This is a genomic window from Streptomyces sp. 796.1, from assembly GCF_047525675.1.
Classification (GTDB): domain Bacteria; phylum Actinomycetota; class Actinomycetes; order Streptomycetales; family Streptomycetaceae; genus Streptomyces.
Map to the genome: position 1 here is coordinate 179,516 of NZ_JBLIWA010000001.1, position 57,671 is coordinate 237,186.

The following is a 57,671-nucleotide window of genomic DNA, read 5'->3' on the forward strand; positions in this document are numbered from 1 at the left end:
GACCGGCCTGCCGTCGGCGACCAGCGCCCGTACGAAGCGGGTCGTGCCCGTCAGGTAGCGGCGGTGGATCTGGTCGGCCCGGGCCCGGTCGTCGTCGCTGCCGTGGAAAGCCATGACGCCGACGCAGACCGTGCCGGCGGTGGGGGGTGTGTCGACTGTGGTCGCCGCGGCTGCTCTGGCCGCCGCGGCTGTGGCTGCGCTGGCCTCTGTGGCTGTGGCTGTGACTGTGGTGCCTGGCATGTCTGCTGTGCCGGCCTGGCCCGCCGGACCGGCCGTGCCCGGCGGCGTGCCGGGGCCAGCCGTGTCAGGCCCCGGCGTCGGCAGTGCGAAGGCGAGGTCCGGGTACACCTGGTCACGGGCGGTGTCCACGCCCATCGCCCGCATCGCGTCCCGGGACGGCTCGTCCCGGTAGGACCGGTAGCCGGCCAGCCGTGCCGACCAGCGCACCAGGACCCGCGTCGGCCGGCTGCCGATCGCGGCGGCGCCGACGCCGACCAGCGCAACCCGGGTGCCGAGCAGCCGGCCGCTGGCGCTGAGCAGGAACAGTGCGTACGGGAAGCCCCAGGGCCGCAGCGGCAGGGTTGCTTCGAGCACGCCCATGCCCGGCACGATCACCACCTCGTGCCGACGCACCCAGGCGGCGGTCCGGTAGGCGTCGACGAGCTTGCCGACGCCCTTGGCCGCCACCGCGCCCGCGCGCGACGCGGTCCGGTACTCGCCGCGGTACCAGTGCAGCCGCGTCGCCGGAATCCCGTACCGCGCCTGCACCGCCTCCGGGCCGCCGCACAGCGCGTCCACCACCGCGTCCGGGTGCTCGGCGCGCAGATATCCGAGCACGGCCTCCAGTGAGCCGTCGTTGCCGAGGTTGCCCGAGCCGAGCAGCCCGAACACCCCTATGCGCAAAGGTGGTTGGCCCCCTGGTGGCACGGCCGCCGGTGCCGTCACGGCTGTCGCCCCGTACGGCCCGCGACCAGGGCGTCCACGGACACCGCGTGCTGGTCGGGGTCGACCGGGGCGCGGTCCTCGACCCGCTCGCCGGCGCCCGGCCGCGCCCGGCTGGTCAGCCACGCGGACAGGTGGCGGTAGCAGGCCCGCCGGTCGGCCGGCGACAGCGGGGCCCGCCGGATCGCCGAGACGAAGCCGAGGACGTACTCGGCGAGCAGCCGCGGCGTCGGGTGCAGCGGGCCCGCCCGGCGCGGGTCCAGGTTGACGCACCGGGAACGCTTGGACGGGTTGGCCCGCTCGGCCCTGGTGGGGTGGTCGCGGCGGAAGTACAGCAACTCCGGCACCTGGTGGAAGGGGCCGTGCAGGCCGATCTCGGCGACGAAGGTGCGGTCCGCGTGGTGGTAGCTGTCGTGCGGCTTGACCCGGCGCAACACGTCGGCCCGGATCACGCCGTAGAAGTCGTCACCGCCGGGCTCGAACAACATGCTGCGGAACCGCACCGGCGCCTGCGGCGAGTCGGTGGCCAGCCCGTACGCGTACGGGACCTTCACCCGGCCCTGCTCGTCGATGACCGCCTGGTCGGCGTGGGCGAGGATCACCTCGGGCCGCTCGTCGAGCGCCGTCACGCAGCGCAGCAGCAGGTCCCTGGCGTACAGGTCGTCGTGCGAGGCCCACTTGAACAGCTCGCCACGGCACTGGGTGAACACGTAGTTGTGGTTCGGGGCGGCGCCGATGTTCCGCGCCAGCCGCAGATAGCGGATGCGCGAGTCGCGCGCGGCGTACCTGCGGCAGATGTCCCGGGTGCCGTCGGTGGACGCGTTGTCGGTGATGACCAACTCGAAGTCCTCGTAGGTCTGGCCGAGCAGCGCATCGAGCGACTCGGCCAGGTACTCCTCGCCGTTGTACACGGGCAGGCCGATGCTGAGCCGCGGAGTGCGGCCTGAGACGGTCATGATGTCCTCACTTCGCGGATGGAACGGTGCTGGTGCTCGCGCAGGGCTGCGTGCAGGTGCAGCCACCACACGGCGGAACTGCTGACGGTGGCGGCGGCCACGCCCCAGGCCGAGCCGACCGTGCCGGCCACGGCCGCGCCGCCCAGCCCACCGCCGACGTAGCAGGTGGAGGCGATGAGTTGGCAGCGCAGGCTGTGCCGGGCGGCGGCCAGCGCGCGCAACCCGGCCGAGGCGCCGACGCCCAGGCTCGCGCCCGCCACGCCGAGGGCGGCCGGCACGATGAGGTCGGAGGCGGAGTGCCAGACGTCGCCGAGCACGAGCTCGCCGGCCCCGTCGGGCACCAGCAGCAGCGCCGCGCCCCACAGCAGCGCGCCGAGCGCCTGCCCGCCGCCGAGCAGCAGGCAGAACAGCCGCAGCCGGTGCGGGGCCTGCCGCAACACCCGGGCCGCCTCCGCGACGGTGACCAGCGACAGCCCCATCAGGACGGCGAGGAAGGGGCCGAGCAGCAGTTCCGAGCCGCGGATCACCCCCACCGCGCCGACCCCGACGATCACCCCGAGCCCGTACGCGCGCAGTTGGGCCGCGCCGCTGACGCCGACGTTCTCGATGAGGTAGCGGTAGCCGAGGTCGCGGTGCGCGCGCAGCCAACCGCGCGCGCCCGCGACCCGCGGCCTGATGCCGGACTGGAGGCAGCCGTAGCCGGCGGCCACCGCAGCCGCCGCCCCCCAGGCCAGCACGAAGGCGGCCACGTGCCCCAGTCGGTCGGCGACCAGCATCGCCGGGATCAGGGCCAGGCCCCCGAGCAGGTCGTTGAGGCACGCCTTGCGCCCGGCGCCGGCGGCGAAGAAGGAGAACCGCCAGGCGTCTTGCAGCAGCAGGCCCGGCAGGACGACGCCGAGCGCGGCGAACGCGGGGCCCACCCGGCCGCCGACGGCGAGCCCGACCACCCCGCACACCGCGCCGATCGCACAGCCCACGCCGAGCGCGGTCCCCGACGCCCGGGCGGCAGCCGTACGCCACTGATCGTGCGGCACCCCGCTGAACCGCACCACCAGCGGGTCGCTGGCCAGGCCGCGCGAGACGCCGAGCACCACCCCGTAGGTCACCCAGGCCAGGCTGAACACGCCGAACGCGGCCAGGCCGAGCGCGCGCGCCACGTAGATGCCCACCGCGAAGTTGGTCAGGCTGCACACGGCCTGGTCGGCCAGCCCCCAGGACAGCCGGCCGACGATGGCCCGCTTGGCGGCGGAGCCGGACCCCTGGGCGGCAGGCCCGCCGGACCCCTCGGCGGCGGACCCACCGGGCTCGGCCGTGGCCCCGGCCCCGCCAGACTCACCAGCCCCACCCGCGCCGGCGGACCCAGCGGCGCCGTCAGCCCCGCCGGGCCCGGCCGCGGTGCCGGGCCCGGGCCGGGCCGCCGTCTCCTCCTGCTCGGTGGCCATCGCCCTCATGCCTTGAGGAGCCCGGCGCCGTGCAGCGCGTCGGCCGCCCCGGCGACGGTGGGGAACGGCAGCCCGGACCGCTCGGCCACCTCCAACAGGTCGTGCTCCCCGTCCGCCAGGCTGAGCACCCACAACATGGCCATCTGAGCCTGCTTGGCGTCGCTGCGCCCACCCAGCGAGTCGTACAACCCGCGTCGACCCAACTGCGGTTCGCCGTACGGACTTAAGTTCACATACCGCCGGTTGCCGTCCAGCACGCCGAACGCCTCGCGGCACAGCGCCAGGGTGTCCGCCATCGCCTCGGCCGAGACGAAGTCCGGATCGTCGGCCGAGGTGTGGTACTCCGGATAGCCGGCGTAGGGGGTGCGGCTGAGCGAGCCCACGCCGAGGTTGAAGCCGGGCGAGCAGAACTGCCGCTCGTCATAGCCGTACGGGGTGAACTCCCTTACCTCGTGCGGGCGTCCGGACTCGCGCAGCACATGCCGCAGCACCCGGTCGATCTCCGCGTTCCCGCGCCTGCTCTGCTTGTACGTCACCTGGCCCCGGTCGCCGGCGCAGGCAAGGACCAGACCGTGCTTGACGCGCTCGATGCGCTCCGCGTTGCGCGCCAGCCAGGTGATCGCCCCGATGGTGCCGGGCGCGAACACGAACCGGTAGGTGTACCGGGGTTGCTCCGCCGCCAGCGCCCTGGCCAGGAACACCGCCACCGCGATGCCCGCCAGGTTGTCGTTGGCCAGCGACGGGTGGCACACGTGGCAGGAGACCAGCACCTCGTCGGCGACCCGCCCGGGCACCACGTGCTCGGCGTAGGTGAGGTGGCCGTCCGCCAGCGTGGAGTCGATGCGCACCTCGTACTCGCCCTCGGGCAGCGCGTCCAGAACCTCCTGGGCCAGGCAGAAGCCCCACCGCGGCGCGTAGTAGCTGGTGCGGTACGGCACCCAGGACGGGTGGTCGGGCAGGGTGTACAGGTGCTCCCGGAGTTCGGTCAGCGGCATCCTCGCCGCCACCGGCACGCTGTAGCCGAGCACGTGCAGGCTGGAGGCGGCGAAGTCGATCACCCGGCGGCCGGTGGCGTCGGCCACGTACGCGTCCCGGACGTTCCACTCCTGGGGCACCGTCCAGTCCAACACCTCGGTGCCGGTGGGCACCTCGTGCACCTGGAGCGGCAGGTACTCGTCCACGATCGCCAAGGTGGCGCGCACCCCGTCGCCCGTGATGCTCCGGCACAGCGGGTACAGCCGCTCCACCAGCGCGTGCATCTGCTCGCCCACGGGGGTCACCGGCGCCACCGCAGGGTGTCGTCCACGGCACCGGACCCGTCCGCGCCGCGGGCCGCCCGCAGCACCGCCAGTCGGGTGAAGCGCTGCTCGAAGTCCTCCCTGGTCAGGCCGTGCTTGCGGTAGGCGTCGGCGAGTTCGACCGCGCCCTGCCGCACCGTCCATGCGTAGTCGAAGCCGGGGATCGCGGCCCGGAAGCGGGCGAAGTCCACCCGGTAGGAGCGCGGGTCGGCACCCGTCTCCCCGGTGATCACCACCTCCGAGCCCGGCACCGCCTCGGCCACCTGCTCGGCGATCTCGGCCACCGTGACGTTGTTGACCTCGCTGCCGATGTTGAACGCCCGGCCGTGCACCGCATCGCGCGGCGCGTCCAGCGCGGCCGTGAAGGCCCGGGCGATGTCGGCGGCGTGCACCAGCGGACGCCAGGGCGTGCCGTCCGAGAGCACCAGCACCTTGCCGGACAGCAGCGCGTGGCCCACCAGGTTGTTCAGCACGATGTCGGCGCGCAGCCGCGGCGAGTAGCCGAAGGCGGTGGCGTTGCGCAGGTAGACCGGGCTGAAGTCGTCGTCGGCCAGCGCCTGGAGGTCGTCCTCGACGCGCACCTTGGACTCCGCGTACGGGGTCACCGGGCGCAGCGGCGCGTCCTCGGTCACCAACTCGTCCCCGCCGGCCGCGCCGTACACCGAGCAGGTCGACGCGTACAGGAAGCGCCGCACCCCCGCGTCCCTGGCCAGCTTGGCCAGCCGGACGGCCGCGTGGTGGTTGATGTCGTAGGTGAGGTCCGGGGCCAGCGCCCCCAGCGGGTCGTTGGACAGCGCGGCCAGGTGGATCACCGCGTCCACGCCGGCCACGTGCTCGGCCGTGACGTCGCGCAGGTCCACCCGGTGCCCGGCCGGGTCGTCGGGCGCCGGGCCCAGGACGCAGTCGGCGAACAGGCCGGAGTCCAGGCCGACGACCTCGTGCCCGGCCTCGGCCAGTACCGGGGCCATGACGGTGCCCAGGTAGCCCTGGTGTCCGGTCAACAACACGCGCAAGGTTCAGTCCCCCAGATCGAGAGTGAGTTTGGTGACGGCGAACGCCTCGGCGTAGCGCGCGTGACATTCGATGCCGCGGATGCGGGCGAGGCCGAGGAACGCCTCGCGGTCGTACCAGGGCCGGTGGCGCTGCGAGGGGTAGTGCGCCTGGAGCAGCCGCACCTTCTCCTCGGCGATCTCGGGCGAGAGCGGCTGGTAGGCGACCATGCGGCCGAGGTCGCCGTCCCACTTGACGATCTCGTAGCCGAGCACCAGGTGGTCACGGAAGGCGGTGGGCACCAACTGCGCCAGACCGCGGTGGTCCTGGTGCGCGTCGTCGGTGCGCGGGGCGAGCACCAGATCGGGCTCGGTCCGCGCGCGCAACTCCTCCACCGCGGCCTTGGCCTCGTCCCAGTGCGTGGGCAGCCGCCCGTCCGGCAGCTTCAGCACGGTCAGGTGCAGGTCGGCGCCCGGGCAGAAGGCGGCGAGCGCGGCCTGTTCCTCCTGCTCGCGCTCGCCACCACCGCCGGAGAGCACCAGCGCGTCCACCCGCAGGCCCGGGCGGGCCAGGCACATCGCCAGCAGCGTGCCGCCGGCGCCGATGGCGATGTCGTCACAGTGCGCGCCCACCGCGACCAGCCGCTCAAGGCGGCCGGTGCCGAGCCGGATCACGCGGCCCCCGCCCCGGCCGCCCGGCCCGCGCCGCCCAGCGCATCGGCCGGCGCGCCGGCCCGCTCCCACACGGCCCACGGGCGGTCGCCCCTGGCGTAGGCGGCGTCCAGCGCGGCCCGCTCCTTCACGGTGTCGGTCGGCTTCCAGAACCCGCGGTGCTGGTACGCCACCAGCCGGCCCCGCTTGGCGAGTTGGGCACAGCCGTCGGCGACCAGGTCACCGCCCTCGGGTATGTGGTCGAAGACCTCCTGGCGGAGCACGAAGTAACCGCCGTTCTCCCACAGCGGCAGCTCGCTCACCGCCGTGATGCCGCCCACCAGGCCGTCGTCACCCAGGTCCACGCAGTGGAAGGAGGACTGCGGCGGCACCACCATCATCGACGCGCCGGCGTCCCGCCGCGCGAAGGACTCGATCATCGCCGGCAGCGGGGCGTCGGTCAGCACGTCCGCGTAGTTGGCGAGGAACATCTCGTCGCCGTCCAGATGGTGCCGCACCCGGCGCAGCCGTTCCCCGATCGGCGACTCGATGCCGGTCTGCGCGAACGTGATGGTCCAGTCGGCGATGTCCGTCGACAGCAGTTCGGTGCGCCCGCCGCGCAACACGAAGTCGTTGGACGTCGTCTCCTCGTAGTGCAGGAAGAAGTCCTTGATGTGGTGCGCCCCGTACCCCAGGCACAGGATGAACTCGGTGTGCCCGAAGGACGCGTAGTAGCGCATGACGTGCCAGATCAACGGCCGGGGCCCGACCATCGCCATCGGCTTGGGCACGTCGTCGGCCGCGCCGCTGCGCATCCGCAGTCCGTATCCGCCGCAGAACAGTACGACCTTCATGGCTTGACCTCGACAATGCTCAGTTCCGGGATGGGGAAGACCAGCCGGCCGCCCCAGGCGTGCACGAACGACAGTTGCTCGGTGAGCTCGGCCCGCAGGTTCCAGGGCAGCACCAGGACGTAGTCCGGCCGGTCGGCGGCGATCTGCTCCGGCGGCAGGATCGGAATGCGGGTGCCCGGGGTGAACCTGCCGTGCTTGTACGGGTTGCGGTCCACCGTGTACGCGAGCAGGTCGGGCCGGATGCCGCAGTGGTTGAGCAGGGTGTTGCCCTTGCCGGGGGCGCCGTAGCCCACCACCCGCTCGCCGCGCTCGGCCGCGGTGATCAGGAACCGCAGCAGGTCCCGGCGGACCGTGGCCACCCGGGCGGCGAACTCCGCGTACCCCGAAAGCTCCTGCAAGCCGGCGGCCTTCTCCCGCGCCAACACCTCCGCCACCTGCCCGCTCGGCTCGCCCGCGGCCTCGGTGGGGCGGGCCCACAGCCGGATGGAGCCGCCGTGCGTGGGCAGCAGCTCCACGTCCACGAGCGAGAGCCCGCCGCTGGCCAGCGCCCGGATCGCGGAGGCGACCGTGTAGTACTGGAAGTGCTCGTGGTAGATCGTGTCGTACTGGTTCAGCTCGATCAGGGTCAGCAGGTGCTGCACCTCGATGGAGACCCAGCCGTCGTCGGCGACCAGCGCGCGCAGCCCGCGGGTGAAGCCGACCACGTCCGGGATGTGCGCGTACACGTTGTTGGCCACGACCAGATCGGCCGGACCATGCTCGGCACGCACCCGGGCGCCGGTGTCCGGGTCCAGGAACTCCGACACCGTGGGCACCCCGGCGTCGCGGGCCGCGGCACCCACGTTCACCGAGGGCTCGATGCCCAGGCAGCGCACCCCCCGGTCCACCACGTGCCGCAGCAGATAGCCGTCGTTGCTGGCCACCTCCACCACGAAGGAGTCCGGGCCGAGCGCCAGGCGCTCGGCCGCGTCCGTGACGAACGCGCGCGCGTGCTCCACCCAGGAGGTGGAGTACGAGGAGAAGTACGCGTACTCCTTGAACGTCTCCTCCGGCGTGATCAGCGGCGGGATCTGCGCCAACCAGCACTCCGTGCACACCCGCAGGTGCAGCGGGTACGCCGGCTCCGGCAGGTCGAGTTGGTCCGCGGCGAGAAAGCTCTCACACGGCGGGGTCGCCCCCAGGTCGACGACGCTCTCCAGCGCCGCCGAGCCGCAGAGTCGGCATCCGGTCATCTCCTGCCCCCATCCCTGCCCGCGCGGCGCTCCCGTCGCGGGCCTCGGCTCTCGTCCCCCAGCGGCGACGGGTCCAGCCCGTCGCCCGACCGGTCCGCGATCGCGGACCGGTACGCATCCAGCAGGCGCTCCAACCCGACGGCCGGGCTGAAGTCCTGTTCGTAGCGGCGCCGGCCGGCCCGGCCGAGCTCCCGGTTACGGGCCGGGTCGGCCGTCACCGCCCGCAGGCACGCAGCCAGCGAGGCCACGTCGCCAGGCCGGTGCAGCAGCCCGCTCACCCCGTCGTCGACGAGCTCCACGAACGCGCCGTGCGCGGCGGCCACCGCCGGCACCCCGGCCGCCATCGCCTCCACCACCACCAGGCCGAACGTCTCCAGCGCCAGCGAGGGCGCCACCACGGCCACCGACCGGGCGACCGCCCGCTGGCACTGGGCCGCGTCGTACAGGCCGACGTACCGCACGTCGTCCCGGCCCGCGGCCCAGTCCTGCACCTCGTCCGCCAGCGGGCCGGCGCCGGCCAACACCAGCGGCACGCCCACCCCGCCGCCCGCCGCGAGCTCGTCCCAGGCGGCCATCAGCAGCCGCACCCCCTTGGCCTCGGCGAGCCGGCCGAGGAAGAGCAGGTGCTCGCCGTCGCCGGTGCGGCAACCACCCGGGTCGGGCACGAAGTTGTGCTTGACCGCGAGCCGCTCCGGCGGCATCCCCGAGCGCACCAGCACCTCGCGCTGCGCCGCCGAGATGCAGAAGAACCGCCGCACCCCCGACCACCAGCGGCGCCGGTTGACCGTCAGGCTGACCGCGAGCGGTACCGTCGCCAGGCGCGAGTCGCGGTAGCAGCCGTGCCGCACGGCCGGCAGCGGCACGGTGGAGCCGACGCACTCGGTGCACAGCCGGCCGTCCCGCTGGAGCGTGCCCGGCGGGCAGATCTGGGTGTAGTTGTGCAGCGTGGCGACGGCTGGCACACCCGCGTCCGCGCAGGCGGCGACCACCGCCGGCGACAGCAGCGGGAACACGTTGTGCACGTGCACCACGTCCGGCCGCTCCGCCCGCAACCTGGCCGCCAGCTCGGTGCGGACCGAAGGGTTCCACGGCACCAGGAGCGGCACCTTGGCCTTGCCGAGCAGCGAGCGGCCTGCGATGTCGTCGCTGCGCCGCTCGAACACCTCGACCCGGTGGCCGGCCGCGCGCAGCAGCTCCACCTCCTGGTCGACCACCCGGTTCTCGCCGCTCGGCTGCGCCGATGAGTAGCGGTTGTGCACCACGAGGACGTGCATGGTTCAGGTCACCTCCGGGTCCTTGGCCCAGCGCGGTGCGCGCCGGCGCAGCGGCACGGGCGCACGGTGCGGCGGGGCGCCGCCGGAGGCCGCCAACAGCGAGGCGGCCACGGCCAGATGGAGCAGATAGGGCGAGGCGTCGCCGAGCCCGGCCTCGGTGTACGAGGAGATCCCGCAGTAGCTGATGAGGAAGATCGCGCAGGCCCGCTGGAGCGAGGGCGGCCGGAGCAGCGCCACGCCGCCGAGCACCAGGATGATCCCGGCGACCAGGCCGATGCCGACCAGCCCCTGTTCGTGGTAGACGGCCAGCCAACTGTTGTCGATCGGCAGCCCGTCGTACGACTTGTCGCCCAGGCCGGTCCCGAACAGCTTCTCGGTGGTCGAGCGCGGCGCCGCGAGCAGCGCGTCCCACACCTTGGCCCGGCCGGTGAGGCTGGAGAAGTTCTCCTGACTCTGGCCGCGCAGGAACCAGGCCCGCAGCGCCGGTGCGAACCCCACCGCCGCCACCGTGGCGCACAGCACCGACCAGGCGAAGCACCGCCGGGCCGCGGCGCTGGTCAGCACCAGCGAGCCGATCGCCAGCGCCAGCCCGATGAGCAGGCCGATGGTGGCCGTACGGGTGTGGGTCAGCGCCAGCAGCACCAGCGTCGGCAGGGCGACCAGTGCCGCGCTGCCGCCGGTGGTCTGCCGGCCGAGCGCCAGCAGCACGGTCAGGCCGATGATGACCGCCGCGTACTGCCCGATCTGCGGCGGGGTGAGCGGCCACAGCGCGCCCACCAGCCGCCCCCCGTACAGCTCCGGCATGGCCGCGCCCGGCGAGATGGCGAGGCCGGCTGCTGCCGTGCCGAGCACCACGAAGTACAGCCGGATATGGCTGCGCACGAACCGGAATCCCCCGTCCCACCAGCGGCTGACCAGCCACAGCGTGCCGATGAAGAGCCCCAGCCGGGTGCAGCGGAACAGGGCGCCGAAGCCGGCCTCCAGATGCACGCTGGAGATCACGGCCGGTACGAGGAGCAGGGTCAGCAGGAACAGGAAGGCGCTGGCGCGGACCCGCAGCCGCAGGTTGAGCAGGAGCGCCAGCGCGAACGCGGCGACCAGCGAGCCCATCGTGACCATCTGGATGAGGGAGCGCGGCAGCGGCAGGATGGTCTTCGCGCCGGCGGAGCCGAGCGTGTTGAGCACCAACAGCGCCCAGACGACGCCGACGGCCTTCGGGCTGCCGGTGGCGACGGCGCCGGCCGGTGGCGGCGCGCCGGCCGGCGCGGCCAGATCCGCGGCGGCCCGACCCGAGGCGTCCGACAACCCCCCGCGGTGCACATCGGCCCCCACCTCAACCACCCGCCTCGGCGTCGAGGGTGCTGCCCGCGTCCTGCCCGTACGGCTCGCCGCGCCACTGGCCGAAGCCCAGCACCCGGCTCGGGTCGTGCGCGACGAACTTCCACGGCCCCAGGTACACGTTGTCGTGCCACCGGTTGCGCTGGCCCCAGGTGACCGCCTTGGCCACCCGCTGCCCGTGGTAGGGCGACCAGTCGGGATAGGTGCCGTAGTTGGCCAACACCGCCATCCGGTCGCACATCTCCCGGCACTTGAGGGCGGCCTTGTCCACCACGAAGCGGTTGTCGTGAATGTCCACCCGCTGCGTCTTCCACCGGCAGTCGGCGTACAGCGGCGCGCTGGCGATGGCCGGCCGCGTGCAGCGGTCGGTGCGCTCCACCAGGAGCGTGCAGTCACCGGTTGAGGTGTTGGCCGGGCTGTTGCAGAACCGGTCGGCGTTCTCGAACAGGGTGATGCCCGACCAGTTGTCCTCCAGCCTGTTCCGGTAGATCTCGATCTTGTCCGTACGGGCCCTGACCCGCGGTTCGCCACCGGACTCGGACAGGTAGAGCGTCGCGTACGGGAAGTCGTCGCCGCCGCGTGCCGCGCGCCGGCCCTCGACCCAGTTGTTGCGCCGGATCGCGTTGTTGCGGATGACCGCGTTGTAGCTCGTCTCATAGATCAGCGCGGCCCCGTCGTTGGCCTCAAGGGCGTTGTCCTCGATGCGGAAGTCGTTGTTGTTGGTGTCGGCCCACAGCCCGGTGCCACGGTTGTCGTGCACCCAATTGCCGCGGATGTCGGCGCCGTTGACGGCCCAGAACTTGATGCCGGCCGTGCAGCCGCAGCCCGGCTTGCGCCGCTCCCAGTCGTCGGTGTTGTTGCCCACGACCTCATTGCCCTCGACGACCAGGCCGCGAATGGAGTCACCGGCCTTGTAGGCGTTCATGCCGTACTGCCCGTTCTCGCGCAGACAACTGTCGCGGACCTGCTGGCGGGCGCCGGCCATCAGCCCGGCGCCGGCGTTGCGCTGGATCGTGGCGCGCTCGATCACCCAGCCGTCGGCCGAGTCGTGGTTGACGACGCCCTCGTTGTGCGGCGCGCGAAACCCCTGCACCGTCAGGTCGCGCAGGGTGACGTCCGGGGCGGTGCCGCCGAACGCGTACTGGTTGGTCCTATCGCCGTCCAACACCGCGCCCGGTGCGCCCAGATAGGTGTTCCCCCGCTTGGGCATGACCTGCGCGTAGCGGTGCCGTTCGAGCCGGTGCGTGCCCGGGCGCAGCCAGAACGTGGTGCGCGGCGGGTTGTCCCGGGTCTTGGCCGCCAGGTCGTTGACGACCGCGGGGTCAACGGCCACCGCGCCCGCCGGCGGCGCGGTGGTGCCGGTCGCGGGTCCGTCGCACACCCGGGCCGGCGGCCGGTCGCCGGGCGCGGACGGCGCGGCGGTCGGCCCCGCCGCGTCGTCCGACGTGCTCTCACAGCCGGCCACCGCGAGCAGCGCCAGCACCAACGGTGCCGCAGCGCTCATCCGGTGCCGCCTACCCTTCCCCAACTCTCCCCCTAGTCACGGAACTTGAGTACGGTGCTGAACCCCTGCCCGCCGCCGGCCAGGCCGGTGCCGACCAGCGTGGTGCTGGGCTCCTTGCGGCCGAAGCCGGCCGAGTACCAGCCGAGCGGCGGATCGCTCGCCCCGCGGTGCGCCCGCCACGCCAACTGGTCGGGCAGCTCAAGGACGGCCGAGCGGTCCTCGCCGTCCCGGGACCAGGCCAGCTCGGCCCGGCCGCCCGTCAGCTCCACGGCGACCGCGGGCCCGAGGTGGAAGGCGAGACGGGCCGCGAGGACCGGCCCGCGCACCTCGTCCACGATGCGCAACTGCCGGCTGGACGCGGTCAGTTCAACCCGGCGGCGGTGGACGACACCCTCGTACCCGTCGTGTTCGGCGGACCAGTAGGCCACCCCGTTCCCCTCCGGGACCGCGGCCAGCACCCGGCTGCGGGCCTGCCGGGTCCACAGGAACGGGCCGCCGGACACCGACTGGTCGGCGCCGCCGAGCTCCAACGTGTTGTGTCCGATGGTGGACCGGAAGTACTGCCGCCACTCCGGCTGCCCGTGGTAGCAGAAGGTGCCCGGGTCGGCGAGCACGTCGACCCCCTCGTGCCGCACCTCGACCGAGAGGGCGTCCGCGTGCGCGTGCGCGGCGATCGACAGGAAGCCGTGCGGGCCGCCGTCGCACCGGCACCAGATGCCGCCCGGGCCGCGCAGCACGGTCAGCCCCGCATCCGCGAAGTGCGCCGGCCGACTCGCCGGGCGCGCCACCGTGAGGCCGCCGCCGCGCGCCGCGTACGGCCTGATCAGCGCGGCCAGCAGCGGTGTGCGCACATCGCTGCCCGGCACGTTCGGCCACCAGTCGAGCCGGCCGAACACGGCGTCCCCGGTGGCCAGCAGCGAGCCCCAGCGGTCGGTTCCCGCGCCGTCCACCACCAGCCCGTGCCCGTCGTCCGCGTCACCCTGCCGCGGCGGCCTGAGCCGGTCGTCCACCACGGCCGCCAGCGCATCGGTCATCCGCAGCAGCACCAGCCGCAGGTCCGCCGTGACCGGCACCCCGGCGGCGTCCGCCTCGGCCAGCGCGGCCAGACCGAGCTCCAGGACCAGCCCGTGGTACTCGGTCGCCAACTCCCGGTTGAGACCGGATGGAAAGGTGTTGCTGCGCAACTGCTGCGCCAGCGAGCGCAGCGCCTCGGCCCGCCAGCGCGCCGAACTCGGGAACCAACCGAACGCGCACGCCGCTGCGGCCTGCCCCGCCGTCTCGGCGATGACGTGGTTGTTCGCCGAAGAGCCACGGCTCGGGAAGGCGGCCAGCCAACGCTGGTGGTACCAGACCTGCCGGCGCGCCTGCGGGTTCTCCTCGAACAGCGCGGCGGCCCCCGGCCAGCCGTCCAACAGCCGGCGCACCCACACCCAGGACAGCAGCCTGATGCCGAGCTCGATGCCGCTGACCCAGTGCACCGAGCGCAGCGGCGGGTTCGCCGCCCACCACGAGCGCAGGTGCGCCGCGACCCGCTCGGCGTACCGCTCGTCGCCGGTGAGCGCGTACGCCGCGGCGAGCACGGTCAGGTGGTGGTGCCGGGACGGCTCCCAGATCTGCTTGATGTCACCGACCGCGTCCTCACTGCGGTACGGCACGTCGAAGGCGTACCCGGCGGGCGCCCGGCGGCCGGTCTTCGGGTCGTACGACCAGTCAGGGTCGACGAGGTCATCGCGCGCCACCCCGAAGTACTCCGCGTGCCCGGCCAGCAGTTCGTCCGCCGTGGCGACCAGCCGCTTCGCCGCGTCCGGCGCCACCGCGGCCAACGCCCCGGCGGGCAGCGCCGCGGTGAAGCGGGCACCGGTCACCTCGGGGGCGGCCGGCAGCGCGGTGCGCCACCGGCGGCGGCGCACCGCGTCCGCGACCCGGCCGCCGATCTCCTGCGGCCCCATCCGGGACAGCCGCCGCAGGTACCAGCCCGTGCCCATGCTCACTGCGCCCTCGCCAACGCCACCGGCGCACCGGCGACCAGACTGGCCCGCACCGCGAGGGTGGCCGCCGTCGTCGCGGCCAGCGACTCCACCGGGACCGGCATCGGCCCGCCGCTGCGCACCGCCGCCAAGAACGCGTTCACCTCGGCACGCTGCCCCTTGTCCCTGGCCTTGGGCAGCCGCGAGCTGACCCACCGCTTGCGGCCGTAGACCGAGGCCCGGACGAAGTCGTCAAGACGCAGCGCCCGGCCGTCGGCGATCAGGTCCAGGGTCTCCTTGGGGAAGCTGCCGGGCCCCGAGGTGAGATAGCTGAGGGTGGCCGTCGAGCCGCCCGGGTAGCGCAGCAACACCTGGAGGTCCTCGGTGCCGGGGGCGGTCAGCGCGTACACCGACAGCGGGTCGGCGCCCAGCAGCCAGCTCACCGTGTCGATGAAGTGCCCGCCCTCACCGACGAACCGGGAGCCCTCGGTGTCCTGCTTGAGGTACCAACTGCCGTGCTCCAGGCGGCCCGCGTTGACCAGGTAGCGGACGCTGGCCGGGCCGCTGCGCGCGCCGAACTGCTTCCTGGCCTCGCGCAGCAGCGGCGCGAAGCGCCGGTTGAAGCCCACCTGGAGCCGGTCGTTCCCGGACTCCTCCACCGCGGCGAGGACCGCGGCGAGCTCGCCCTCGGTCAGCGCCAACGGCTTCTCCACGAACACCGCCTTGCCGGCGAGCAGCGCCCGCCGGGTGAGCTCCGCGTGCGAGCTGTGCCGGGTGACGACGAACACCGCATCGATCGCCGGGTCGTCCAGCGCCGCGTCCAGGTCGGTGCCGGCCTGGGCGAAGCCGAACTTGCGCTGCGCGTTGGCGCCCGACAGCGCGGTGGTGGTCACCACCTGCGCGAGCGTGACGTCCTCCCGCTCGGCCAGGTGCGGCAGCAGCATCGAGGTGGCGTAGTTGCCCGCGCCGACGAACGCCACCCGCACCGGCCCCCCGCGCCGGGTGGGCGCGGCCCCTGCGGCCGGGTCGTCGGCGCGCCGCACCGCCGGCACCGTCACCTTCGGCTCCTGCGCGGCCTGCGCCCCGGCGGCCTCCGCCGGCCGGTCCGGGTACGCGAAGAGCACGGCCACGGCCTTCAGCTCGCCGTCCTTCAGGCGCTGGTAGGTGCCGACGGCGTCCGCGAAGTCGGCGACGTGCGAGACCAGCGGCTCCACGTCGACGCTGCCGCGGGCCATCAGATCGAGGAAGCAGGCCAGATTGCGGCGCTCGGTCCAGCGCACGTAGCCGATCGGGTAGTCCCGGCCCTCCAACTCGTACTCCGGGTCGTAGCGCCCGGGCCCGTAGCTGCGCGAGAACCGGACGTCGAGCTCCTTCTCGTAGTACGCGTTCCACGGCAGGTCGAGGCGGCACTTGCCGATGTCGACGACCCGGCCGCGGTCCCGGCTCAGCCGGGCGGCCAGTTCGACGGGCTCGTTGCTGCCGCCGCCGGCCGCCAGGTACACCTGGTCCACGCCGTGTCCGTCGGTGAGCTCGGCGACCGAGCTGACCACGCTCGCCGACCCCGGATCGCCGCAGGCCACGGCGCCGAGCCCGGCGGCGAGCTCGCAGCGTGCCGGGTCCGGGTCGACGCCGATGACGCGCACCCCCGCCGCGGCGAGCAGTTGCACCACCACCTGCCCGATCAGCCCGAGACCGATGACCAGCGCCACGTCACCCAACTGCGGCTCGCCGCGGCGCACGCCCTGCATGGCGATCGACCCGACGGTGCCGAACGCCGCGTGCCGCGCCGCCAGCCCTTCCGGCACCGGGGCGTAGAGGTTCTTGGGAACCCAGTTCACCTCGGCGTGCAGCGCGTGCTCGTTGCCCGCACAGGCCACCAGGTCGCCGACCTTCACCTCGTCGATCCCGGCCCCGACCTGCTCGACCACCCCGCACAGCGAGTAGCCGAGCGGCGTGTACGAGTCGAGCTTGCCCATCACCTTGCGGTAGGTGGCCGGAACCCCGTTGGTGGCCACGCTCTGCATGACCTTGGCCACCTGGTCGGGGCGCGAACGGGCCTTGCCCAGCATCGACATGCCGGCCTCGGACACCTTCATGAGCTCGGTCCCGGTGGAGATCAGCGAATAGGCGCTGCGGACCAGCACACCGCCCGGCTTGCACCCCGGCACCGGCACGTCGAGCAGCGCCAGTTCACCGCTCTTGTAGTTCTGCACAACCTGCTTCACCCGAGCTCCTCTTCCATCCTCACGGTCAGGCCGCCCGGCTCTGGCCGGAGCCAGAGGTCGCGCCGCGGTACCAGTACTCAAGGGTCAGTACGTGCCACAGATGCTTGGAGTAGTCCCGCTGCCCGGCGGCGTCCGCCGCCACCATCCGGGCCAGCGCCTCACGGCGCAGGAACCCGGACCGTACGAGCACACCGTCGTGCACCACCTCGCGCACCAGCGGCGCCAGGTCCCGGCTCATCCAGGCCCGCAGCGGGGCGCTGAACAGGCCCTTGGGCCGGTACACGATCTCCTTGGGCAGGATCGAGGTGGCCGCCTCCTTGAGCACGGCCTTCCCCTGCCGGCCGACGATCTTGCGGCTGCCCGGCACCGCGAACGCCGCCTTCACCACCTCCACGTCCACGTACGGCACCCGCACCTCGGTGGAGGCGGCCATGCTGGAACGGTCGGTGTAGGCGAGGTTGAGGCCCGGCAGGAACAGCCGCGCATCGCCCAGGCACATCCGGTTGACGAAGTCGTCCAGGTCGTTGTCCCGGTAGACCTCCGCGTGTTCGCCGAGCACCTCGTCCACCGTGCCGGCCACCTCGGGGTCCACCAGGCCGAGCAGCTCGTCCCGGTCGTACATGGTGTAGCTGCGCCGGAACGCCGTCTCTTCCGGCAGCTCCGCGAAGGACAGGAACCGCTTCGCGAACCGCACCGACCGGTAGCCCCGGCGGGCGGAGGCCACCGGCAGCCGGTCCACCGCCCGGAACAGGCCGCGCCGCACCGGCCGCGGCACGCGCTGGTAGCGCAGCGCCAACACGTTGGCCAGGTGCTTGCGGTAGCCGGCGAACAGTTCGTCCGCGCCCATCCCCGACAGCATCACCTTCACCCCGGCCTCCCGGGCGGCCGAGCAGATCAGGTACGTGTTGATCGCGGCCGGGTCGCCGATCGGCTCGTCCAGGTGGTACGTCATCCGCGGCAGCAGGTCCAGCACGTCGGGGGCGATCTCGATCTCCCGCAGGTCAACCCCGAACTGCTCGGCGACCCGGCGTGCGTACCGCAGGTCGTCCGGCATCGCCTCGAACCTGGCGTCCTCGGCGCGGAAGCCGATCGTGTACGCGGCGATCCCGGGCCGCTCCCGGGCGGCCAGCGCGGTCAGGTAGCTGGAGTCCAGGCCGCCGGAGAGGAAGGTGGCCACCGGCACGTCCGAGATCAGGTGCCGCCGGTTCGACTCCTCGATGACCGCCGCCAGGTCCGGCTGTCGGCCGCTGCGGGCCAGCTCCCGCCCCTCGGCGGCCACCTCCCGCAGGCTCCAGTACTGGCCGCGCTCCACCCGCCCGTCCGGCCGGCACCGCAGCCAACTGCCCGGCGGCAGCTTCTCCGCCTCCCGGAACGCACAGCGCGTATCGGGCACCCAGTAGTAGAGCAGCGAGGCGACCAGCGCCGCATGGTCCACCTGCAACGATCCGCCACCCACCGCGGCCAGCGCCTTCAGCTCGGAGGCGAAGACCAGGCCGGCGCCGCGCCGCAGCAGGAACAGCGGCTTGACGCCGAGCTGGTCGCGGGCGAGCACCAACTCGCCGGTGCGCTCGTCGAAGACGGCGAACGCGAACATGCCGCGCAGCCGCGGCAGGCAGTCGGTGCCCCAGCGCCGCCACGCCTCAAGCAGCACCTCGGTGTCCGAGCTGCCCCGGAAGCGCACCCCACAGGCCGTCAACTCGGCCCGCAGATCGGGTGCGTTGTACAGCTCGCCGTTGTACGTGAGGGCCAGCCCGCCGGAGACCATCGGCTGGGCTCCGGTCTCGGACAGGTCCACCACGGCCAGCCTGCGGTGCCCGAGGTGGACCTCGCCGTCACCGACGGGGTGGCTGTAGCGCCCCGTGCCGTCCGGGCCGCGGTGGGCGATGACCTCGGTCAGCCGGTCGGTCACGGCCTTCCCGTCCGGCCACCGGTACGTGCCTGCGATGCCACACATCTGCTACCGCGCCTCCTGATCGCTGTCCGGGACCCGCGCGGCCGGCAGCGGCGACCGCTCCGCCCGCTGCTGGCCCGCGCCGTTCTGCCGGGCCAGCCGTCTGGCCGCCAGCCGGTCCCGCTCGCTCTCCCTGGCCAGCCGCTCGCCGTGGCCGCGCAGCGCGGTGTGCAGCCCGTCCCACAGCGTTCCGTCGGTCCGATCCCGCGGATCGGGGTCGATCAACACCACCCCCAGCACCGGAACGTGCTGGTCGGCGAGTTGCCGCGCGACGTTGTGCAGCCAGGCCGAACTGCCGTGCCCGGCCCGTACGACCAGCACCGCCTGCGCGCCGAGGTGACCCAGATCGGTCCACGCCGTGCCCGGCGCGAGGGAACCGACGCCGAGCCTGCACCCCTCCTGCGGACCGGCACCGACGGTCGCGGCGCCGACCACGCTCACCCCCGCGGGCGGCTCGCCGCGGGAGAGCCCCGAGCGGGGCAGGCCGTCGACGAGGACCACCGGGCCCCGCTCCGCCAACGCCCCCGCGACGTCGAGGGCGATCGCGCCGGCGCTGTGCGCACAGCCGAGTTCGAGCAGCGACACCGGCTCGCCCGCGCCGCGCACGGTGCGCGTGAGCGTCGCGGTGAGCTGCGCCCTGGCCACCTTTGTACGGCGCCGGCGCCAACGCCCGCCCGCCCAGCGGCGGATGCCCGGCCCCTCCGCGATGACCGATGCGCCCAGGTCCGCCGCGATGTCCCGGCGCAGCACCGGGCGGTCCGCCACCACCGTGGTCACCGCCGCCACCAGCAGGCCCAGCACCAGCCCCAGGACCAGCCCGATCGCCCCCTGCGTGACCAGTGCCTTCGGCAGCGAGTGCGACACCGGGCGCGGTGCGTCCACGATCTGCGTACCGGCGATGAGCCGGGGCGCACCGGTGCGCGCCTCGGCGGCGCGCTGGTCGAAGTCGGCGATCCGCGAGTTGAGTTCGGCCCGGCGGGCGAAGAGCGATTCGACGCTCGCCGCCGCCTTCGGGTCGCCCCCCGGGGTGCGGTTCCCGATCGCCTCGTTGACCTGCGCGAGCTCGCCCCGCATCCGGTCCCGCTGCTGGATCAGGGCGGTCGCCTCGGCCTGCGCGGCCTCCCGGATCCGGCGCACGTGGTCCGCGACGAACGCGTTGGCCAGCGCCCTGGCCCTGGCCACCGCCTCGGCGTCGCTGGCGCCGGTCACCTCGATCTGCATCAGGTTGTTGGTGAGACCCGCCCCCCGGTAGTCAGCCATGAAGTCCTCGGGCCGCTGCGTCGACTTCAGCGCCTGGAGGGCCCGGCTGGCGATCCGGGTGGTCTGGAGGAGCGCGACATCGGTACGGATCAGGGTTCCGGTGTCGTTCGGCTGGTCCTCCCGGTGCGCGATCAGCACCTTGGTCACCGCGGACGGCGGTGGCGGCATGACGACCGCGAGCACCGCGCCGGCCAGCAGCCCGAACAGGGCCAGCGCCGACCACAGCCTGCGCCGTCTGCGTACGGCCACCACCAGCGCCTGGAGGTCGAGCAGGGGAGTGGGTGACGACTGGGCCGGGCTGCCCGTCGAGTGCGGCGTCCCCTGCGCGCCCGTCGTGCCCGTCGCGCCCGTCGTGCTCGTCGTCACGCGGAACCCCCCGGTGCGTCGCCGCCCACGGTGAGGACCAGGGCCTCGTCCGCCGACCGGTCGACCGGGCCCGCCGTGCCCGCCCTGACCAGGCCGGCGACGACGACGCCGACGACCTCGTGGCCACCGTCCGCACACGCCCCGGCGATGCCGCCGAGTTCGGCGGCGGTCCGACTGCCCGCGCTCAGCAGGACCACGGCACCGGCCTCGGTCTCCCGGTCCGGCACCATCGGCTGGTCCACCGCGACCGCCACCACCCGCAGCGCGGGGAGCCCACCGCCCGACGGGCTCCCCTGCGGGGTGCTGGCCGCCTCGGCGACGAGCTGTTCGGCGGCCCGTCCGGCGATCTCATCACCGTCCGGGACGAGCACCAAAACACCGCGGGAGAAGGGCAGTTGATGCTTCAGGCGGGCACACACCCGCCGGTAGCGAAGCCGCCGACTGGCCTCGTCCCCGTACGCGCGCGGGGCCGGCAGGTCCCACCGGGTGTCCACGCCCAGCAGCCGCCGCGCCAGCGCCCGCGGACCCCGGCCCGCCGGCCGGTCGGCGGACCGCTCGGTGGTGGCCACCTCCACGGTGCCGAGCAGCGGGGCGCCGAGCGCCGCGGCGATCTCGGACTCGGTACGCAGCCGGCGCTTGCCCCGCCGGGCGGCGAGCTGCCACACGCTCCCGGCCAGCACGAACAGCAGCGCCCCCACCACCACGAGCTGCACCCGGGTGGGCGGCGTCGCACTGCCGGGGCGGGGCGCGGGGCCCATCACCACCATGCCCGCCTTGTTGGCCGCCGGGTCGACCTCGTCCAACTTCTTCATCGCCTCTTCCAGCGCGGTGCGCAACTTCTCCAGCGCGGTGCGGGCCTGCACGCTCTCCACGGTGCGGCCCGGGTCAGCCGCATCGGCCAGCTCGCTGATGCGCCGGTTGGTCTGCGCCACCTTCTGGCGCAGCGCCTCGGGACCGGTGACCGTGTCCGTGTCGCCACCGGTCAGCCGTGCGGTGAAGGCGACGAACTGTTCGGCGAGCCGGTCCGCGAGCTGCTGCGCGCGTCCCGGGCTCTCGGCCGTGCCCGACACCTTGATGATGTTCCCGTCGGTGGTCTTGGCGCCCACCCGGTCCCGCAGCTCACGGCCGTCGACCCCGCTCCAGTGCAGCGAGTCGGCCACCCGGTCGAGCACCGTCGAACTGGTCGCGATGTGCGCCTGGGTCAGCAGCTCGCGCTGCTCCCACTGGCCCGGCAGCAGCACCGAAGCCGATGCCGTGTAGCGCGGCGGGAACAGCACCGATGCGCCCAGGCCGAGCAGCGCGCCCAGCACGGCCAGCGCGACCAGCAGCCGCCAGCGCCAGCGGAGCATCCGCCCGACGGTGACCAGGCGTATGGTGTCGTCGCTCAACGGCGCGGCCTCTTCACGGCCGGCCGCTTGCGGGCGCGCAGGGCCCCCGCCCCTACCGACTTCCGGGCGCGACCGCGGCAGGCCGCCTCGTACGCGGCGAGCAGCGCGGCCTGCGAGTTCCGCCAGGAGAGCGGGCCGCTGACCCGCTCCTGGCCGATCTTGCCCATCGCCTCCCGCTTCTCCGGATCGTCGAGCAGCAGCGCCACCAGCCCGGCGAAGGCACCCTCGTCGTTGGCGGGCGCGTACAGGGCCGCGTCCCCCGCCGACACCCGCGCCTCCCGCAGGTCGAACGAGACGATCGGCCGGCCCATCGCCATGTACTCCAGCACCTTGTTCATGGTCGACACGTCGTTCAGCGGGTTGTACGGGTCGGGGGAGAGGCACACGTCCGCGGTGGACAGGTAGCGCACCAGATCGGCGTCCGGGATGCGCCCGGTGAACTGCACCTGGTCGCCGAGGCCCAGTTGCCCGGCCAGCCGCACCATCGCGTCGAAGGCGTCGCCCGAGCCGACGAACACCGCGTGCCAGTCCGTCCGCCCGAGGTCGTCACGGAGCTTCGCCAGCGCCCGCAGCGCGTAGTCGACGCCGTCCTGCGGGCCCATCACACCCAGGTAGCACAGCAGGTGGCGCTTGCCGCGCTTGAGCTCGGGCTCGGCCGGCACCTGCGGGAACCGGTCGATCTGGGGCGCGCTGCGCACCACGAACACCTCGTCGGGGCGCCGGCCGCCGCGGCGCACCGCCACCTCCTTGTAGCTCTCGTTGGTGGCCAGTACGACGTCCGCGGCCCGGTACGTCATCCGCTCAAGGGCGCACACCCCCCGGTAGAGGAGGTCCTTGCCGCGGTCGAACCGGGACAGGTACAGCTCGGGCACCAGGTCGTGCTGGTCGAAGACGAACCGCGCGCCGCGCCGCTTGAGCCAGAGCGCCGGCAGGAAGAGCAGGTCGGGCGGGTTACAGGCGTGCACCACGTCGACCGGGCCCACGGTGCGGGCCAGCCTTGCCGTGTGCCAGAGCGCCGAACCGTACTCCCGCAGGTAGCCGGCCGGCCCGCCGGTCGCCGCGCGCAACGGGTAGCGGTGCACCCGTACCCCGTCGATCTCCGCGTACGGCTCGGTGTCCCGTTTGCTGCCGCGCGGGCAGATGACGTCCACCGTCCAGCCCGCGTCGCGCAGCGTCGTGCACTCCTGCCACACCCGCCGGTCGAAGGGCACCGACAGGTTCTCCACCAAGATCAGCGCGCGTCGGTCGGTCCCGGCGCCGCTGGTCGCATTACCAAGCAAGGCCCATGTATCCCGGTTCGGCCCGGCGCGCGTTCGCGTCGGGAAGGTGGACGAGGTCGATGAGGTCGGGCCCGGCACCGCGGGGCAGCTCCGCCAGCACGGCCGGATCGCTGGTCCCCACCAGGCACACCTCGGCGTGGTCGAGGACTTCGGTGACGGAGTCGGCGAGCAGTTGCGCCAGGTGCGGCAGCCGGGTCTCGATGTACTCGCGGTTGGCGCCCAGCAGCCGGGACAGGCTGACGTTGGCGTCGTAGATCCGCAGGTCGTAACCCTTGCCGAAGAGCCGCTCGGCCAGTTCGACGAGCGGGCTCTCGCGCAGGTCGTCGGTGCCGGGCTTGAAGGAGAGGCCGAGCAACCCCACCCGGCGCTTGTCGGCCCGCTCCACGAGTTCGACCGCCCGTTGCAGATGGGCGGAGTTGGACGGCAGTACGTGGGAGAGGATCGGCACCGAGACGTCCGCCCGCTGCGCCGCGTGCACCAGGCTGCGCAGGTCCTTGGGCAGGCAGGAGCCGCCGAAGGCGAAGCCGGGGCGCAGATAGGCGGGGCTGATGTTCAGCTTCCGGTCGGCTAAGAACACGTCGATCACCTGGTGCGAGTCGACCCCGAGGGCCTGGCACACCGCACCGAGCTCGTTGGCGAAGCCGATCTTCAAGCCGTGGAAGGCGTTGTCCGCGTACTTGATCGCCTCGGCCGTCGGCACCGGCACCCGGAACACCTCGCCGGGCAGCCCGGCGTAGAGCGCGGCGACCGCGTCCCCGCTGGCCGCGTCGAGCTCGCCGATGACGGTCTTGGGCGGGTCGAAGAAGTCCCGGACGCTGGTGCCCTCGCGCAGGAACTCCGGGTTGACCGCCACCCCGACGTCCACGCCGGCCGTGCCACCCACGTACTTCTCCAGGATCGGCAGCAGCAGGTTCAGGCAGGTGCCGGGGAGCATGGTGCTGCGGAACACGACGGTGTGCCGTCCGCCCCGCTCGGCCAGCGCCGCGCCGATCTCCTCGGTCACCCGCTCCAGGTAGGTGGTGCACAGGCTGCCGTTGGGCTCCGACGGCGTGCCGACGCAGACCAGGGACACCTCGCTGTCCGCGATCGCCTCGCGCACCTCCCGGGTGGCGCGCAGCGCACCGCTGCCCACCACCTCGGCGATGAGCTCACCGATCCGCTCCTCCACCACCGGCGCCTTGCCGTCGTTGACCAGGTCCACCTTCACCTGGTTCACGTCCACGCCGATGACCTGGTGTCCCAGGCTGGCCAGGCACGCGGCCGACACGCAGCCCACGTAGCCGAGCCCGAAAACGCTGACCTTCATGACCTGTCTCTCCCCCCAGGCAGGCCCGACGGGCCTGCGGTTCGCACGCCGGCCGGACCACGACCGCCGCGCATCAGTAGGCCCCCTGCCCGTGCAGCACCGCACGCAGCGTCTTCCACAAGATCACCGTGTCCAGGGCGAGCGACCAGTCCTCCACGTACCGCAGGTCGAGGCGGACCGCCTCCTCCCACGGCAGGTCGCTGCGCCCGCTGATCTGCCACAGCCCGGTGAGCCCCGGCTTGACCAGCAGGCGCCGCCGGATGTCCGGGCCGTACGCGGCGGACTCCTCGGGCAGCGGGGGCCGCGGGCCGACGAGCGACATCGACCCGGTGAGGACGTTGACGAGCTGTGGCAGCTCGTCGATGGAGTAGCGGCGCAAGACCGTGCCCACCCGGGTCACCCGCGGGTCCCGGCGGAGCTTGAACAGCAGCCCCGCGCCCTCGTTGCGGTCGGCCAGCTCGGCCCTGGCCCGGTCGGCCCCGGCGACCATGGTGCGGAACTTGTACAGCGTGAACTCGCGGCCGTCCTTGCCGACCCTGCGCTGCCGGTACAGCGCCCCGCCGCGACTGTCAGCCACCACGAGCAGCGCGACGACCAGCATCAACGGGGCGAACAGCAGCAGCAGGAGCGCCGAGCCGAGCCGGTCGACGACCTCCTTGACCACCCGCCGGCCCCCGGTGAAGGCCGGCATGCTGACCCGTAGCAGCGGCAGCCCGAGCACCGTGTCGACGTGCAGCCGCGGGCCGGCCACCTCCATCAGCACCGGGGCCACGACCATGTCGGCGTCGCTGCCCTCCAGGTTCCAGGCCAGCCGTTGCAGCCGGTCAGGTGACCAGTGCGGGTCCGGGGTGAGGGCGACGACGCGGTAGCCGTCGCGGTGGACGTGGCTGGCGACGTCCGTGAGCTGGCCGATCACCGGCACCCCGGCCACCTCGTCACCGTCCTGCCCGTGCCCGTCGGTGGTGCAGACCGCCTCCACCCGCCAGCCCAGGTGCGGGAACTTACGGGTACGGGTGATGAGGTCGTGCACGGTGGCCACGCTGCCGGCCGCGAGCACCGGCCGCAGGCACCGCCCCTCCTTCCGCTGTTTGTGCAGCCACAGCCGCAGCAGATAGCGCGCGGTGATGGTGGTGAGCGCGATCGCCGGCACCGCGACGAAGATCCAGAGCTTGATGTTGTGCGAGGTCAGGGCGATGCCGCCGAGGGCGAGGACGACGGTCGCCAGAAACAGCGAGCGTCCCAGCCGGCGGAACTCCTCGGCACCCTGACCCAGTACGGCCGGCGCCCACGATCGGCTCACCGCCAGGGCCGCCAGCACCAGCAGTTCGGTGCCGAAGGCGAGGATGCCCCATTTCTCGTGCCAGTTGGCGGCGTCCCTGGCCCCGAAGAAGTTGCCGATGGACGCCACGACGAGGGCGGTGGCCACGGCGTCGCTGACGATCACGGTGCGCCGGTACCGCTGTTCCCACTCGATCGCGGGTTGGCCCGTCGGCCCGTTCGCCAGGTGCCCGTGCGCTGAAGCAAACGGGCTGGCTAATTCCCCCTGCTGCACAGAACCCCCCCAGGTCCCCAAAGGTTGGACGTGCTCGTCTCAGACCGTTCCGCTCGCAGGGGGCCCCGGCCCCCTGCGCCGCACCGTTCCTCTCCCCGGGGACCGCGCCCCCGCCCATGGCATATCGGCACTTTCATGAGCAAAGTGGAAAAACTGCCCTTGGTGATGGCGCACCTGACTGCCCCACCAGACATGTCGATCGAGGTGCGTGGTGACCCAGCCGCAACCCGGGTGCTCCCCACACCCGGACCCCCCGCGGGTCCCAGGAAGTGCTCCCCCGGCAGTCAGCGCCGAGGGTGTGTCGTCAAAAGTTCAAGGCACGGGACCAATAGATCATTCTGGTCGCCTCGTGTTCGAACCGCTGAAGCACGGTCAATCTAGACCATCGACGCCGAGATGGAGAGGGTATGTGTGCGACTTGTGCTCAAGTTTTGAAAGCGAAGTCACCTTCCGTTGACCGGAGATGGGGCCCCTGAGGGTAGGGGCAGCCCGTGTGACCTGTGCTGACGGATGTTTCTCGGGTGGCGACACCCACCCCCCGGATGCCTCCCCGTACGCGCCGCCCGGCTGCCCTCGGCACTCGCGGACGCCGGCCGGCGGGAGCATCGTGGCCGAGCGCGGGGACGCCGGCCAACCCCCCGGAGCCGCCGACACTCCGGGACGCCAAGATCCAAGCGGCCGAAAACCATGGGACCCAGCCGGTGGGCTCAACATCGCCCCAGGTCAGAGGCGTTACCGCAGGTGAGCTGGCCGGCAAGATAGGCGTGAAAATGCTCATAAGGGCGAGGTGAACTGGGCACACTGGTTTGAACTACCCTCACGTCCGCTGTAGTTCGCACCACCGTGGCCAACTGGAGTCCTCCTCCTCCCACCCGCGCAACCTGCCGCCGTGATCGTGGGCCCGTCCGTCGGCGGTACGGAAAACCGTAGGGACGCACACGCGTGAACAGGTGACTCTCCGTACCGGAACCTGGCGGCGCCGTGCGTCCCGACGCCCCCCCGCCGACCACCCCCGTGATCGAAAGGGACCCCCTCCCATGGACATCAGCAGACGCCGCCTGATCGGCGCCGCAGGCGTGACCGGCGCGACACTCGGCCTGTTCAGCGCCGGTCTGAGCACCGGCTCGGCCTGGGCCGCACCGCGCTACAAGGACGACCCGTACCGCCTCGGCGTGGCCTCCGGCGACCCGACCCCCGACGGCTTCGTCCTGTGGACCCGCCTCGCGCCCGACCCGCTGGCCGTGGACAGCCGCGGCGGCATGCCTGAACGCAAGGTTGCCGTCGAGTGGCAGGTGGCCACCGACGAGCGGTTCCGTCACATCGTCCGCTTCGGCTTCGCCTGGGCCGTACCCGAACTCGCGCACTCCGTCCACGCGGAGGTCCACGGACTGCGCCCCGGACGTGAGTACTTCTACCGATTCCGCACCGGCGGCGCGATCAGCCCGGTCGGCCGCGCCCGCACCGCCCCGGCCCCCTTCGGCCCTGGCTGGTCGAACGACGTGAAGTTCGCCTTCGCCTCCTGCCAGTGCTGGTACGAGGGCTTCTACACGGCCTACCGGCACATGGCCAACGAGGACCTGGACTTCGTCGCCTTCCTCGGCGACTACCTGTACGAGGGCGGCGTGGGCGCCAACGCCGGTGTCCGCAACATGCAGTTGGACGAGTCGTACCAGCGCGAGACGTACACCCTCTCCGAGTACCGCAACCGCTACGCCCTCACCAAGCTGGACGCCGACCTCCAGGCCGCGCACGCCGCCTTCGCCTGGATCGTCACCTGGGACGACCACGAGATCGAGAACAACTGGGCCGGCGACATCGCCCAGGTCGACAAGGACGGCTTCCCCGACGACGACATCGCCTCCTTCCGGGCCCGCAAGGCGCGCGCCGCGCAGGCGTACTACGAGCACCAGCCGCTGCGCCTGCCGCAGAAGCCGCGCGGCGACCGGATGCGCCTGTACCGGCGGTTGAACTTCGGCTCCGTCCTCGACCTGCACGTCGTGGACACCCGCTCCTACCGCGACGACCAGGTCGGAGGCGACGGCACCAAGCCCGGCTACGACAAGGAGCGGCGCGAGAAGTCCCGCACCATCCTCGGCGCCCAGCAGGAGCGCTGGCTGCTGAACGGCGCCGGCCGGTCGCACGCGACCTGGAACGTGCTCGCCAACCAGACCCTCGTCTCCCAGGTTGACCAGGACCCGAACCCCGACGTCCTCTCCTCGGGCCTGGACATGTGGGACGGTTACACGGCCGCCCGCGACCGGCTGCTCACCGGCTTCTACCGGCGGGGTGTGAACAACCCGGTGATCCTCACCGGCGACATCCACCGCAGTGTGGTCTCCGACCTCAAGCTGGACTTCGACGACCCGAAGTCACCCACCGTCGGCACGGAGTTCGCCGGTACGTCCATCTCCTCGGGCAAGGACGGCGCCGCGATGGACAAGGTGGGTTACAACTGGATGACCGAGGGCGTCAACCCGCACCTGAAGTGGCACAACGCCCAGCGCGGCTACACCCGCGTCCAGCTCAACCACCGTGAGCTGCGCGCCGACTACCGCGTCCTGCCGTACGTGACCAAGCCGGACGCCCCGGTGGAGACCGCCGCGTCCTTCCGGGTCAAGGCGGGCCGCCCCGGCGCCCAGCAGATCTGACCCGAAGCGGGCGACGACGCTACGCCGCGGGGTGGCCCCCGCGGGCCAGCGTGGCGTGTGGGACCGGTGCCGTACCGTGCGCGATCCGTACGGCACCACCCACACGCCGCGCGGCGTTCCCCGCGCCCCCGTGTCTCAGCAACTCCCCGTACACCGTTGGCAAAACGGGGAGTTGGGCATCGGGACACCCGCCGTTCTCGTTCGGCCGCCCGACGCCGTTCCGCCGCGCAGCCCGGTTCGGCCGCGCGTCCCCGCCGGGCCGCGCGCACCGCACGGACCGGTGCGGGCAGGCCCGCCGGGCGGGAGGCTAACCCGCGTTGCCGACCATCGACAGCAGCGCCTGGTGGGTTACGGCGTCGGCCGCGACCAGCAGCCCGCGCCCCGCCTCGCCGACCGGCGCGCCGTCGAGGTCGGTGACGGTGCAACCCGCCGCCCGACACAGGGCGATGCCGGCCGCGAAGTGCACGCTCGCGGAGAGGTCGCCGCCGTCGGTCACGTACGCGGCCCGCTTGCCCGCCGCGACCCAGGCGAGCGCCAGCGACGTGGACAGCACCCGGGGCCGGAACCTGGCCCCGAAGTCGGGGCGGGCCAACAGTTCGACCGCCCGGAACCGCGGCGCGCTCGGGAACGGTGGATCGAGGTTGACGTCCACCAACCCCGAAGCAGCCGACGGCACCAGCGGCGCGTCACCACCGGTACCCCGCCGCACCCAGGCGCCCGCCCCGTCGGTGTGGAAGACCTCGTCGCCGAAGGGGTCGGCCACCGCCGCCACCCCACCGGCCAGCGCCACGTTGACGCAGACCGTCAGGGTGCCGACGGCGTAGTTCAACGTCCCGCACAACGGGTCGACCAGCCACTGCCGACGGGCCCCCGCCGCCCCCTGCTGCCCGCCCTCCTCGCCGAGCACGGCGTCCGCGGGCCGCGCCGCCCGGAGCACGCCGAGGATCGCCTGCTCGGCCGCCACGTCCGCCTCGGTGGCGAAGTCCCCACCGCCCTTGTCGAACCGTTCGAGCTGCGTCCCGTACAACCGCCGCACCACATCGGCCCCGGCCAACGCCGCGGCGACGGCCACGGCCGCGTCGTCGTCCGTACGGGCGCCCGCGCCGAGGCCGGCACCCGGGCTGGTACCGGGGATGGTCACTGGGTCGATACCGGGGTTGCTCCCGACCTTGGCGCTGGCTGTCACGTCGACTGCACCGTCGGATGGCGTGGTTGTGTTGATCATGGGCGCAGGCTAGCGGGGCGGCCGGTCGACCGGCGTCAGGCACAGGACTTCCGGTGCTCCAGATGGGGCAGGAGGGCTGCCCAGTCGCTGGTGCTCACGCTCAAGGGGTTGTCGCGGCACAACTCGCGGTAGACGCGGTCGGTGTCGAGGCTGATGAAGGAGGTCCATTCCCGATTGCTCTGTGTGCCGAGGCTCCGGTGCACGGCGATGGACGATCGCGCGTGGGGGAGGAACTCGACGGTGTCGACGTCTTGTTCAGGGTGGCGATGCTCGGGGTGTGCCATGCGCGGTTGGACGGTACGGAGCGGGGCGCAGCCCGCGTTCGCTGTCGGGCCCCGCCCCACGGCCGGTGTCGGTCCCGCCCCACGGCCGTCACCCGCCCGGCGTTCCCCGGACCTCCGGCACCTCGCCCGCTCCCCGCGCGCGCGACGGCTCGCCCGGCCCGCCGGCCGCCCGGCCCAGCGTGCGGGTCTTGGCGAGGGCGCGGGCCAGGTGGAGGCGGGCGGTGGGGTGGTCGCCGTGGAGGCGGGCCGCGTGGCCGAGGCCGGTCTCGGCGCGGATCTCGCCGCGGGTGTAGGAGCGTTCGGTGGAGACGGCCAGCGCCCGCCCGTACAGGTCCGTGGCCCGTTCGGGGTGACCGCCGGCGAGCGCGAGGCCGCCGAGGCGGGTCAGCGTCTCCACCACCTCGGTCCACAGACCGAGTTCCTCGGCCATCAGCAGACCGTCGTGGTGCAGCCGCTCCGCCCGCGTTCGGTCCCCGGCGCCCTCGGCCGCCAGAGCCAGGGCGCGGGCGGCACGTAGCTGGCCCCAGCGGTCGCCGATCTCGTGGAACAGAGCGGCACCCAACTCGGCCGCGAGGGCGCCGTGCGCCGGCGCCCGGGTGGCGAGCTCGACCAGGGCCACGGCCTCGCCCCAACCGTCCCCCGCGGCGCGGGCCCCGGCGAGGGCCGCGCTCACCAGTCGGTGCCCCGCGCGCTGCCGGCCGCGGCCGGTCAGAGCGCTGCCGACGAACCACTGCAACCGGGCCCGCAGCGCCGGGTCGTCGAGCCCCACCGTCGGGTCACCGGCCACCGGCTGGCCGGGCGCGCCGGCCGGTGCGGTGCGCAGCTCCACTCCGGCCAGCCAGGCGCGGGCCGTCCAGGACCCGATCGACGAGGCGTCACCGCCGGCAGCCAGCGCGGACCTGAACGCCCTGCGGGCCTCGGTGAGCCGGCCGCGCAGGAACCAGTACCAGGCCAGTGAGTTCACCAGGCGAACGGCGTCTCCTGAGGCGGGACCCGCGACCGCCAGTTCCAGCGCGCGCCGCAGATTGACCGTCTCCGCGTCCAGCGAATCGAGGCAGCGCCGCTGGTTCGGGCCGCGGAGCCGGGCGTCGTCCGCTGCGGCGAGCTCGACGTAGCAGCGTACGAACCGGGCGCGTACGACCGCCGTCTCGCCCGCCTCCGCGAGTCGTTCGACGCCGTAAGCGGCCACCGACTCCAGGAGGCGGAACCGCCCGGCGACGCACGTCACCAGCGAACGGTCGACCAGGTGGGCCAGGAGCTCGGGCACCTGCTCGGCCGGCAGTTCGGCGTCTGCGCAGACCGCCTGGGCCGAGGCCAGGGTGCAGCCGTCGGCATGCACCGCGAGCCGGCGCAGCACGGCCCGTTCGGCCGGCGGCAGGAGCTGCCAGCTCCAGTCCAGCATCGCGCGCAGCGTCTGCTGGCGGGCGGGCAACCCGCGCGCCCGCACCTCGGACGGGGCGAACCTGCCGCCCCGCACCGCGGGTGTGGTGAACCTGTCGCGCAACTGGTCGGCCAGGGCGTCCGGGGGCAGCGTGCGCAGCCGGGGGGCCACGAGTTCCAGCGCCAGCGGAATGCCGTCGAGCCGGCGGCAGATGGTGGTGATCGCCCGCGCGTTCGCCGCGTCGAGGACGAAGCCGGGCACCGCCGCAGCCGCCCGCGCCACGAACAACTCGACCGCGCCCGACCGGACCAGCACGTCCGGATCGGGGTGCGCCCCGTCCTGCGGCAGGGCCAGCGGCGGCACCGGGTGCAGCACCTCGCCCGGGATGCCCACCGCCACCTGGCTGGTCACCAGCGCCTGCGCCCGGGGCGCGGCGGCCAGCAGCGCACCGGCGAGCACGGCGACCGGGTCCACCAGGTGCTCGCAGTTGTCAAGCAACACCAGCAGGTGCTTGTCGGCCACCGCCCGCCCGAGCCAACCCACCAGGTCGTTCAGGTCGGGTTCGGTGGCGGCGGTGTCGCACAGGCCGAGTGTCGTGATGACCCGTTCGGCCAGGTCGTCCGGGGTCGAGCCGGCGCCGAGCCCGGCCAGCTCGACCCACCACACCCCGTCGGCGAACCGCTCGGCCAGGGCGTGCGCGGCGGCGATCGCCAGCCGTGTCTTGCCGACCCCGCCGAGGCCGACCAGGGTGACCAGCCGGGCGCCGTCGGGCGCCGTCAACTGCGCCCGCACCCGGGCGAGTGCGGAGTGCCGGCCGACCAGCGGGGTCAGCGGCGCGGGCAGGTTGGTCCGGTGGGGGCCGGACTGGCCGTACGGGCTCGACGGACCGGCCTGGCCCGACGGGCTTGACGGGCCGGCGGGGCGGGAGGAGCCGGGCCGGTCCGGCCGGCCTGATGGCGCGGTGCCCGTCGGCGGCGCCAGGTGCGCGTCCTGTCGCAGGATCGCCTCGTGGAGCGAGCGCACGGCCGGTCCCGGCGACACCCCCAGCTCGTCCGCCAGGTGTCGGCGCAGTTCGTGGAAGCCGCGCAGCGCGTCGGGCTGGCGACCGGAGCGGTAGAGCGCGCGCATATGGGCCGCGCGCAGCCGCTCGCGAAGCGGGTGACTGGCCACCACAGGGCCCAACTCGTCTGCCAGCGCCGCGTGTTCGCCCAGTGAAAGACGTACCTCGGCCTGCTCTTCGAGTACGGTCAGCCGCAGCTCTTCCAGCCGGGTGATCTCGCCGCGGGCGAACAGCGCACCGGCGACGTCGGCGTAGGCCGGGCCCCGCCACAGGGCCAGCGCCTCGGCGAACAGGGCGCCGCTGACCGCCGGCTCCTGCCGGGTACGGGCCTGGGTGGCCAGCTCCTGGAAACGCATCGCATCGACGGTTCCGGCCGCTCCGGCAGCCCCGCCCGGCAGGACCAGTCGGTAGCCCGCGGGTTCCCGTACCACCTGCTCCCGGCCCAGGGCCCGGCGGAGTTGGGAGACCTTGGTGTGCAGTGTGTTGGCCGCCCCGGCCGGTGGCCGGCCGGCCCACAGGTCGTCGATGAGGCGGTCCGCCGACACCGGTCCGCCGCCGTGTACGAGCAGGTTCGCCAGCAGCGCGCGGACCTTCACGCCGGGCACCTTGACCGGCCGCCCCGCGGCGTCCCAGACGGCCAGCGGTCCGAGTACCCCGTAGCGCATGGTCACGAGCCTAACGTCAGCCGACCGTCAGTCGACCGTCAGGAATGCGTGCGGACCGGTTCGCACAGTGAACTCCCACCCGCTCTCCGAACCGCAACGCAGGGAAGCACCATGCACCCACCACGGGACAGCGCCACCCCACCCCCACATCCCGAGCAACCCGAGGCAGCGCCGGCCCCGCCCGGGCAACCCGAGGCAGCCCCCACCTCGCCCCCGCCCCCGCAGCCCGAGCAGTCCGAGCGACCCGGGCAGTCCGCATCAGCAGCCCCGCCGCCCCGACCAACCGCCTCGCCGTCCCCGTCAACCAAGCCGCAAAATCCACCAACTACCCGAGTTTCCAAGGCAGTTGACACGTCTTTCCCGAAGGTGTCACCGGCCCGCGCCGCCGGGCCCCGGAAGGCCGCCGGCCCCCGGGAGTGGGGCGGGCTCGCGGTTCTCTCCCTGCCCACCGTGCTGCTCGGCCTCGACGTCACCGTGCTCTACCTCGCCCTCCCCTCGCTCGCCGACGACCTGCACCCCAGCGGCACCGAAGAGCTGTGGATCATGGATGCGTACGGCTTCCTCATCGCTGGCTTCCTCATCACCATGGGCACGCTGGGGGACCGGGTGGGCCGTCGCAAGCTGTTGCTGATCGGGGCCACCGCCTTCGCGGTCGTCTCGGTGGTGGCCGCATACGCCGACAGCGCCGGCATGCTGATCGCCGCTCGCGCCGCGCTGGGTGTCGCCGGCGCCACGCTGATGCCCTCCACGCTGGCCCTGATCAGCAACATGTTCGCCGTCCAGCGCCAACGTTCGCTGGCCATCGGGCTGTGGGCGACCAGCTTCGCGCTCGGCATGGCGCTCGGGCCGGTGATCGGCGGCGTGCTCCTGGACCACTTCTGGTGGGGGTCGGCGTTCCTCCTCGCGGTGCCCGTCGCCCTCGTCCTCCTGGTGGCCGCGCCGCTGCTGGTCCCCGAGTACCGGGCCCCGCACGGTGGTCCCCTTGACCCGTACAGCGTGCTGCTGTCGCTGGGCGCGATCCTGCCACTGGTGTACGCGGTCAAGCGGGTCGCGGCGGACGGGCCCGGCGCCCCCACCCTGTTCGCCGTCGCCGCGGGTTTGCTGTGCGCGACGCTGTTCGTCCGCCGTCAGCGCCGGCTGGCCAGCCCGCTCCTTGACGTACGGCTGTTCGCGAACCGGACGTTCAGCGCCGCACTGGGGGTGCTGCTGGTCGGGCTGGTCGGTGTCGGCGGCGCGATGCTGCTGATCACGCAGCAACTCCAGTTCGTGGTGGGGCTCTCGCCCGTGGCCGCAGGACTGTGGATGGGGCCACCGGCGCTGATGATGTTCCTGGCCGCGATCGGATCGCCGCTGGTAGCGCGGCGGGTGCCGCCCGGCATCGTGGTGGCGCTCGCCCTGGCGCTGGCCACGGTCGGGTACGTGCTGCTCGCCAGGGTCGGCACCGCCGACGGGACGGCTCCGATCGTGATCGGCTTCGCCCTGGTCTACCTGGGGCTCGGGGCGATCGCCGCGCTCGGCACTGACCTGGTGGTGGGGGCCGCGCCGGCGGAACAGGCGGGTTCGGCGTCGGCGATGTCGGAAACCGTCCAGGAACTCGGCCTCGCGCTGGGTGTGGCGACCCTGGGCAGCCTGGCCACCGCCGTCTACCGGGACCGCGTCGCGGACGCGATCCCGGCCGGGACGCCGAGCGGGGCGGCCGACGCGGCGCGCGAGAGCCTGGCCGGGGCGTCCGCGTCGGCGCGGCACTTCCCGGCCGGCTGGCTCGACCAGACGAAGGAGGCCGCGACCGCCGGGTTGAACCTCGCCATGCTGGTCGCCGCGGCGGCCAGCCTGCTGCTCACGCTGTTGTCCGCGCTGGTCCTGCGGCACGTGGGCGTCATCGGGGCCGACCCGCCGGAGGCCGTTACCGGGCCGGTTGACCCACCACCGGCGACCCGAACCGGGCCAGGTAGTGCCACACCCTCTTGACCGCCTGCGGGTCATGCCGGTCGGTGCGGGCGGCGTCCCCGATGATGCGCGGGGTGAGGGCCCCGTCGACGGCGATCCGGCTGCCCAGGTCGACGTACTCCGGGCCGCGGTAGTCGGGGTGCCGGCGCAGCTCCTCCACCGTCAGGCGCAGGCCCGTGTGCCATTCGACGGGGCAGCCGAGGAGTCGGGCCGCGGCCTCCACGTCCGTGCCGCGGTACGAGGGGTCGAGCACCAGTGCCTCCGCGTGCTCCCGTGGCCGTACCGGACCGTGCACGTGCGCCTCGACGTAGTCGTCCAGCGCGTCCTGGTCGTCGGCGAGCGCGAGTTCGACCAGGCCCATCAGGGACGCGGTGCCGAAGTCGGCGGGTTCGAGATGGCTGTCCGGGTAGCAGAACGTGGTCCGCGCCAGGGTGTCGGCCGTCAGCCGGAAGTACGCGGAGCCGAACCGCGGGGCCCCGCCGACCGGCTTGCGGCGGAAGTCGAGCGCTCCGTAGACGGGCCGCTCCGCCGCCGGCGCCCGGTCGTACGCGCCGGCGAAGATCCGGCTCTCCCAGCGCCACCGGTCCCCGCCGGGGTGGGCGGTCAACCCGCCGTTGCTGGTGCCGGTGACGAACTGCGAGGAGTACACACCCTGCTCGGCCATGGCAGCCAGGACGGGCCGGCCGCCGTGCAACCGGTCCGGGTGGAAGTTCAAGGTCACCCGCAGCGTCGGGTCGACCGGTGGACCCGAGGCCAGCTCCGTCACGTGGCGAAGGGCCTGTTCTTGTGCTGTCGGGGCGGCTGCGCTGCTCATGCGGGCAGTTTGACGCACACCGGTCGGCCACGGCCCGGGAATTTCCCCGCCGGCGACCCGGGACAAGGCGCCGGGTGCGCCAGGCGTCCGGCCGGGCCGTGGCCCGCTCGCCCGGCGGGCAGCACGGGCCCCGGGCATCCCGAACATGGCTGCCGGGGTGGTCAAGTTCCGTGTACGCGAAGCTGGTTGGCGCGGCCCGGCGGGCTCAGCGGCCCGGTGCGCGCGGTGGTACGAGAACGGCGGGGCGGGCCTTGCGGTACGAGGCGGCCGGGCAACCACGCCGTACACCTCCCCCGTCGCTCCCGTTACGGATTTCACACCCGCGCCCCGAACCGATCCACGAACCGGACCGGGCCCCCGGGCCCCACCCGCCACCCCCACGAACCGACCGAGGCCCCCGCCCACGCGCACCCCACCCACCGCCCCACGGCACCGGCCCTCCCCGGCTCGCCACCAGGCGGAGCACCTTCCGGTCCACCGCTGAGTGAGCCCCACCCTGGCCCGCCGCCGGGCGAAGCACCCCCAGCTCACCGCTGGGTGAGATCCGCCCCGGCCCGCCGGGCGAAGCACCTCCAACCCACCCCCAGATGAGCCCCACCCCAGCCCACCGCCAGGTGCCGCCCTACCCGGCCCACCGTCCGGTGAGGAACGTGAGGGCGAAGACGGTGCTGAGGGGGCCGACGAGACACAGGTAGGCGGTGGTGAAGCGGCGGCTGCGCAGGCTCCAGGCGGCCAGGGTGACCCACAGCGGCCACCACAACAGGGTGGCGCGGGGGAGCGACATGTACCAGTACGAGGTGCCGAGGGCCCACAGGTTGAGCGCCAGGTAGCTGGCCTCGGGCCAGTGGCGGCGCGCCAGCAGCCAGCCGAGTAGCACCACGCCGACCACCATGGCGACCAGTTCGGCCCGGAACATGAAGGCGTAGCCGGTGGGGTGCGCCCCCGAGAACGCGGCGTGCCAGGTGTTGCCCCAGGCTTCCCAGGGCGGGTGGAAGGTGCGGTACCAGCCGCGCTCCTGGGCGTGCTGCCACGCCATCCAGTCACCGGTGTGCGCGTACAGGTACCAAGCGTAGAGCGCGGCCGGCAGCGCCGGCAGCGCCAGCCACGGCAGCGGGCGCCACCAGCCGCGGGCCCGGGCCGCCAGGGCGAACTGCACGGCGATGGCGGCGGCGAGGAACAGCCCGCTGATCCGTACGGTGGTGGCCAGTGCGGCCAAGGCGGCGGCCAGCGGCCAGCGGCCACGGCGGGCGGCCAGCCAGGCGGGCAGCGCGAACGCCAGGAAGAGCGCCTCGCTGTAGCCCACGGAAAGGAAGACCGCACACGGCGAGAGCAGCAGGAACAGCACCGCACGGCGGCCCGCGTCCGGGTGCGGCAGATACGAGTCGGCGACCCGCGCCAGGGCCAGCACCGCGACGGCGCCGGCGACCAGGGAGACCAGCAACCCGGCCGCGGCCCAACTCGGAACCACCCCGTGCACGGCGCGCAGCAGCAGCGGAAAGCCGGGGAAGAACGCCTCCCGGTTGTCCCACCCGTCCGTCGTGGGCCCGGCCGATCCGGGGAAGTAGCCGTCCCGCGCCACGTGCAGGAAGTGGCCCCAGTCCCAGCGCTGGAAGGGGGCGAGCACGGAGCCGGCGTTGTGTGCGCGGGAGTCGGCGGGGAACAGCCACCTGGCGCCGTACGCGGTCGTCCACACACCCACCCGGGTCAGCAGGTAGAGCCACAGCACCTCGCGGTCGGAGGCGCTGATCCGGTGCCGTAACCCGGCGCACCGGGCCGGCCACCCGCGCCGGGTGGGCCCTGGCACCCGCGTGCCGCGCGGTTCCCCAACATGCGGAGCCGAAGCGGAGGGTGGGGCGGCCGGCGCGGCGGTGGTCGGGAGGACGGGGAAGGTGGTCATGGGGCGCTCTCAAGGCTGGGCGAAGGCGTGCGGAACCACCCCGCGGCCCCGGACGGGCGGGCCACGGGGTTGTACGGACGTTGGGTGGGGGGCGGCGTACGGGCGGCGTACGGGCCGGGTGTGGGAATGGGGGAGCGGAGGGTGTACCAGGGGAGGCGCGGGGCGACTCAGCTCGGGGCGTCGGTGGCGCGGCCGGCCGGTGCGTACGTCTCGGTCGAGATGCCCGCGGGGGCCGTCGTCCCGGACGCGTCCGTGGTGTGCGGCGGGCCGCCCGCCTCGGTGGCGCCGTCCGTGCCCCGCCCCGGCGGCTCGGTCCCGGGCTCGCCGCCCCGCACCCCGTCCGTCGCACCCTGGGTCGGCCGGTGCGGGACGTCGTGCGTCGCGGGTGGTGAGGTGGGCGGGGGCGAGGCGGTGGGTGCGGGGGCCGGTCCGGGGGACGGTGGGCTGGTGGCCGGCGCGGCCGGGCTGCCGGTGGTCGGCAGCAGCGCCGCGCTGGCCGCGGTGCCCGCGCCCACGACGAGGCAGGCCAGCACGGCCAGCCCCGCCACGCGCCGGCGGTGCGCGCGCCTGCCGCACGCGGTGACCTGAGCGGCCGGCGCGATCCGGGCTCGTGCCCGGCCGGCCGCTGCTGCCTGCTGGAAGAGGGTCCGCAACGGATCGTCGGGCTCATGCACCGGGGGCCTCCTTGACGCTCGGGTCCTGTAGGTGGTGAGCGAGTGCGGCCCGGCCGCGTACCAGGTGGGTCTTGACGGTGCTCGCGGACATCCCCGTCTCCCGGGCGATCTGCTCGACGGTCAGGTCGCACAGGTAGTGCAGGGTGATGCTCCGGCGCTGTTGTGCCGGCAGCTCGCGCACCGCGTCCACCAGCACCACCGACTCCGGACTCGGCCCGTCGACCTGCGGCGGCGGACCGCTGTGCCGCCGCCAGGCGTCGGCCGACCGCCGCCGCACCCGCCAGCGGCTGACCGCGAGGCGCCAGGCGACGGTACGGATCCACGCCTCGGGCTGGCCCGCACGGTCGAGCTGCCGCCGCCGGCCCCACCCCTTGACGAACGCCTCCTGGACGACGTCCTCCGCCTCGTGGAGGTCGCCGAGCATCACGTACAACTGCCCCGTGAGCCGAGCCACCGCCTGGGTGTAGAACTCTTCGAACTCCTCGACGGTCAACAGCCACTCCCGGGTCTCTCGCTTCACCGGGCATACGCCTGCCGAGGGACGTTCGGTCGACACCGCACACGAATGAACTACGTGACGGTCATCACTGAACCACAGGAGTGGTGGGGGAGGGGAGCGGGGAGGGGTAGCTGCCGTCCGCGCACCCCCTGCCCCTACGGCCCGCGCCCCTCCCGCCACGGGCCCACCCATGCCGTACGGCGGCCCACCCATGTCGTACGACAGCCGATCCACGCCATGTGACGGCCCGCCCTCCCACACCGCGGAGGCAGCCGATCCATGCCGTACGACAGGCCATCCCCGTCGAACGACGGCGGGCCCACACCGTGTGGATGCGGGCTCGCACCGCGCGACGGCCGACCCGCCCCGCCCCGTACGGCAGCGGGTCCCGCGCCCGCCCCGAAGGGTGCGCGGGACCCGCCGTGCCAAGGTGTTCCTAGCGCGCCCGGAACTCGCAGCGGTCGCCGCCGAGATCGCCCGCCAGATCGGCGGCGAGCGCGCCGTCAGCCAGTCGGCCGCTGCCGGCGCTGCCCACCCGGCCGCTGCCCGCGGCGGCGCCGCCCACCCCGCCGTTGCCCAACACGGCCGGGTGGAGCGGGTCCGGGCCGAGCGGCTCGGTCTCCATCGCCTTCGCGTCGACCACGTCGGCGCCCAGCACGTCAGCCCCGAGCACGTCAGCGCCGTACACCTCGTGCAGCCACTGCGGGTGGTAGAGCGTCTCCAGATAGCGTTCGCCGAGGTCGGGCGAGATGGCCACCGCCGTCAAGCCGTGCGCGTCGTGCTGGTCGAGCCAGCTCGCCGCGCCGCTGACCACGGTGCCGGTGGAGCCACCGAACAGGAAGCCGCGGCGGGCCAGCCGGTGGCAGGCGCGTACCGTGTCGGGCTCCTCCACGAGCACCACGTCATCCACGTACGACTCGTTGAGCAGCGCCGGGCGGACGCTGGTGCCAAGGCCCGGGATCATCCGCCGGCCGGGTTCGCCGCCGAAGGTCACCGAGCCCACGCTGTCCACCGCCACCACCCGCACCTTCCGCTGCGACTCCCGGAAGTAGCGCGCGCAGCCCATCAGCGTCCCGGTGGTGCCGGCGCCGACGAAGAGCACGTCAAGGCCCGGGAACTGGCGGGCGATGGCCGGCCCCGTGGTGCGGAAGTGCGCCTTCCAGTTGTCCGCGTTGGCGTACTGGTTCAGCCATACGTACCGGTCGTCGGCGGCACACAGCGCCTGGACGTAGGCGATGCGCGCGCCGAGCAGGCCGTTGCTGCTGGCGGGCTCGGCGATGACGTGCACCCGGCAGCCGAGGGCCTCCATGATGCGCCGTGCCGACAGGTTGCAGCGGGCGTCGGTCACGCACACGAAGTCGTAGCCCTTGCTCGCCGCGATCAGGCTCAGCGCCACGCCCAGGTTCCCCGACGAGGACTCGACCAGGACCGATCCCGGCCTGAGGTCGCCCGCCCACTCGGCGGCCTCCACCATCGACAGCGCCGCCTTGAGCTTGATCGAACCGGCGAAGTTGAAGCCCTCGCACTTGAGGAAGAGCGAGTGCCCGACGATCGACTGGAGGTCGACGTACAACTCCTCCTCGTTGAAGTCGACCGGAGCGGAGATCACCGGCATGCCGCCCCCTCCGTCCGCAGGTCAGCCCGCGGCTTCGTGCGCACTTTCGTGCGCGGTCCTGTGCGCGGGGCCGTCCGCGCGCCCCTCCGATGGGCCGCCTGCCGGGCCGTCCGCTGATGTGCTCCCGTCGGGTCAGCCATGGCGGTACAGCCAGGGTGCGGGGCCGGCGCCGGCGTCCAGCGGACCGGTCCTGACCGCCGCCACGTCGCGGCCGTGTCTGGTGGATCGGCTGGGGCCGTTAGGCCCGGTGCGTCCGGTGGGACCGGTAAGCCCGGTGAGACCGATGGGCCGTGCCGTACGCGCAGGCTCGACGCTCACGTGGCGCTCACCTCGATCGTGGGGGAGCAGGCCGAAAGCCGCACCGGGTCCGCCATCGCCACGAGCACCTCGCGCGGCCCGTCGAAGGGCGCCCGGCTGTGTGCGGTGCGGATGTTGTCCACCACCAGGAGGTCTCCGGCCTGCCACGGCTCCTGAAGGGTGTGTGCCTCGTACACGCTGTTCAACCGCTCGACGACGTCGGGGCCCAGCGGTTCCCCGTTGCCGTAGCAGGTGTTGAAGGGCAGCCCGTCCGCGCCGTACACGTCCACCAGGTACTCGCGGACCTCGGGTTCGATCGTCCACTCGTTGAGGAAGGCGACCTGGTTGAACCAGCAGCGCTGGCCGGTGACCGGGTGGCGCACCACGGCGCTGCGGCGCTGGCGGGTGCGGAGCGTGCCGTCCGGCAGCCACTGGTACGCGATGGCGTTGGCCCGGCAGTACTCCTCGACCGTCGCCCGGTCGTCGGTGCCGAACGCCTCGGCCACCGAAGCGCCGATCTCGTCGTTGTAGTTGCGGGTGAGCAACCAACCCTGTCGCTCGAAGCGCTTGACCAGCTTCCTGGGCAGCGCGTCCAACACGGTCGGCGCGTCGGCCACGCCGGTCACCCCGCCGGCGGCGGGCGCCGTCAGGCAGGCGAACAGCATCAGACCGGGGAACTCCAGGGTGTAGCTGAGCTCCTGGTGCATGCACATGGGCTGGTTCTGCGGCCACTTCGACGAGGAGTACACCCCCTCGCTGTGGGGCGTGCGGGGCGCGAAGCCCTCCTTCTCGGCGCCCATCAGCCGGTCCGCTAGGGCCCGGAAGGCGTCCCCGGCGCCGGCCGCGTCGTGCAGGCCGAGGCCCCGGACCAGCAGGGCGCCGTGCTCGGCGACGACGGCGCGCAGGGCGTCCCGACGGCCGGCCACCCAGCTCGCCGGGTCGGCACAGGAGTCGATCCGCAACACCGGCGGACTGCCCGGCCGTAGCGTCACGTCCAGCAGTGGCGCCGCAGGGTGTGATGGCATGTCAGTACCCCTCTCTCTTCTTCTCGTCGCTTCACTCGTCGTCGCTTCACTCGGGCCCGGGCGCGTCCAGCGTGTCGAGCACGGCGCGTGCCGCATCGGCCGGACGGGTGCGCGGGAAGTAGTGCCCGCCGTCGGTGAGCCGGTGGAGTTCGACCCGGTCGGCCAGCAGCCGCCAGTCGTCGACCTGCCCGGCCGCCTGCGCGGTGATCGGGTCGTCATCGGCCACCACCACCGACAGCGGGGCGGCCAGCTTGGGCGCGGGCGGCTGCTCCAGCAGTCCGGCGAAGTACGCGTGCGCGCTCACGCAGTCGTGCCGGTAGGCGGCGCCGATGTGCTCGCCCTGCTCCGCCGCCAGATCGGCCAGCGCCCCGTAACCGCTGTCCTGCCCCAGCTCCTTGGCCAGTTGGGCATCGCTGCGCAGCCCCAACTCGCTGATAGCAGAACGCCGTTCGGATGCCGTGCCGAGCAGTTGGGCGCCCACGAAGACCCGGTGGACCGGCACCCCGCGGCCCTCAAGGCCGCGGGCCGTCGCCACGGCGAACGCGGCACCCGACGAGTGGCCCCACAGCAGGACGCGGGTGGCCGCGCGCCGGGTGAGTTCGGTGATGACCTGCTCGACCACCGCGTCGAGCGGCGCGAACGGCGCCCGGTCGGCGGCCAGGTCGTGCCCGGGCAACTCCACCGCACTGACCGCGAGCCCACCGGCCCGCAGCGCGCCCGCCATCGGCTGGAAGTTGACCGCGTTGCCACCGGCGTACGGGAAACAGACCAGCAGCCCGGTACGCGTACCGGCCGGCTCCCCGAGCGGGTGCAGCAACCCGCGGCGGCGCTGGGCCCGCCCGTCGACCAGGGCCGCCAGGTCGGCGAGGACCGGCTGACCGGTGAGGTCGTTGAGGGAGACCGCCCGGTCCAGTGCGATGGCCAGCTTCACCGCCGACAGCGAGGTGCCGCCGAGTTCGAAGAAGTGGTCCGATCTGCCGATCCGCTCCACCGGCACGCCCAGCACCTTCGCCCACGCCGCCGCCAGCCGCCGCTCGGTCGGCGTGCCGGGCGCGCGGTGGCCGCCGTCGCCCCCGTCCCCGCCGTCGGCCGGGTCGCGCTCGGCGACCTGTGCCGTCAGCGCCTTCTTGTCCACCTTGCCGTTGGCGGTCAGCGGCAACTGCTCGCGCCACAGGAAGGCGGTGGGGACCATGTACGGCGGCAGCGCCGAGCCGAGCCTCTCGCGCAACTCGTCCGCCGCCACCTCCCGCGGCCCGGTGCACACCGCCACCAGGTGTTCGGCCTGTCCGCCCCGCCCGGCCACCACCACGGCACAGTCCCGCACCCCGGGCACCCGCAGGAGCGCGCTCTCGATGTCACCGATCTCGATCCGAAAGCCGCGGATCTTGATCTGGGCGTCCCGCCGACCGAGGAAGTCCAGCTTTCCGCCGGGCAGCCAGCGGCCGAAGTCGCCTGCCCGGTAGAGGCGTTGGCCCGGGCGGTGCGGGTCAACGCCGAAGGCGATCCGGGTGCGCTCCGGATCGTTGAGGTACCCGCGGCCGACGCACACCCCGGAGAAGACGATCTCGCCCGGCGCCCCCAGCGGCACCGGCGCCAGCCGCTCGTCCACCACGTACACGTGCACGTTGTTCACGCACGGCCCCAGCGGCACCCGGTCGCCCTCCGGTGCCCGCTCCATCACCTCGTGGTTGGTGTCATCCGAGGTCTCCGTCAGGCCGTACGCGTTGACCAGCTTGATCCCCGGCTGTGCCGCGAACCAGCGGTGTGCCAGCTCCGGCTTCAGCGCCTCCCCGGTGACCGAGACGCACCGCAGGTCGGGCAGCGGACGGGGGTGGCGCTCCAGGTGCGAGAGGACGGCCTCCAGATAGGAGGGCACCACCTGGAGGACCGTGACGCGACCGGAGACGACCGTCTCGACGAACCGCTCCACGTCCAGCACCACCTGCTGCTCGACCAGGTGGGTCCGCCCGCCCACGAGCAGCGCCGAGACCAGTTGCCACAGCGAGATGTCGAAGCACTGCGGCGCGGTCTGCGCGACCACCTGCCCGGTGTCGATCCCCAAGTCGGTGATCTTGGCGTACAGGTGGTTGAGCATCCCCGCGTGCTCACACATCGCCCCCTTGGGCTCACCGGTGGAACCGGAGGTGAAGTAGACGTACGCGAGTTGGTCGGCGTCGACCGCGATCCCCAGGTCGTGCTCCGCGTGCCCCTCCAGGTACGCCGCCTCGACGTCGAGCACCCGCAGCCCGGGCAGCGCCTCCGCCGGTTGGTCGAGCGCGGCGCTGCCGGGGCCGGTCAGCGCCAGGGTGCAGCGGGCGCGGCCGAGCATGGCGATGATCCGGTCGGCCGGGAAGTGCGGCTCGACGGGCAGGTAGACCCCGCCCGCCTTGAAGACCGCGAGGACGGCGGCCATCCAGTCCAGGTCCCGTTCGGTGACCACCGCGACCACGTCCTCCCGGCCGAGGCCGCGCGCCAGCAGGGCCCGGCCCAGCCGGTTGGCGCGGGCGTTCAGCTCGCGGTAGGTCCACCGCCGGTCGCCCTGCACGGCCGCGACCGCCTCCGGGTGGGCCCGTACCCGCTCCTCGAACAGCTCGTGGAACCTGCGGTCGGGCAGCTCCCTTTCCGGCCCGGCGAGCCCGGCGAGCTGGAACCGCAGCTCGGCGGCGGACAGCAGGCTCTGCCCCGCGTGCTCGGCCGCCGGCCCCGCCGCGAGGTGCGCGAGCGCCGCCTCGTGGTAGCCGGCGACCCGCACGGCGTACGCCTCGTCCAGTACGTCGGTCCGGTAGTGCAGTCGCAGCGTCAGCCGCTGCCCCGCCCGGTGCGCCGCCACCCGCAGCACGGTGGCGTCGGGCAGCTCGCCGGAGGCGCCCCACGGGTCGAGCTCGGTCTCGAACAGGGCCTGCTCCAGGCCCTGTTCGGCCGTCACCGCGGTCAGTGCCGCGGCCCGGTGCGCCGCCACCTCGGTCGCCGCCCCGTCGGCCTCGGCCACCAGCGCGCGCCAGGACGGTGGCGCGGTGTTCACCCGGCAGGGCAGTGCGGGCCCACCCGGCGCGGCCCGGTATCCGGTGCTCACCTCCTGCTCGCCGGAGAGCGCCGCGAGCACCTTGGCGTGCGCGGCCAGCAGCACCGCGGCCCACGGCACTCCCAGTTCGCCGGCGCTCCGCTGCACCGCGCCCGCCAGTTCGTCCGGGATCGCCACCTCCAACTCGGCGACGCCCGGCGCCGGTTCGGTACTCCACCGCGGGATGGCGGTGAACCCGCCGGCGGCGAGCACCTTCCGCCAGAACTCACGGTCGTCGTCCGTCACTTCACTCATCGCGTCACTCATCGAGCCTCCCCTGCTCGCCCCTGCCCTGCCGCCGCCACCCGCCGGCCGCGTGCGGACGGCGGTGCGACGCTGGTACGGATCGCGCGGGCCCGAGACCGGCCCCGCAGCGGATGTGTGCGGTGCGCTCACCGCGGTGCGCTCTCGGCGACGGCCACACCGTCGGCCGCCGGCCGCTGCGCCAGCACCTGCCGGCCGGCGGACGCCGCGAGGGCGGCGGCGGGGCCGGTGCGGGGCGCCACCTGCTGCGGACCACCGCGCAGCTCGGCGGCCGGATTGCCGCCCCACTTGGCGCCCCTGGGCACGTCCTCGCCCTTCATCAGGAAGGAGTCGGCGGCCAGCGTTGCGCCGTCGCCCATGGTCACGCCGTAGTGGACCAGTGCCCCGACCCCCACCGTGCAGCCGGCGCCCACCGAGCTGTGGTCGGACTTGAACGTGCCGTCCTCCTGCGAGTGGCACTGGATGGCACAGCCGATGTTGAGCGTGCAGTCGTCCCCGATGCTGGCGAGGGTGCGTTCCGACAGGTCACAGCCGTCGTCGAAGACCCGGCGCCCGATCCGCACCCCGAGCAGCCGCCACAGCAGGTTCTTGAACGGGGTCCCGTTGAGCACCTGGAGATGGGCGTACGGCACCTTCCACAGCCGCTCGTGGTGCCAGAAGTACGGGTCGTAGATGGAGCACACCTTCGGCTGGAGCGGCTTGAAGCGCGTCATGCAGCGCTCCACCAGGACGTAGTACAGGGCCGTGAACACCATCATGGAGAGCATCAGCACCACCTCCATCAACTGCCCCACCGCGTCGTAGCGGCCGACGGTCGCCAGGCCGAGCAGGGTGATGACGAACAAGTGCAGCCACCGGATGGCCAGGACCACGCCCATCGTGCGGAGGTTGTAGCGGTTCTTCGCGGACAGGCTGCGCCGCAGCCCGTCCCCGGTGCGCAGGTGGTCAAAGCGGGTGTCGCGCTCCACCGTCCGCGGGATCTCGAAGCTGGGCGAGCCGAGCAGCCCCGTCCCCTCCCGCACCGGTCCGTCCAGCGGCACCATCACCTTCGTCGCGAGCAGACAGTTCTCGCCGGTCCGGCCGCCGGGCGGGTACGCGATGTGGTTGCCGAGGAAGCTGGACTTCCCGATCGAGGTGCGGCCGAGCCGGAAGGAGGTGGCGGAGACCTCGGAATTGATCACCGAGAGCCCGTCGGCGACCATCGTGCCGCTGCCGACGGAGCTCAGGAACGGGTTCTCCTGCTGCACCCCGACCCCGAAGTTCGAACCCGTCTGCTCGACCCTGGACAGGTCGTACCCGAGCGCCTGGAGATAGTGCACGATGTACGAGCTGTCGCCGAAGAGCCACAGGTAGAACTTGGCGTTCGTCATCCGCTCGATGGTCCGGTGCAGCGAGTAGTGGAAGCCGTACAGCGGATAGACCCGGCCGGTGCGCAGCGGCAGGTTCAGCAGCCGCGGCACGGTGAACAGCAGGATCGGGCCGAGCACGAGGAGCCCGGCGAACAGGACGAGCGAGAGGATGAGCCCCTCCGCGTAGAACGCCGCCGACGTCACCGCCTCCGGGCCCGTGTCGTGTGCACCGGCCAGCGTCCGCGCCCGGCCCAGCAGCCACTCCGTGACCGCCATCCCCAGCGGCACCGCCACCAGGCACGCCTTGAGCGGCCCGCCCATGCCGTAGGCGAGGCGGCGCAGCGTGCCGCACCGGACCGCCTCGACGGTCACGTAGTCGACGTCGGTGCGCTGCGCCGGCGAGCCGTGCCAGTGCTGGCCGCTGGGCACGGCCGTGCCGCTGTGCAACGCGGAGGCGTGCCCGAGCTGCGCGCCGTCCCCGATCGACGTACGGATGTCGAGCACGGTGCGCTCGCCGATGAACACGTCCCGACCGATGGTGACCGGTCCAGTCTGGATCTGTCCGGCGTGCGCCCGGTAGCAGAGCAGGAACGCTTCCTTGCGGATCACGGTGCCGGCGCCGATCGTGAGCAGATCGGCACAGACCGGAACCCGCCGGGAGAGGATCGTGACGTGCTTGCCGACCTTCGCGCCCAGCGCCCGCAGGTAGAGCACGTACACCGGGCTGCCGACGAACAGCGCCATCGGGCTGGTGAGGACGAGCGCCTTGACCACCCAGAAGCGCAGGTAGGTCAGGCCCCAGATGGGGAATTCACGGGCGGTCCAGCGGCCGATCAGCAGCCATTTGGCGACGATCGGCAGCGCGCAGAGGCCGGCGAAGTTGGCGCACCCGAAGACCACGGCCCGCTCGTAGCTCTCGACCGGGCCGGAGGCCCCGGACACCCACCGGTAGCCCCGCAGCAGGACGAGCGTCACCAGGTAGGAGTAGCCGAGGAAGAAGACCAGTTGGAGCGCCCCGCACAGCACGAAGCGCGCGGTGCTGCCCGGCGTGGGCGCCGCCTGCGGAGGCGGTGTCGGCGGGGCCGCGGGAGCGGGCGCGAGCGCCGCGAGCTCCTTCGCCAGGCCGCGGATGGTCGGGTTCTTGTAGATGTCCTTCATCGACGCAGAGGGAAGATCGGGCCGCTTCCTGACGCGCGCACAGAAGTGCGCCATCACCAGCGAGTCCGCACCGAGATCGTCGAAGAAGTGGCTGTCGAGCGGCACGTGATCGGTGTGCACGACCTCGGCCAGCAACTCGGCGAAGACCTCGGCCAATTCATTCTCAGGCCCCGCACAATCCTGTGCGTTTCCTGTGCCTTCCGCCGCATCACCGCTCGCTGATTGAGCAGGTTCTCGCGCCACATGAACTCCCTGAGAGTCAGACGCCACTGACTGGTGGCACAACGCAGTACGTGAAGCCGCATCGCTCTTCCGCGCCTTCACCCGGTGAGATCAAAAAGCCCACGGCGTAACGCCGAGCGCGGGTGGTCGGGGATCTTCCGCAACTCGTCACGGCACCCGGAACTGGCCTACCAACACGCACGCTGACCTCGTGTTTTTGCGCCCCCAGATCCTCTTGTGATCCTTTATCCGGCGCTACCGGTTCCGTTCCACAGGGGAGCCGGTGACCGGGTGGTCCGCCGAAACGTCCGCATCCTCGGAAGTGGCTGCGATGCACATTGCGCTATGCCCGGAAAACCCCTTTCCGGACGTCGGGATGATCGCCTTCCGGGGCTCAACAATGCAGGTCGCGGGGGTGCCAAAGAGCACCGCTGCCGGACCGGGGGCGAACGTGGCCGTACGGGACCACGCTCCAATTCCCCTCCGCGAGCCAGAACCATAAAGCACCGTTGAGGCGCCGGCAAGGTGTCGCTTTGCTGGCCAATGGCTTAACTAGCCACGGTGCAGATGACTTAGTCATTTGCGAGGGAACGGATACTCAAGTGTGCGACTTTCGCATGAGATCCGCGAACATGCTTCGTTCTATCCCATGCCATGCCCCGGCGGTATAGCTGGCGCAGTTAAGGCGCCGGGCGAAGCGCGCAGCGGTGGCGGACGGGGACGCCGCCAATCCCGGTTGCCGACGTGACGATTCGGCCCAATGGAATCGGAATGCGATATACCGTACCGCGAAACCCGCAGGTCGCAGCCGACGCACCGGCACCGCACGCCAGCGCCGCCACGGCCGGCGGCCAGGGGCGTTGCATGCATTTAGCAGTCATATCCACTGCATCAGCCCTTTGCGTTGGAAAGCGCCTCGAATAGAGATAGCGGAGGGTACGGCCATACAGCATGGTCACGTTATGGTCAGGGTCCCGGAGCCAAGTTCGTCGCCCTTATCTTGCGAGACCGAAAATAGGGGGGATGGGTTCCCTTCTTCGTGCACCGATCGCACAACGGGCAGAGGTCGCACCCAATGCACCGATATGACCTGGGGTTTGGGGTCAAAGGGAACCCATGGGCGGAAGTGACGTCTCGGGCGGGAGGGCCGCCGAGGGCCGGAGGGGGCGGGGGTGAGCGGCGGGAGATTCGCGGGAGGCGTTGGGTTGGTGCGTCGCTAGCCGGCGCGTTGGCGTGTCGGTAAGTCGGCGTGTCGGCGTGTCGGCGCGTTGGCGCGTTGGTGGGCTAACCCTGTGCGTCCGGCTGCCACTCGTGCGCGAGGAGGCCGAGCAGTACCTGGTTCATGAACGTGCCCATCACCCAGGCCGAGGAGCGCAACTCTCCTTCGCGGACGAAACCGTTGCGCTCGGCGGCGCGCAGCATCGCGACGTTGTCGGACAACGTCTCGACCTGGAGCCGCTGGAGCCCGCGCACGACGAAGCCGTAGTGGCAGAGCACCGACACCACATCAGTGCTGTACCCCTTGCCGCGGGCGGCCGGCAGCAACCCGAGCCCGACGTGGGCCGACCGGTTGTGGACGTCGATCCCCCACAGCGCCGCCGTACCCACCAGCGCGCCGCCGTCCAACTCGACCACGGAGAAGTGGTTGACGTGCGGGTTGGTGTCATCCACCACGAACTGCCCGTTGGCCGATCCCGGCGCGATCGGCCGCCACGGCGTCCCCAGGGCCCGCGCCTGCCCGGGCACGTCCTCGTACAACTCCGCGTACAGAACCGGAATGTCCTCGTCGTGCCGGGCCCTCAGCCCGACCCTACCGCCGCTCAGCATGGGCGATGTCTATCCGCTCGGGCCGCGAACGGGCAATCGAATATGCGATGTGGAAGGGGCGGGGCGGCGCGGGGGTCCGATGGGCAGTGTCCCCGAAGCTACGGTGCGGCCATGACCAACGAATCTCTCACCGGCCGTACCGTCCGCCTCATCCCGCTCTCCGTCGACCACGCGGAAGCGCTGTTCCCCTCCGCATCGGACCCCGACGTCTGGCGCTGGATGCCGCGGCCCCGTCCCGAGTCCCTGGCGGAGATGCGGACGATGATCGGCCAGTTCCTGACGGACCCGGCCCGCAGGTGCTTCGCGGTCCAGCGGCTGACCGGCCAGGAGGTGATCGGATCGACCAGCCTGTACGAGCTCGACCTCGGGGAGGGCCGCGCGGAGGTCGGCGCGACCTGGTTCGACCGCTCGTGTTGGGGCGGCCCCTACAACGCCGAGTCCAAGCTGCTGCTGTTCGGCCACGCCTTCGGCGACCTCGGCCTCTCCCGCATCGCCTTGCGCACCGACAACCTCAACGTACGCTCCCAACGGGCGCTGGCGCGGCTCGGCCTGGTCTATGAGGGAACGCTGCGCAGCCACATGGTGCGCCAGGACGGCACGCGCCGCGACTCGCTGTACTACAGCCTGCTGGCGAGCGAGTGGCCCGCCGTACGCGACGAACTGATCGCCCGGGTGACGGCGAAGACCGCCGGCTGAACCTATCGGCTGGGCATCCGGCCCCCGCCCTGCATATCCAACTCCCTTTCTGCGCAAGCGGATTCACTGCATTCCGATAGCCGCGATAAGGGCGCGGTTCCGACCATGCCGTGGCGGCTTGTCGATCAATGTGAATCTCCTCAACTCCCGGCTTGATCATTTCGATCGTGCGAGTGGTGGAGGGGTGGTGATGACGCGTGCTCGGCGAAGCGTCGCCCCCTGCCCCGCATTACCGCGAGGCGGGAGAGTTCTCGCAACGAAGGGGATGCGCCAGGCGGATTTGATCATTCCCCTCCATGCCTTTGGCCTGAGCTTCACCTTAAGTAGTTGGCTGGAGATCTACGTTTCTCTTTGGATTATCCGAAGAAGAGCTAGGCTGCCCACCGTGTCGGAAGACGATCTCATTGGAGCGCCCGTGCTGCCCGAAGACGGGCTGATACGCCGGGTCAAGGCCCTGGCCTGCACGGCTCCGCTCCAGGCGCTGGAGGCGAACAAGGGCTCGCTGGGCCGGGTGCGCGCCGACGGATACCAAATGGTGGAATTGGCCCTCCACGCCATCGATCAGGTCGCCATGGCGATGGACTTCGAGAGCGGTGCGCAACACGCCAACGTCATCCGCCAGGTCGCACGCTTAGCGGCGGCCCAGGTTCCGGAAAATGACGCGGACGACCACCGGGCCGTGGCCGATTGGGTTCTCCAGAAGCTCATCAACGTCGGAACGATCGATCGGAACTTCGTCTGGAAGTACGGCAGGGCCGACGAAGACGGCACCTACCAGTTGCACGACTGGCCCTTCCGACTTCTCGTGGAACACCCGGTCCGGCACACCAACGAAGTCGTTCTCCGAGTGACCGACGAAGCCATCAACGTACTGGTCGGTGCACTCGACACGGATGTGGAATCCGCGCAAGTCGCGGCCGAGTACAAGCTGGAGAACCTGATCACCCGGGGCCGGCTCGCGGACGCCAAGCTCGCCGCCGAACAGGCCAGGTACCGCACGGTCCAGTACGGCGAGTACCTGCGCCAGTACCTGGAGGCCACCAAGCGGGACGTGCGGACGGTCGACTGGGAGGAAGAGGTTCCCGGGCTGCTGGACGAGGCACTGAAGCACATCGAAGGGCGCTACCGGCACGAGAACGCCATCCTCGCCAACATCACGGACCAGCGGGACCAGACCACCGACGCACGCAAGAAGCTCCAGGCCGCCGAACTCGTGGAGATCGTGCGCGACTGCATCAACCGGCACATGCAGTTGCAGAGCAAGTTGCAGGGGGCCGGCGCGCTCTTCCGGGCCGAACAGGACCGGCAGCAGTTCGCCGGACCGCCCAGCCGCCCGGCGCTCGACGTGTACGGCCAACTGCTCATGCCCCTCCTGGCACTGCCGGTCAGCCAGGCGGCCGGGCCGGCGGCGGGCTTCTTCCGCGCCGGGCTGGCCCCCGTAGCTCCGCCCGTACTGTCCCTCGCCGCGCTCACCGGGAGGCTGCTGCGCCCCCGGTTCGACCGACCGCTGCACGCCGGTGCCGTACCCACCCCTGATCTGGCAGCGCGCCTGGACGACGGCGGCTTCACCGATGAGGAGAAGCGCATGGGCGATCACGTACTCGACCTGGAGGTCGGGGACTGCCGTTCCCTGAACGCCCTCCTGGAGGCCGCCCGGCGGCACGGTGAAGGGGTCGAGCGGTACGTCATGCACCGCGTGGCCGGCGCGTTCAGCCCGGCCGTCAGCGAAACCCTGCTGCGCGGCGAGGGCGACGTGCTCGTCGCGGTGCCCGACGGGACGCGGATCAGCAGTCCCCAGGTGGGCGGCGACGGCTTCGTGCTGTCCCGGGTCGCCGTGGAAGCGGGGACCGACTGGATGGAAGACCAGAACGACGCCGAGGACGAGGAGACGCACCCGTGACGCTGACGTTCACCGCGGACGAGGGCGAGGACGCCGCCCGCCTCATCGCGTACGCCGTCCGGGTCAGGCTCCGCCCGGCCAAGGACGGCGCGTACAAGGCCCTGGTGGACAGGTACCAACGACAGGAGCCGTTCCGTCTGCTGGTGGACCGGGTCGCCGCCGGCCTCGGGCTGCGGGTGCTCGGGGCGGCGAGTGACATCGGCCTTGCCCTGGCCGCCACGCCGCACTCCGTCTTCGAGACCAAGATCGAGGACTACGCGGTCAGGACCAAGTACCGGGGCGAGGGCGAGAAGCTGCTGCACGGGATCGTCCACCTGGCGGTGGCCGCACTCGCCTTCCCCCGGCCCGACGACCTGGCCAACGACACGTACACCGGCCGTGTGAGCGTCGACGCCGTCGACCGCGCCGTCCGGGACACCTGCGACCGGCTGCGGGAGAAGTCACGAGCGGCCGACGACAGCACCGACCGCCCCACGGACACGCCCGAGTTGGAGAAGACCTGGAGCGCGTACGTGCGCCGCCCGGAAGCCTCCCTGACCAAGGACAAGCGCCTCGCCTCCGACTCCACCCGGGCGCTGATCACCAAGGCGCTGCGGTTCCTCGAAGAGCAGGGGTTCCTGGTGCTGGCCGGCCGCGAGGACGACGGCTGGTACCGCACGACGCCCCGCTACCAGTGGCAGGTCAGGGAGCTCGCCGAGACGGCGGCCTTCGAGGAACTGCTGAGCCTCGGCGTGGTGCCGCTGTCCAGCAGTGGCGTACTCCGCGCGAAGCCTCCGTCCGACGCCGCCGACCGCGCCGACGCGGGCCCCGACGCCGAGCGGGAGAACGCGGGTGTTTGAGCTGTCGCGCGTCCTGCTCCGCGGCGTCGGCCCGCAGGGAGCCAGGTACGAAGACGTCCTCCTCGACTTCAGCGGACACGGCCCCGTCGTGGCCAACGGCGATAACGGGCTGTTCGGCCTGGGGGAGGCGCCCCGCCGCCCCTCGCCCGCCTCACTGATCTTCCTGGAGAACGGCGGCGGCAAGTCCGTCCTGATCAAGCTCATCTTCTCGGTCGTACTGCCCGGCCGGCGCAACACCGTGGGCACCACCAACACGAAGGTGCTGGACAAGTTCGTGCTGGCCGGCGACGTGGCGCACATCGCCCTGGAGTGGACCCACGCCCGCACCGGCAGCCGCCTGATCACCGCCAAGGTCTCGCAGTGGCGAGAGGACCGCCCCTCGGCCTCCAGTACCCCGCGCGAGGTGTGGTACCACTTCACGCCCGGGCGCGACCTCAGCCTGGACACGCTGCCCATCCAGACCAACGGGCACTACCGCGGCCTGGACTCGTACACGGACGTGCTCCGCCACGCGCAGGAGACGGAGCCCCGGCTCGGCCTGCGCATGTACCGGATCCAGAACGAGTGGACCGAGCGCCTGGAACAGTTGGGGCTCGACCCCGAACTCTTCCGCTACCAACGCAACATGAACACGGACGAGGGCGAGGCGGCCGACGCCTTCTCCACCGGCTCCGACCTGGCCTTCGTCAACTTCCTGCTGACCGCCGTGCTACCGGTGGAGCCCGCCAGGAAGCTCGCGGACATCATCGACGGGTACGCCGAAAAGCTCGCCGACCGCGGCGCCATGACCCTGGAGCGGGACTTCGTCAGAGCCGTACTCGACGTCCTCGGGCCCCTCGACACGGCGGAGGAGGCCCGCAAGGCAGCCGCCGAGCGGGAATCCGCCACCCGACGGGCGGTCGACCAGTGCATCGGACAGGTCCGGGTACGGGCCGCCCGCGAACGCGAAGTCGCCCTACAGGCTGATGAGTTGGTGCGGCGGCTCAAGGACGACGTCCGTCGATCGGGACTCCGTACCGAACACGCCGCCGGCGTCGCTGGACGCCTCCGCATCCTCGTGGCCGACCTGCGCTGCACCCAGACGGGCGCGCGGCACCGCGCGGCACAGACCGGCTGGCAGCGGGCGAAGGACACGCTGCGCGCCTGGCAGGCCGTGCAGCCGACGGCCAGGTACCTGGACGCGGTGGAAACGGTCAAACGACTGCGGCACCAGGTCGCCACGACCGAGGCCGCGGCCCGCCCGGCGCTCCAGGCCCGGGACGCGGCTGCGCAGCGGCTGGTGGGCGCCCTGCACGCCATGGCACGGAAGCTGCGGGCCGAAGTGGAACGGCACGACACCCTCGCCCGCGGCCACGAGGCCGCCGCCGTGAAGGCACAGCAGGCCCACGACCAGGCCGTCAGCGCGGCGGCCGGCCACGAGGCCAAGGCCACGGCCCTGCAAGCACGGATGAGTGAGGTCGCCGACGAAGTCCGCCAGGCCGAACAGGACGGTACGGTCCCCGACGGCCTCACCGTAAGCGAGTCCATCGACCGGGCCGAGACCACGGTCACCACCCTCAAGGAGGGCATCGCCGGCAGGGAAGCGTCGGTGGCGCGCCTCGAAGCCGAACACGGTCACGCGGTAGCCCGCCGGGAAGCGGCCCTGAAGCAGTTGCACGGGGCGGAACGCCGCCTCGACCTGGCGCGGGAGGCGCACCAGGCCGCGCACACCCGGATGACCCGACTCGCCCGCGACCTCGCCGAGGCCGGTCTGTACTCCGGCCAGGAGGCCGATTTCGACGGCGAGGCCACGGGGCTGGTGAGCAGGCTGAGCCGGGCACGCGACCAGATGGAACTGGCGCGGATCGAGGTGCGCGTGGCGGCAGCGGGCGACGCCAGGGCACTGGCCTCGCTGGAACTCACCGAACTCCTGCCGGCCTCACCCGAAGCGGTGCGCGCCTGTGAGCTCCTCAACGCGGCGGGGATCAGCGCCTGCACCGGATGGCAGTACCTGGCGTCCATTCCCGGAGCGGAACGCCGCAAGGAAATCGTCGACCACGTACCGCAGTTGACCACCGGTGTACTGATCAACCGACACGACCAACTCGCCGACGCACGGGAAGTGCTGGAGAACGCGGAGGCATGGCCGACGGGATTCGTCGGAATCGGCTCGACCCAGGCGATCTACGAAGACGCCGACCGGCGCCTGCCGGCGGGCGTGTCGTTCGTGGTGCCCGCACACCCCGCCCTTTACGACAAGGCCGCTGCCCAGACCGAACACACCGCCCTGAGCGAGCGCCAGGCGCAATACCGCGACCGCCTGGCGGAACTCGACGAAACCCTGCGGGCGCACCAGACCTTCCTGGTGCGCATCGACCAGTGGCGTACGGAATGCCCCGCCGGCCACCTCGCGCTACTGGGCGAGGAGCGGGACAACCGCGAAGAAGAAGTGTCCGTCACCCGCCTCGTGGTCGAACAACACGAGGAAGCACTCAAAGCGGCGGCCCTGGAACTCAAACAGGAACGCGAAAGAATCCCACCGCTGCGAGAGCAGTTGCTGTCGACCGAGATCGGGCTGAACGCACTGCGGGCCCTGCGCCGGCGCGAGGAACAGGCCGTTCAATGGGCCACCGAGTCAGCCGCGCACATCGAGGCCACGCAGGCATGCCGCACGGCAGCGGAAGAAGCGGCAACCGAGGCCCGGACCTCCCGGGACGGCGCCGCCCAAGCCACCCGCCAGGCAGATCAGACACGCGCAGCCGTGCAACGCGTGACGGAGGAATTGACGCCGCTACCCGCGTACGACCCGGAGGCAGGCGACGAGCCGTCCGACATTCCGCTTGAGGTCCTGCGCCTTGCCCACCGCAAGGCGTCCGAGGAATACGACCGGGTCTCGGTCGGCGCGGATCTCAAGGCCGACCTCCGCCATGCCGAACTCCAGGAACGCGATACCGGAGAAGTCCTACGCGACCACACCGAAGAGGCGCGGGAGACCGCCCGCGCCTTGCTGAAGGGCCCCGAAGGGACGGACACCGCCTCCCGGGCCGCCGCCCTGGTGCGGTCGGAGGACGAGGTGGAGAAGGCGCGCCGCAGCATGGACGCCCTCCGTGACGAACTCCAGCGACACCGCGCCGCACTCGACCAATTGCCTCCCGTTCCCGACGACATCGACCTGGCGCCTTACGGAGAGCCGCAGAACATCGCCGACGGCGAGGAACTGATCACGCACGCCGAACGAGGACTTGCCCAAGCCACCCAGAAGCAGGGTGAATTGCAGCATCACCTTGAGGCCGCCACCGTGACCCAGGCCAGCGCACGCCAGTCGAGCCGAGACTTCAAAACCCTCGTTGACCTCTTCGGCGAACCGGGCACCACGGACACCGCATTGCAGCCGTTCGAGGGCACCGCTGCCGACGCCCGCGCCCACTACGACGGCCTGCGGGCCGAGCACGAGTCGGCGCGAGCGGCGAGCAATTCCGCCGAGCACGCCGTACGCGAAGGGGCCGACCGTCTCGCCGGCATCGCCACCGACGCCCAATTCGCCAAGCTGCGCTCACCCAGTCAACAGATCATGGCGCGGACGGAACGGTCCCACCTCCCACGCTACGCGGGTCAATGGGCCGCCGACCTCCGCCCCCGGCTCAAGACGCTGGAGATCGACCTGGAATCGATCGGCCGGCACCGCAAGCAGATCGTGCAACAACTCGGTCAGCAGGTCACCGACGCCCTGCGGACCCTCAGGCGTGCCGAGCGGCTTTCCCGACTGCCCGAGGGGTTGGGAAGTTGGTCGGGAGCCGAGTTCCTCCGGATTCGCTTCGCCGAGATCGACGAGGCGGCGCTCTTCGACCGGATGAGCCAACTCATTGACGAAATAGCCGAGGAAACCACCCGCAAGGACAGCCGGTGGGACGCCAGGCAACTCATCCTCAAGGGGGTCGCGGCAGCAGCCGGCCCCAAGGGCTTCCGCGTCACCGTACTCAAACCGGATCAGGTACTCGACATCAGCAGAGTACGGGTCTCGGAGATCAAGGAAGTGTTCTCCGGAGGCCAGGTCCTGACGGCGGCCATCGTCCTGTACTGCACGATGGCAGCACTCCGCGCCAACGACCGCGGGCGAATGGCGCACCAACACGCCGGGGTGCTCTTCCTCGACAACCCCATCGGCCGGGCCTCGGCCCTCTACCTCCTGCGGCTCCAGCAATCGGTCGCGAAGGCGCTCGGCGTCCAGCTCATCTATACGACCGGCCTCGGTGACCTGAATGCACTGGACGCCTTCCCGCTCGTCATCAGGCTCCGAAATGACGCCGATCTGCGTGCGCGACGCAAATACCTACGCGTCGTGGGGGAATTCGCGAAGACGCTGGACGGCTCGCTGACCCGGACTGACCGGAATCGCCACCACCAGGGCCAGGTCACCGCAGCCCGGTACTTCCACGACAAGCAGGCAGGAGAGACCGAGAGGTGAGCCCGGCCGCCGACACTCCCAAGGAAGAGTTGTACGAAGGGCTCCTGCGCCGTGCCCGCGCGCAGCGCTGGCGTGCCGGTAGCCGCAAGAAGATCACGCAGGCGG

Annotated in this window: 37 protein-coding genes and 1 pseudogene (2 of these 38 running past the window's edge); 7 read left to right on the top strand and 31 right to left on the bottom strand. The window is 72.5% G+C overall.

Annotated features, from left to right (window positions below):
* The 19 genes from ACMA1D_RS00675 to ACMA1D_RS00765 all read right to left on the bottom strand — a co-directional run.
* On the bottom strand, positions 1 to 897 hold the 5' portion of the coding sequence (locus ACMA1D_RS00675) for a polysaccharide pyruvyl transferase family protein (RefSeq protein ID WP_414721975.1). The gene continues 468 nt to the left of window position 1, outside the view; the window shows 897 of its 1,365 coding nt (coding positions 1-897); its start codon is at positions 895 to 897; its stop codon lies beyond the left edge, outside the window.
* A gap of 44 nt (positions 898 to 941) precedes the next feature.
* Positions 942 to 1,898, bottom strand: coding sequence for a glycosyltransferase family 2 protein (locus tag ACMA1D_RS00680; protein ID WP_414721839.1), 957 nt, complete (start codon positions 1,896 to 1,898; stop codon positions 942 to 944).
* Entirely contained in the window at positions 1,895 to 3,340 is a 1,446-nt protein-coding gene (locus tag ACMA1D_RS00685; RefSeq protein ID WP_414721840.1) for a hypothetical protein, read from the bottom strand. The genes ACMA1D_RS00680 and ACMA1D_RS00685 overlap by 4 nt, the downstream gene beginning before the upstream one ends.
* 5 nt (positions 3,341 to 3,345) lie before the next feature.
* Positions 3,346 to 4,629: a DUF4910 domain-containing protein gene (locus ACMA1D_RS00690; protein ID WP_414721841.1), complete on the bottom strand. Its 1,284-nt coding sequence runs from the start codon at positions 4,627 to 4,629 to the stop codon at positions 3,346 to 3,348.
* Positions 4,617 to 5,651: an NAD-dependent epimerase/dehydratase family protein gene (locus ACMA1D_RS00695; protein WP_414721842.1), complete on the bottom strand. Its 1,035-nt coding sequence runs from the start codon at positions 5,649 to 5,651 to the stop codon at positions 4,617 to 4,619. The genes ACMA1D_RS00690 and ACMA1D_RS00695 overlap by 13 nt, the downstream gene beginning before the upstream one ends.
* Before the next feature lie 3 nt (positions 5,652 to 5,654).
* On the bottom strand, positions 5,655 to 6,302 hold the full coding sequence (locus ACMA1D_RS00700) for a PIG-L deacetylase family protein (protein WP_414721843.1): 648 nt from the start codon (positions 6,300 to 6,302) through the stop codon (positions 5,655 to 5,657).
* Positions 6,299 to 7,132, bottom strand: a complete 834-nt coding sequence (locus ACMA1D_RS00705) for a glucose-1-phosphate cytidylyltransferase (protein WP_414721844.1) — start codon at positions 7,130 to 7,132, stop codon at positions 6,299 to 6,301. Before ACMA1D_RS00705 ends, ACMA1D_RS00700 begins: the two co-directional genes overlap by 4 nt.
* Positions 7,129 to 8,364: a class I SAM-dependent methyltransferase gene (locus ACMA1D_RS00710; protein WP_414721845.1), complete on the bottom strand. Its 1,236-nt coding sequence runs from the start codon at positions 8,362 to 8,364 to the stop codon at positions 7,129 to 7,131. The genes ACMA1D_RS00705 and ACMA1D_RS00710 overlap by 4 nt, the downstream gene beginning before the upstream one ends.
* On the bottom strand, positions 8,361 to 9,638 hold the full coding sequence (locus tag ACMA1D_RS00715; protein ID WP_414721846.1) for a glycosyltransferase: 1,278 nt from the start codon (positions 9,636 to 9,638) through the stop codon (positions 8,361 to 8,363). The genes ACMA1D_RS00710 and ACMA1D_RS00715 overlap by 4 nt, the downstream gene beginning before the upstream one ends.
* A gap of 3 nt (positions 9,639 to 9,641) precedes the next feature.
* On the bottom strand, positions 9,642 to 10,910 hold the full coding sequence (locus ACMA1D_RS00720; RefSeq protein WP_414721976.1) for an O-antigen ligase domain-containing protein: 1,269 nt from the start codon (positions 10,908 to 10,910) through the stop codon (positions 9,642 to 9,644).
* Between the two features lie 61 nt (positions 10,911 to 10,971).
* Positions 10,972 to 12,480, bottom strand: coding sequence for a right-handed parallel beta-helix repeat-containing protein (locus ACMA1D_RS00725; RefSeq protein WP_414721847.1), 1,509 nt, complete (start codon positions 12,478 to 12,480; stop codon positions 10,972 to 10,974).
* Positions 12,481 to 12,512: 32 nt separating this feature from the next.
* A complete protein-coding gene (locus tag ACMA1D_RS00730; protein ID WP_414721977.1) occupies positions 12,513 to 14,465 on the bottom strand; it encodes an alginate lyase family protein in 1,953 nt (650 codons plus the stop codon).
* 2 nt (positions 14,466 to 14,467) lie between these two features.
* Entirely contained in the window at positions 14,468 to 16,672 is a 2,205-nt protein-coding gene (locus ACMA1D_RS00735) for a bi-domain-containing oxidoreductase (RefSeq protein WP_414721848.1), read from the bottom strand.
* A gap of 25 nt (positions 16,673 to 16,697) precedes the next feature.
* Complete coding sequence (gene asnB / locus ACMA1D_RS00740; RefSeq protein WP_414721849.1) at positions 16,698 to 18,626, bottom strand: asparagine synthase (glutamine-hydrolyzing); 1,929 nt, start codon at positions 18,624 to 18,626, stop codon at positions 16,698 to 16,700.
* Between the two features lie 3 nt (positions 18,627 to 18,629).
* Positions 18,630 to 20,156: a Wzz/FepE/Etk N-terminal domain-containing protein gene (locus ACMA1D_RS00745; protein ID WP_414721978.1), complete on the bottom strand. Its 1,527-nt coding sequence runs from the start codon at positions 20,154 to 20,156 to the stop codon at positions 18,630 to 18,632.
* Between the two features lie 89 nt (positions 20,157 to 20,245).
* Positions 20,246 to 21,637 carry a Wzz/FepE/Etk N-terminal domain-containing protein gene (locus ACMA1D_RS00750; RefSeq protein WP_414721850.1) on the bottom strand — a complete coding sequence of 464 codons (1,392 nt, stop codon included), beginning with the start codon at positions 21,635 to 21,637 and terminating at the stop codon, positions 20,246 to 20,248.
* Entirely contained in the window at positions 21,634 to 22,917 is a 1,284-nt protein-coding gene (locus tag ACMA1D_RS00755) for a glycosyltransferase family 4 protein (RefSeq protein ID WP_414721851.1), read from the bottom strand. Before ACMA1D_RS00755 ends, ACMA1D_RS00750 begins: the two co-directional genes overlap by 4 nt.
* The gene (locus ACMA1D_RS00760) at positions 22,907 to 24,223 is read right to left on the bottom strand and encodes a nucleotide sugar dehydrogenase (protein WP_414721852.1); all 1,317 of its coding nucleotides are present in this window, start codon (positions 24,221 to 24,223) and stop codon (positions 22,907 to 22,909) included. The genes ACMA1D_RS00755 and ACMA1D_RS00760 overlap by 11 nt, the downstream gene beginning before the upstream one ends.
* A 73-nt stretch (positions 24,224 to 24,296) precedes the next feature.
* Entirely contained in the window at positions 24,297 to 25,775 is a 1,479-nt protein-coding gene (locus tag ACMA1D_RS00765; RefSeq protein WP_414721853.1) for a sugar transferase, read from the bottom strand.
* 1,037 nt (positions 25,776 to 26,812) lie between these two features.
* Between ACMA1D_RS00765 and ACMA1D_RS00770 the strand changes: the two genes are divergently transcribed.
* Entirely contained in the window at positions 26,813 to 28,423 is a 1,611-nt protein-coding gene (locus tag ACMA1D_RS00770; RefSeq protein WP_414721854.1) for an alkaline phosphatase D family protein, read from the top strand.
* A 307-nt stretch (positions 28,424 to 28,730) separates the two neighbouring features.
* Here ACMA1D_RS00770 and ACMA1D_RS00775 read toward each other — a convergent pair whose 3' ends face one another.
* The 3 genes from ACMA1D_RS00775 to ACMA1D_RS00785 all read right to left on the bottom strand — a co-directional run bounded on the left by ACMA1D_RS00775 (position 28,731) and on the right by ACMA1D_RS00785 (position 33,038).
* On the bottom strand, positions 28,731 to 29,648 hold the full coding sequence (locus tag ACMA1D_RS00775; protein WP_414721855.1) for an inositol monophosphatase family protein: 918 nt from the start codon (positions 29,646 to 29,648) through the stop codon (positions 28,731 to 28,733).
* Between the two features lie 35 nt (positions 29,649 to 29,683).
* The gene (locus ACMA1D_RS00780; protein ID WP_414721856.1) at positions 29,684 to 29,932 is read right to left on the bottom strand and encodes a hypothetical protein; all 249 of its coding nucleotides are present in this window, start codon (positions 29,930 to 29,932) and stop codon (positions 29,684 to 29,686) included.
* 88 nt (positions 29,933 to 30,020) lie between these two features.
* Positions 30,021 to 33,038, bottom strand: coding sequence for an AfsR/SARP family transcriptional regulator (locus ACMA1D_RS00785; RefSeq protein ID WP_414721857.1), 3,018 nt, complete (start codon positions 33,036 to 33,038; stop codon positions 30,021 to 30,023).
* A 366-nt stretch (positions 33,039 to 33,404) separates the two neighbouring features.
* Here ACMA1D_RS00785 and ACMA1D_RS00790 point away from each other — a divergent pair, with 366 nt between their 5' ends.
* Positions 33,405 to 35,006 (top strand): MFS transporter, encoded by a 1,602-nt coding sequence (locus ACMA1D_RS00790; RefSeq protein WP_414721858.1) that lies wholly within the window; start codon positions 33,405 to 33,407, stop codon positions 35,004 to 35,006.
* On the opposite strand, the gene ACMA1D_RS00795 is transcribed toward ACMA1D_RS00790, so the two are convergent.
* From ACMA1D_RS00795 to ACMA1D_RS00835, 9 genes and pseudogenes are all read right to left on the bottom strand, one after another.
* Positions 34,942 to 35,799 (bottom strand): DUF3626 domain-containing protein, encoded by an 858-nt coding sequence (locus ACMA1D_RS00795; protein WP_414721859.1) that lies wholly within the window; start codon positions 35,797 to 35,799, stop codon positions 34,942 to 34,944. The two genes, ACMA1D_RS00790 and ACMA1D_RS00795, sit on opposite strands and share 65 nt — an antisense overlap.
* 622 nt (positions 35,800 to 36,421) lie before the next feature.
* Entirely contained in the window at positions 36,422 to 37,696 is a 1,275-nt protein-coding gene (locus tag ACMA1D_RS00800; protein WP_414721860.1) for a mannosyltransferase family protein, read from the bottom strand.
* 167 nt (positions 37,697 to 37,863) lie between these two features.
* Positions 37,864 to 38,370, bottom strand: coding sequence for a hypothetical protein (locus ACMA1D_RS00805; protein ID WP_414721861.1), 507 nt, complete (start codon positions 38,368 to 38,370; stop codon positions 37,864 to 37,866).
* Positions 38,363 to 38,890, bottom strand: a complete 528-nt coding sequence (locus ACMA1D_RS00810; protein WP_414721862.1) for a SigE family RNA polymerase sigma factor — start codon at positions 38,888 to 38,890, stop codon at positions 38,363 to 38,365. The genes ACMA1D_RS00805 and ACMA1D_RS00810 overlap by 8 nt, the downstream gene beginning before the upstream one ends.
* A 625-nt stretch (positions 38,891 to 39,515) precedes the next feature.
* Positions 39,516 to 40,484 (bottom strand): annotated as a pseudogene (sbnA, locus tag ACMA1D_RS00815) (2,3-diaminopropionate biosynthesis protein SbnA); the annotation flags it as partial.
* A 314-nt stretch (positions 40,485 to 40,798) separates the two neighbouring features.
* A complete protein-coding gene (locus ACMA1D_RS00820) occupies positions 40,799 to 41,806 on the bottom strand; it encodes a TauD/TfdA family dioxygenase (protein WP_414721863.1) in 1,008 nt (335 codons plus the stop codon).
* A gap of 46 nt (positions 41,807 to 41,852) precedes the next feature.
* Positions 41,853 to 45,122: a non-ribosomal peptide synthetase gene (locus ACMA1D_RS00825; protein ID WP_414721864.1), complete on the bottom strand. Its 3,270-nt coding sequence runs from the start codon at positions 45,120 to 45,122 to the stop codon at positions 41,853 to 41,855.
* 137 nt (positions 45,123 to 45,259) lie between these two features.
* On the bottom strand, positions 45,260 to 47,794 hold the full coding sequence (locus tag ACMA1D_RS00830; RefSeq protein ID WP_414721865.1) for a Pls/PosA family non-ribosomal peptide synthetase: 2,535 nt from the start codon (positions 47,792 to 47,794) through the stop codon (positions 45,260 to 45,262).
* 1,350 nt (positions 47,795 to 49,144) lie between these two features.
* Complete coding sequence (locus tag ACMA1D_RS00835; protein WP_414721866.1) at positions 49,145 to 49,687, bottom strand: GNAT family N-acetyltransferase; 543 nt, start codon at positions 49,685 to 49,687, stop codon at positions 49,145 to 49,147.
* A gap of 111 nt (positions 49,688 to 49,798) precedes the next feature.
* Between ACMA1D_RS00835 and ACMA1D_RS00840 the strand changes: the two genes are divergently transcribed.
* The 5 genes from ACMA1D_RS00840 to ACMA1D_RS00860 all read left to right on the top strand — a co-directional run.
* A complete protein-coding gene (locus tag ACMA1D_RS00840) occupies positions 49,799 to 50,383 on the top strand; it encodes a GNAT family N-acetyltransferase (protein WP_414721867.1) in 585 nt (194 codons plus the stop codon).
* A 385-nt stretch (positions 50,384 to 50,768) separates the two neighbouring features.
* Complete coding sequence (locus tag ACMA1D_RS00845) at positions 50,769 to 52,283, top strand: hypothetical protein (RefSeq protein WP_414721868.1); 1,515 nt, start codon at positions 50,769 to 50,771, stop codon at positions 52,281 to 52,283.
* A complete protein-coding gene (locus tag ACMA1D_RS00850) occupies positions 52,280 to 53,122 on the top strand; it encodes a hypothetical protein (protein WP_414721869.1) in 843 nt (280 codons plus the stop codon). Before ACMA1D_RS00845 ends, ACMA1D_RS00850 begins: the two co-directional genes overlap by 4 nt.
* Positions 53,115 to 57,566: a hypothetical protein gene (locus tag ACMA1D_RS00855; protein WP_414721870.1), complete on the top strand. Its 4,452-nt coding sequence runs from the start codon at positions 53,115 to 53,117 to the stop codon at positions 57,564 to 57,566. Before ACMA1D_RS00850 ends, ACMA1D_RS00855 begins: the two co-directional genes overlap by 8 nt.
* A protein-coding gene (locus ACMA1D_RS00860; RefSeq protein WP_414721871.1) for a Wadjet anti-phage system protein JetD domain-containing protein crosses the window boundary here: on the top strand, positions 57,563 to 57,671 show its start. The gene runs 1,067 nt beyond the window's last position; the window shows 109 of its 1,176 coding nt (coding positions 1-109); the start codon lies at positions 57,563 to 57,565; its stop codon lies beyond the right edge, outside the window. The genes ACMA1D_RS00855 and ACMA1D_RS00860 overlap by 4 nt, the downstream gene beginning before the upstream one ends.

Bases quoted from the DNA above. Each gene is read 5' to 3' on its own strand.
- ACMA1D_RS00775 (WP_414721855.1), bottom strand. From the start codon at position 29,648: ATGATCAACACAACCACGCCATCCGACGGTGCAGTCGACGTGACAGCC.
- asnB (WP_414721849.1), bottom strand. From the start codon at position 18,626: ATGTGTGGCATCGCAGGCACGTACCGGTGGCCGGACGGGAAGGCCGTG.
- ACMA1D_RS00835 (WP_414721866.1), bottom strand. From the start codon at position 49,687: ATGCTGAGCGGCGGTAGGGTCGGGCTGAGGGCCCGGCACGACGAGGAC.
- ACMA1D_RS00785 (WP_414721857.1), bottom strand. From the start codon at position 33,038: ATGCGCTACGGGGTACTCGGACCGCTGGCCGTCTGGGACGCCGCGGGG.
- ACMA1D_RS00840 (WP_414721867.1), top strand. From the start codon at position 49,799: ATGACCAACGAATCTCTCACCGGCCGTACCGTCCGCCTCATCCCGCTC.
- ACMA1D_RS00685 (WP_414721840.1), bottom strand. From the start codon at position 3,340: ATGGCCACCGAGCAGGAGGAGACGGCGGCCCGGCCCGGGCCCGGCACC.
- ACMA1D_RS00730 (WP_414721977.1), bottom strand. From the start codon at position 14,465: ATGGGCACGGGCTGGTACCTGCGGCGGCTGTCCCGGATGGGGCCGCAG.
- ACMA1D_RS00760 (WP_414721852.1), bottom strand. From the start codon at position 24,223: ATGAAGGTCAGCGTTTTCGGGCTCGGCTACGTGGGCTGCGTGTCGGCC.
- ACMA1D_RS00725 (WP_414721847.1), bottom strand. From the start codon at position 12,480: ATGAGCGCTGCGGCACCGTTGGTGCTGGCGCTGCTCGCGGTGGCCGGC.
- ACMA1D_RS00780 (WP_414721856.1), bottom strand. From the start codon at position 29,932: ATGGCACACCCCGAGCATCGCCACCCTGAACAAGACGTCGACACCGTC.
- ACMA1D_RS00680 (WP_414721839.1), bottom strand. From the start codon at position 1,898: ATGACCGTCTCAGGCCGCACTCCGCGGCTCAGCATCGGCCTGCCCGTG.
- ACMA1D_RS00710 (WP_414721845.1), bottom strand. From the start codon at position 8,364: ATGACCGGATGCCGACTCTGCGGCTCGGCGGCGCTGGAGAGCGTCGTC.
- ACMA1D_RS00825 (WP_414721864.1), bottom strand. From the start codon at position 45,122: ATGAGTGAAGTGACGGACGACGACCGTGAGTTCTGGCGGAAGGTGCTC.
- ACMA1D_RS00770 (WP_414721854.1), top strand. From the start codon at position 26,813: ATGGACATCAGCAGACGCCGCCTGATCGGCGCCGCAGGCGTGACCGGC.
- ACMA1D_RS00715 (WP_414721846.1), bottom strand. From the start codon at position 9,638: ATGCACGTCCTCGTGGTGCACAACCGCTACTCATCGGCGCAGCCGAGC.
- ACMA1D_RS00705 (WP_414721844.1), bottom strand. From the start codon at position 7,132: ATGAAGGTCGTACTGTTCTGCGGCGGATACGGACTGCGGATGCGCAGC.
- ACMA1D_RS00820 (WP_414721863.1), bottom strand. From the start codon at position 41,806: ATGCCATCACACCCTGCGGCGCCACTGCTGGACGTGACGCTACGGCCG.
- ACMA1D_RS00800 (WP_414721860.1), bottom strand. From the start codon at position 37,696: ATGACCACCTTCCCCGTCCTCCCGACCACCGCCGCGCCGGCCGCCCCA.
- ACMA1D_RS00795 (WP_414721859.1), bottom strand. From the start codon at position 35,799: ATGAGCAGCGCAGCCGCCCCGACAGCACAAGAACAGGCCCTTCGCCAC.